The following is a 55,709-nucleotide window of genomic DNA, read 5'->3' on the forward strand; positions in this document are numbered from 1 at the left end:
AAGCGCCGCGAACGGATCGAGCATCGCGGCGATCCTGCTCCTTCTGCTCGATGGATTGGGCGGCGTGCTCACCCGTTACACCTTCGTGCTGCATTCCTCGCCGCGGCCCACGGTGTTCCTGACCTGGCTGGTCATCCCCGGCATCGTCTATGCGTGGCGGCGCGGCGAGCGGCAGGCCGCGCTGCAGGCGCTGATGCTGATGCTCGGCGCTATCGGCATCGACATGCTCGGCGTGCGGCGCGGCCTGAAATCGGAATATTTCATCTTCACCGATCCGCTGATCATTCTCGCCGGCGCGATCCTGCTCGATTCGCTCGACGCGTCACGTTTCCACAAATGGGCCTATTCGATCGCCATCACGCTGTTCGCGCTGCATATCGCCATCGGCCAGGCGGAGCCGATCAAATACGCGCTGAAGCGCTCGGGGCCGGAATCGATCTGCGAATGGAATTCCTACTACATGCCGCTGATGCCGCTGCCCTGGTGCAAGCGGGCGCCTGCGTAACGACCTGTTGACGAGCCCCGCCCTGCCGGCTGCTGTAGTCTGGTTCCGCTACCGACGGAGACAGCCATGACCGACCGCAGGACCGTGCTCACCGCGGCGCTCGCCGCCATCATGGCGCCGGCACCGGTCCGCCGGGCACTCGCGCAAGGCGCGATGAGCCAGCCGATGAACCAGGTCACGGCCTATGCCTTTTCGTTTCCGGCCCTTGCTGGCGACGACATCCGGCTCGCCGCGTTCGGCGGCCACCCCATGCTGATCGTCAACACGGCGTCGCTATGCGGCTACACCCCGCAATATGCCGGGCTGCAGGAATTGTGGACGGAGTTCAGCGGCCGCGGGCTCGCCATGGTCGCGGTTCCCTCCAACGATTTCGGCGCGCAGGAGCCCGGCGGGGCGACCGAGATCGCGCAGACCGCGCAGCACGACTACGGCGTGACCTTCCCGATTGCGGCCAAGGCCGCCGTGATCGGCCCGAACGCCCATCCGTTCTACCGATGGGCCGCGCAGGCGCGGCCCAGGGATGTGCCGCGCTGGAACTTCCACAAATACCTGATCGGACGCGACGGCTATATCGCCGAGGTGTTCCCGTCGGCGGTCGAGCCGACCGATACGCGCGTGAAAACGGCGATTGCCCGGACGCTCGCCGCGGCCTAGTGGCCCGATTCTAACATTCGCATCCCATCTGGGAGGCACGTTTGCGAATGGAATCGCGGCAAATGGATCGCGAACGTCAAATCCGCTCCACGAGGTCGGCATCTTCCCGTCATTAACCCGTCCACCGACAATAAACCGGTTTCTCCTGCCCGTCCGTTGCGTTGGCGGGGCCGGTCCAACTAGGCTATGATCCGACATGGGGGGACACGGCCGATCCGGCCGGGGGACCAATTCTAGGGAAAACGACGATGCGTGTGGCGGCAGGATTGATTCTCGCAGGGACGATTTCGCTGATGATGTCAGGCGCTGCGTGGTCGCAGACCCCGCCGGCGGCCCAGAAGACAGCAGCCGCGCCACAGACAGCGCCCGCTGCCGCCGCCGCGGCGCAATCACCACAGCCCGCACGGGCGGCCTGCAGCAATCCCAACGCGCTCGGCGTCGCGCGCACCGTCGAGATCGACACAACGGGCGGTCCGGGCTTCGGCTTCGAGCATTTCAAGGAGCTCGACTTCCTGCGCGACAAGGAGGTCGTGCTGACCTTCGACGACGGTCCATGGCCGAACAATACGCCGTCGGTGCTGAAGACGCTCGCCGACGAATGCACGACCGGCATCTTCTTCCCGATCGGCAAGCACTCGACCTATGAGCCGGAGATCCTGAAGAAGGTCTACGCGGCGGGCCACACGATCGGCGCTCACACCTGGTCGCACGCCAACCTCAACAACAAGAAGCTGACCGAGCAGCAGCGCAAGGAAGAGATCGAGAAGGGATTCAGCGCGGTGAAGTGGGCGCTCGGCGGCATCTCGCCCGCGCCGTTCTTCCGCTTCCCGGCGCTGCAGCACCCGCCGGAGATGGTGACCTATCTGGGTACCCGCAACATCGCGATCTTCTCCTGCGACCTCGACTCCTTCGACTTCAAGGCGAGCAAGCCGCAGACGGTGATCGACACCGTGATGAGGAAGCTCGACAAGCTCGGCAAGGGCATCATCCTGATGCACGACTTCCAGAAGCACACCGCCGAAGCGCTGCCCGAGCTTCTGAACCGCCTGAAGGCCGGCGGCTACAAGGTCGTCGCGATGCGCGCGAAGGCGCCGGTGCAGACGCTGCCGGAGTTCGACGAGGCGCTGCAGAAGGAGATCAAGCTGCCGACCGTCAGCTCGCGGCCGGTCTCCAGCGTCGTCACCACGGTTTCGGAATAGCTGCGCTTCGCGCACATCGTGGCGGCGCTTTGCATCGAAGGCTATGTCATCGTCTCGGCGGACGGCATGCTCGCGCGTGGCGGCGCGATGCCGGACGAACTCAAGTTTCCGGGCGACAAGGCCTTCTTCTCATCGAGCCTCGACCGGGCCGCGCTGATCGTGCACGGCCGCAACTCCTATGAGGACCAGCCCAACTCGCCGCGACGCCAGCGGCTGATCCTCACCCGGCAGGTCGCGGCGCTCGCGCTCGATCCGTCGAATCCCAAGGCATGCCTGTGGAATCCGGCCGGCGCCTCCTTCGAGGCGGCTTGCGCCTTCGCGGGCGTCGATGCCGGCACGGCCGCCATCATCGGCGGTCCCGGCGTGTTCGCGATGTTTCTCGACCGCTACGACACGTTCTGGCTTTCGCTCGCCCCTCATATACGCCTGCCTGGCGGCGAAGCCTGCTTTCCCGGCGTGCCCGAGCGCACGCCGCAGCAGATTCTCGCCAGTCATGGTCTGAAAGCCGGCGCGCCAATCCCGCTCGATCCGGCCGAGGGTGTCACGGTGACGCCGTGGCGGCGCCTGCCTGCTTCGAGCGCCGGCGCCGGCTAGAACCGCACGGTGCGCTGCGCGACCGACAACGAAAAGACGTCGAACGTGGCCCGGACGCGCTCGAGATCGTCATTTGAAACGGGCGGACACCCGGGGCGATTGCGAACGATCATCGTGGTGGTCGCCCAATTCAGCCTGGCGGCCTTGCAGGTGACGATCAGTCCCTCGAGCTGATCGCTGAAAATCAGGGGCTCGATGACCTCGATCGGCGATCCCGACAGAAACGCCAGCGCGGCGACGACGTTGGCGTATTCGCGGCAGACCGCGAACCGGTTGACCGAGGAGTCGTTGAGCTTGCCCTTGCGATTGAGGTCGACCATCCGGGCATGCGCCTCGACATAGTCCGGCGGCCCCGGCTGACGAAACTCTTCCGGCGCTTCCGTCGTCGCAACCGTCGTTTCGATCTTCTCTCGCACCGCCTGGGGCATCGCGAGCAGGTGGCGCATCCGCGTGCCGTCGACCTTCGCCTGGACTTTTTTCCGCAGTCCTGGCGGGGCATCGGAGCGCTTTCCAAGCTTTTCCGCGAGACGCTCATCGCGCTCCGCCGCCTCCACCAGCGCCGCCCATCCCGCCTGAGAGAGCCGCGCGCCGAGATTTTCCGCCAGCGCATGACGGACCTCGGCATCGCCGCGCTGCACCAGCGGTTCGCTCAACTGCGGATCGATCGATTGCCGGCTGGCGATCGCCAGCAGATGGGCGTGGTGCTGAGTGCGGGCGACCTCGACGAGATCAGCGTGCGCGATGCTTCGGCATCGCTTCAGCACGGGTCCCGCAATCGACGGATTCTGATCGAACGCAAGCCTCCGGATCGCCTTCGGCGGCGGCCGCTTGACGTCGGAAAGCGCCTTGCCGAGCTGGATCAGCGCGGGCGCTTCCACGCGGTCCATCAGGCGGACAATGACGTCGTCGAACACGCCGACCTGCTGTTCATGCAAACGGTCGACGTCGGCGACGAACAGATTCGTCACCTGTTGCAGGATTTCGGTCCATCGCTCTGGCGGCCGGCCATCGATGGCATCCAGTTCCGCTATCAATGCCGCCGACGCCACCACAGCCACAATATTTGGCTCCCTGGCTGCAACACGCTTCAATCGGTAATCAAATCATTCGCGAAATGAAAAAAAGCCGAGACACGAGCCATCGTGTCCCGGCCAAAATAGCTGCGGGCGGCTAAGGCCCCGTTAATGCTTGTCGCCCCCTTTGTTGCATTGCAGCGCGACCCGTCCCTCGTTGCGGCCACCGACGTTTCCGGGACGTTTACGAAAAAGTTGCGGATTCCGGCTTCAATTCGCCGGATGTCACCGGGGTTTAGGTGCGCTGAAGCCGTCGGCAGGTTGCCGCGAGATTGTGCTGTGTTGAAGTGGCTGCTTCTTTTCGGCAGCGAATTTGAAATTGCATCATTCGTATCGGGCGCAAGCACATTATGGTCGTCGCGGTCGTACCTGAAGACAAGCAGCAGCCACTGCCCAGGGGTTTGTTCTGGTTAGCAACGGGCGATGGCGGTTCTGGAAGGCGCGTGAAGGGGTAATTTTCGGCTCTAGACTGAGGGCAAGTGCATGTCCTTCGGAATGCGAAAGAGCGAACGCGTTCGTTTTGAACGCGGCGTCCAGGTGTACATGATGGGAATCGACGGGACCTGGCGTCGCGATTGCCAGCTGATCGACGTGTCCCAGACCGGCGCGCGCCTGTGCGTCGGATCTTCGATCGAGGGACTGGACCTGAAGGAGTTCTTCCTTCTGCTGTCCTCCACCGGTCTCGCCTACCGGCGATGCAAGCTCATTCGCGTGATGGGGGATGAAATCGGCATCGAGTTTCTCGCGCGCGAGAAACCGAAAAGACCGTCCCGCAAGTGAGCTTCGTGCGAATTGGGGTCGCCTTTAAATGTGCATCCACGTCATCGGCGACAGCCCTGCCAAGCTATCCGCGGTCAACGCCATCCTCCACCTGCAATACGATGTCTCGTCGGAACTGCTGGGCAACCACGAGCTCCACGCCGCTGACACCGACGCGGTCATCGTCACCGCGGATCTGACCGTCGTCGACAACATTCTTGCGCTCAAGAATCTGAGTGCGAAGCTGAAGCTGATCCGCAAGCGCATTTTCCTCGTCGAGGAGCGATCCCGCCTGGGGACCGTGCAGGCCTATGCGCTGGGGGCCACGCACGTGCTGACAACCCCCGTCAGCAAGGCGCAGTTGCTGGCGAAGCTCGTCGACCACAATTCGGCGCCCTGGACCAACGGCAAGACTCTCGCAAACGGCCGCGAAGCCGCCCTCGCCGGCGCGGCTTGCATCGCCTCGATGTTTTCGGCCGTGGTCGACGGCGTTCCGATCGATGTGGACGCCGCCAAGGAGGCGGGCCGCAAGATCGCCGAGAGTATCGCCGAGGACGGCCTGTCATACTGGCTCGACACCGTTCGCCGCCACCACGAAGGCACCTACCAGCATTGCCTGCTGGTCACGGGCGTCGCGGTCGATTTCGGATTGAGCCTGGGTTTGCGGAAAGCCGATATGGAGCGGCTCTATTCCGCTGCCATGTTCCACGACATCGGCAAGGCGAGAATCCCGCTGGCCGTGCTCGAAAAGCCTGCGGGTCTCAGTCCGGAAGAGCGGACACTGATCGAGTCTCATCCGGAGGCCGGATACGCGGCGCTGGCGGGGACTGCCGGCATCTCGCCGGAGATCCTCGACGCCGTGCGGCATCATCACGAATATCTCGATGGCAGCGGATATCCCGACGGGCTGTGCGGTGCCGCCATCGCCGACATCGTGAGACTCCTGACTATCTCCGATATCTTTTCGGCCCTGATCGAAAATCGCGAATACCGGCCGCCCCTGCCGCGCGAGACGGCCTACGAGATCCTTCAGGGCATGCACGGAAAGCTCGAGATGCCGCTCGTTGCCGCCTTCCGCGAGGTCGCGCTCACGCGCTGAATGCGTCAGGCCGACGAACCGTCCCGGCTATACGTCTCCGTAGGCCGCCTCGGCCTGCCGCGTGCCACGGCCGTAGCCCGCAATGATGAACAGCCCGCCGATGATCGACAGATTCTTCAGCGCGTCCATCAGTGTCCTGGCGTTGTCGGGCGGGGACTGATTCCAGAAATCGTGGAAGTAGTAGGTCGCGCCGATCACGAAGAAGATCAGGAGGATCGCGAAGAACCGCGCGCCGAAATTGAGCGCAATCATCAGGCCGCTGACAATCTCGAACCCTCCCACCGCGACCGCCAGCAGTTGCGGCGTCTGCATTCCGGTCGCGCTCTCGAGCTGAGCCATATAGGGAGCGACGGCGGCGGGGATCGCGATCTTGGCGGCGATGAAGTCGGCGGTGGCCTGGATGCCGAACAGCTTGGTGGCCCCCGAATAGATGAACAGCACGGCAAACAGGATTCGCCCGAACGTAATGAGTGCTGGCATTATCGGCCTCTTCCATGCTTCCGGCGGCGTCTTCAAAGCCGCAATGATTATGCGGGTTCTCTGTCAGCTTTTCAAACCATCAATTCCACGAACCTTCTCTAGGCAAACAGGCTCGGCTGCTGGCGCCCGGCGCGCTCCTGGGCTTCGACCACGGCGACGGCAGTCATGTTCAGCACGCCCCGCGCGGTCACCGACGGCGTCAGGATATGCGCCGGCCGCGCCGGCCCGATCAGGATCGGGCCCACCGGCAGCGCGTCCGCCAGCACCTTGATCATCTGATAGGCGACGTTGGCGGTGTCGAGCGTGGGCATGATCAGGATGTTGGCTTCGCCCTCCAGCTTCGAATGCGGCAACACCAGCTTGCGCGCCGATGCCGACAGCGCGGTATCGCCCTGCATCTCGCCGTCCGCCTCGATCTCCGGATGTTTCTCCTTCAACAGGGAGGTGGCGCGGCGCATCTTACGCGAGGAATCCGTATCATAGCTGCCGAAGTCGGAATGTGACACGAATGCGATCTTGGGCTTGATGTTGAAGCGCTGGACATGGGTCGCCGCCAGTGACGCCATCTCCGCGAGCTCCTCGGCGCTCGGATTGGGGCGCACCTGGGTATCGGCGATGAAATAGGCGCCCTTGCTCGTGATCATCAGCGCCAGTGCGGCATAATCGCTGACCCCCGGCAGAAAACCGACGATTTCGCGCACGTGCCGCAGATGGCTCATGTAGCGGCCCTCGACGCCGCAGATCATGGCGTCGGCCTCGCCGCGGATCACCGCGAGCGCCGCGATCACCGTATTGTTGGTCCGCACGACGGTGCGGGCGGCGTCCGGCGTGACGCCGCGCCGGCCGGCCACCTCGATGTAGGACTGGACATAGGAGCGGTAGCGGGGATCGTCCTCGGGATTGACGAGATCGAAATCCCGCCCCGCCTTGATCGAAAGGCCGAAGCGCTTGATGCGCGTCTCGACCACCGACGGCCGGCCCACCAGAATCGGCCGCCCCAGCTGCTCCTCCAGCACGACTTGCGTGGCGCGCAGCACGCGCTCGTCCTCACCCTCGGCATAGATCACCCGCATCGGCTGGGTCTTGGCCTTGGCGAACATCGGCTTCATGAAGAGGCCTGAGCGGAACGCGAAGCGCTCGAGCAGCGCGGTATATTCGTCGAAATTTTTGATCGGCCGCGTCGCGACGCCCGATTCCATCGCGGCCCTGGCGACCGCCGGCGCGATCCGCAGGATCAGGCGCGGGTCGAAGGGGCTCGGGATCAGCGATCCCGGCCCGAACCCCTGCGTCTCGCCGGTGTCAAAACCCTGCGCGACCGCATCCGACGGCGGATCGCGCGCGAGCTGCGCGATCGCATCGACCGCGGCATGTTTCATCGCCTCGTTGATCGCGGTGGCGCCGACATCGAGCGCGCCGCGGAAGATGAAGGGGAAGCACAGGACGTTGTTGACCTGGTTGGGGAAGTCGGAGCGGCCCGTGCAGATCATCGCATCAGGGCGGGCTTTCCGCGCCTCGTCCGGCATGATTTCCGGGTCCGGGTTGGCCAGCGCCATCACCAGCGGCTTATCCGCCATCTGCTTGACCATCTCGGGCTTGAGCACGTTCGGCGCCGAGAGGCCCAGGAAAATGTCGGCGCCGGGGATCACGTCGGCGAGCGTGCGCTTGTCGCTCTTTTGCGCATAAGCCCCCTTCCAGCGATCCATCAGCTTGGTACGGCCTTCATAGACGAGGCCCTCGATGTCGCAGACCCAGATGTTCTCGCGCCGCGCCCCGAGCGAGACGAGCAGATTGAGGCAGGCGATCGCCGCAGCCCCGGCGCCCGACGCCACGATCTTAACGTCGGAGAGCTTCTTGCCGTTGAGCAGGAGGGCGTTCTTGATCGCCGCGCCGACGATGATCGCGGTGCCATGCTGATCGTCATGGAACACCGGGATCTTCATGCGCTCCTTCAGCCGCGCCTCGATCTCGAAACATTCCGGGCCGCGGATGTCCTCGAGATTGATGCCGCCGAAGGTCGGCTCCAGCGCCGCCACCGTCTCGACTACGCGATCGATGGTGTCGGCCGCGATCTCGATGTCGAAGACGTCGATGCCGGCGAATTTCTTGAACAGCACCGCCTTGCCTTCCATGACGGGCTTCGAGGCCAGCGGCCCGATATTGCCGAGCCCCAGCACCGCCGTGCCGTTGGAGACGACGGCGACGAGGTTGGCGCGCGAGGTGAGCGAGGCCGCTTCCGCGGGGTCCTTGGCGATCTCGGTGCAGGCGGCCGCGACGCCCGGCGAATAGGCCAGCGCGAGGTCGCGCTGGTTGGCGAGCGGCTTGGTCGCCTGAATCTCGAGTTTGCCCGGCCGCGGCAGCCGATGATAGGCGAGCGCCGCGGAATGCAGGTCTTCAGAATAAGTCATTCACTCCCCCGCGAGCTTCCCGAATTGGTTTTCGGTCGTACCTATTTTTGCGGCACATTGAGCCGGATGTGAAGCTCGCGCAACTGCTTCGGCGTCACCTCGGATGGCGCCCCCATCAAGAGGTCCACCGCCTGCTGATTCATCGGGAAGAGCGAGATTTCGCGCAGGTTGGTGGTGCCGCAGAGGAGCATCACGATACGGTCGAGGCCGGCCGCCATGCCGCCATGCGGCGGTGCACCGTACTGAAATGCGCGGTACATGCCGCCAAACCGCTCGACGACCTCCTTCTCGCCATAGCCCGCGATCTCGAACGCCTTGACCATCGCCTCGGGGCGATGGTTGCGGATGCCGCCGGAGGCGATCTCGTAGCCGTTGCAGGTGATGTCGTACTGGAATGCCTTGATCGACAGCGGGTCCTGCGTCTGAAGCGCCTCGAGTCCACCTTGCGGCATCGAGAACGGGTTGTGCGAGAAATCGACCTTCTTCTCGTCCTCGTTATACTCGAACATCGGGAAGTCGACGATCCAGGCGAGCTCGAACCGCTCCTTGTCGACGAGATTCAACTCCTCGCCGACCTTGGTGCGGGCGAGGCCTGCGAACTTCCAGAATTTCTCGGGATCGCCGGCGACGAAGAAGGCGGCATCGCCCTCCTTCATGCCGAGCTGCTCGCGGATCGCTGCGGTCCGCTCCGGGCCGATATTGTTGGCAAGGGGACCTGCGCCCTCGCCGCCCTCGCGCCACATGATGTAGCCGAGCCCGGGCTGGCCTTCACCTTGCGCCCATGAGTTCATGCGGTCGCAGAAGGCGCGGCTGCCGCCACCCTTGCCCGGGATCGCCCAGACCTGGTTCTTCGGGTCCTCCAGCATCCGCGCGAACACCTTGAAGCCGGAGCCGCGGAAATGCTCGGAGACGTCCTGCATCACGATCGGGTTGCGCAGGTCGGGCTTGTCGCTGCCATATTTGCGGATGGCCTCGGCAAAGGGGATGCGCGGCCAGCCCTTGGTCACCGGCTTGCCCTTGGCGAACTCCTCGAACACACCCGTGATCACCGGCTCCAGCGCCGCGAACACGTCGTCCTGGGTGACGAAGCTCATCTCGACGTCGAGCTGGTAGAACTCGCCCGGCAGGCGGTCGGCGCGCGGGTCCTCGTCGCGGAAGCAGGGCGCGATCTGGAAATAGCGATCGAAGCCCGACATCATCAAGAGCTGCTTGTACTGCTGCGGCGCCTGCGGCAGCGCGTAGAATTTTCCGGGATGGATACGGGACGGCACCAGGAAGTCGCGCGCGCCTTCCGGCGAGGAGGCGGTCAGGATCGGGGTCTGGAACTCGAAGAAGCCCTGCTCCTTCATGCGCCGGCGCATGGAATCGACGATGGCGCCGCGCGTCATGATGTTCTGGTGCAGCTTCTCGCGGCGCAGGTCGAGAAAGCGGTATTTCAGGCGGATGTCTTCGGGGTATTCCTGCTCGCCGAACACCGGCAGCGGCAGCTCCGCCGCGGGTCCCAACACCTCGATGTCGGCGACATAGACCTCGACCAGGCCAGTCGGCAGCTCCGGGTTGTCGGTACCCTCTGGACGGCGGCGCACCTTGCCTTCCATCCGCACCACCCATTCGGAACGCAGCTTCTCGGCATCCTTGAACGCCGGCGAGTCCGGATCGACCACGCACTGGGTGATGCCGTAATGGTCGCGCAAGTCGATGAACAGCACGCCGCCATGGTCACGGATGCGGTGGCACCAGCCGGACAGCCGGACCGTCTCGCCGATGTGGCTCTCGCGGAGCGCGCCGCAGGTGTGGGTCCGGTAACGATGCATGGGGTCCTGGAACAGTTTCGGAAAAAGGGAATCGGGAGCCATGGGGGCCACCCCGAATTTGCGGGAGGGTTTACCCGAGGCGGGATGGCGCGGCAACCAAATGGCGTAGGCGTTTGGGCTCGAAAAAGCACCCCACTGCGCCTATCTTGAGCACATGACGGTGCATTTCCCCTTCCAGAACACCTATGCGGCGTTGCCGGCGAATTTTTTCGCCCGCGTCGCGCCGACGCCGGTGTCCGCCCCCCGGCTGATCAAGCTGAACCGGCCACTCGCGATTCACCTCGGCCTCGACCCTGATCTCCTGGAAACCGCCGAAGGCGCTGAAATCCTGGCCGGCAAGGCCTTGCCCGCCGGCGCCGATCCGATCGCCATGGCCTATGCCGGCCACCAGTTCGGACAATTTGTTCCCCAGCTCGGCGACGGCCGGGCCATCCTGCTCGGCGAGGTGATCGACAGGGACGGCGTCCGCCGCGACATCCAGCTCAAGGGCTCGGGTCCGACCCCGTTTTCCCGCCGGGGCGATGGCCGCGCCGCGCTCGGGCCGGTCCTGCGCGAATACATCGTCAGCGAGGCAATGGCCGCGCTCGGCATTCCGACCACGCGCTCGCTCGCAGCCGCGATCACCGGCGAGAATGTGATCCGCGAAACCGTGCTGCCCGGCGCAGTCCTGACCCGCGTCGCGGCAAGCCACATCCGGGTCGGCACCTTCCAGTATTTTGCCGCGCGCGGCGACGTCGAGGGCGTCCGCCAGCTCGCCGACCACGTTATCGCCCGGCATTATCCGGACCTCGCCCTCACCGAGCGCCCCTACCACGCCCTGCTCAAGGGCGTGATCGGGCGCCAGGCCGAGCTTGTCGCGCGCTGGCTCCTCGTCGGCTTCATCCACGGCGTGATGAACACCGACAACACCTCGATCTCAGGCGAGACCATCGATTACGGCCCCTGCGCCTTCATGGACGACTACGACCCCGCGACCGTCTTTTCGTCGATCGACGAGCTTGGCCGCTACGCCTATGGCAACCAGCCGCGGATCGCGTTGTGGAATCTGACGCGGCTTGCCGAATGCCTGCTGCCCTTGTTCAGCGAGGACAAGGAAAAGGCGATCGAGGAGGCCCAAGCGATTCTCGGCGAGTTCGCCGGGAAATTCACCGCCGCCTATCAGGCCGGCCTGCGGCGGAAAATCGGACTGTTCACCGCGCGCGATGGCGACGAGGCGCTGGTGCAGGACCTGCTCGATGCCATGGCGAAGAACCAGGCCGACTTCACCCTCACCTTCCGCCGCCTCAGCGAGGCGGCAGGCGATCCGGCCAGCGACCACAGTGTGCGCGAGCTGTTCACCGACGCGAGCGCCTATGACGAATGGGCGGCCCGCTGGCTGGAGCGGCTGGCCGCCGAGCCGCAATCGCCGGAAGAGCGGCGCAATGCGATGCGGTCCGTCAATCCCGCCTTCATTCCGCGCAACCACCGCGTCGAGGCGGTCATTGCGGCCGCAACGACGAAAGACGACTACGCCCCGTTCGAGGAGCTGCTCAAGGTGCTGTCCAGGCCCTATGAGGACCAGCCGGAATTTGCCGCCTACGCCGATCCGCCATTGCCGGACCAGCGCGTGATGCAGACCTTCTGCGGGACGTGACCCGTTAACCGGGCGTCCACCATTGAATCGGTCGCGTCCCGCCGGTTAAGGAAGGGTCAATCCGCTCCCGCCAAAGCTTCAGCTTTGTTGGGGGATTATGCCGTGGACGCGCTTGTTTTCGAATTCATGGGATTGGCGATGCTCGGTTTATGCGTCATCGTACTGGCGATACCGTCGGTGTGCCGAGAGCGCAAAGAGCTGCGGCGCTAGGCCGATTATCCGCCAGAATTGGCCGCGAACGCGCCGTGAGTCGCCACAGTGATGCCTTGCAAAGCTCATGATCCGGCTCAAATGCAAGGCTCGAATTTTAGCAAACACCCTTGACAGGCCAGCGCTTTCGGTCGAACGGCTGTAGTAGCGTATGGACTGTTCATGGATCTGATTGCTACCACTTCGGAACTCGCGGCCGCTTGCGAACGCCTTGCCAAGCACCCGGTAATCACCGTCGATACCGAGTTCCTCCGCGAAACCACTTATTACCCGCTGCTCTGCGTCGTGCAGATGGCGAGCCCCGAGGAAGCGGTCGTGGTCGACGCGCTGGCGGAGGGCATCGAGCTCAAACCGTTCTTCGACCTGATGTCGAACGAGGCGGTGCTGAAGGTGTTTCACGCCGCCCGCCAGGACATCGAGATCGTCTGGCACCGTGCGGGCACCGTCCCGCATCCGATTTTCGATACCCAGGTCGCCGCCATGGTGCTCGGCTATGGCGATTCCATCGCCTATGACCAGCTGGTCGAACGCATCACCGGTCACCGGCCGGACAAGACCCACCGCTTCACCGACTGGTCGCGCCGGCCGCTGACCAAGGAGCAGGTCCATTACGCCGTCTCCGACGTCACCCATTTGCGCGACGTCTTCATCGCGCTCGACGCCGACCTGAAGAAGCGTCGGCGCAGCGATTGGGTCAGCGAGGAGATGGAGGTTTTGACCTCGCCCCGCACTTACGATTTCCATCCCGAGCGCGCCTGGGAGCGGCTGAAGACGCGCGTGCGCAAGCCGAAGGAGCTTGCGGTGCTGATGGAGGTCGCCGCCTGGCGCGAGCAGGAAGCGCAGAGCCGCGACGTGCCGCGCAGCCGGGTCCTCAAGGACGACGCGGTCGGCGACGTCGCGATCCACGCACCGACCAGCCTGGAGAGGCTCGCCAATCTGCGCTCGCTGCCGAAAGGCTTTGACCGCTCGAAATGGGGCAGTGAAATCGTCGCCGCCGTGCAGCGCGGGCTGGCGCGCGATCCGGACACGCTGCCCAAGATCGAGAAGCCGCGGAGCAATTCCAACGGGGCCGCGATCGTCGAGCTGCTCAAGGTGCTCTTGCGCATGACCTCGGAGCGCCATGCGGTGGCGAGCAAGGTGATCGCGACGGTCGACGATCTCGAGCAGATCGCGGCCGACGATCAGGCCGACGTGGCCGCGCTGCATGGCTGGCGCCGCGAATTGTTCGGCGAGGCGGCGCTGCAGCTCAAGCATGGCCGGCTGGCGCTCGCGATCGAGCGCGGCCGGGTGGTGCGGGTCGACCGCGGCGAGGCGCCGGCCTAAGGGATCGCTAACCGGGCCCTACCACCTCACCTCGACGCCGACCGTGCCCTGGTGCGATTGCATCGTGGTGCGGAACTTGCCGTCATAGTTCAGATAGACCCGCGCCGTATTGCTCAGGCCGATCGATGCGGACGCGCCGGCATCCGCACCATAGCGGCTTTCGCCGATCCCCTGCAGCGTGATGCTCTCGGGGCCGAGGCTTGCCGTGATCGCGCTGAAGTTCTGCGAGAAATTGTCGACGAACTTGCCGTAAGCCGAGAGGTCGACGACGCGGCGATCGACGATCCAGTAGTGGCCGACCTCCGCGCCAAGAAGCATGCGGGCACGCTCGAGCGTGGCGCCGCCCACCGTCAGCGGATCGACGCCGCCCGCTTCCTGGAACGATCCGTTCGCGGCGCGGACATATTCGAAATCGACCTTCGGCACGATGCGGGTCTGTTCGATATTCCAGTAATAGCTGAGTTCGGTCAGCGCGCCATCGAGCTCGGCGTGATAGGCCGCGGTCGCAAAGCCCGGACCGGACTCGCGGCTCGACCGGGCGGCACCAAAGCCGTGCACCAGCGCGATCGCCCAGGTCCAGGGCCCCTTGTCCACGGAGGCGTTGAAGCCGAGCTGGGTGAGATCAAGACTTGCCGATTGCAGCGCCAGCGGCACATCGATCGAGGTGCGGCTCTGGTCGATCGAGACGCCGATATTGACGCCGGGTGCCACGCGCGCGCCGAGGCCGGCGACGCCACCCCAGGTCTGGCGGTTGTCGGCGGCGAACGGGCCTTGCGCGCCGTTTCGCGCCGAGATGCCGTAGGCCTCGGCCCACGAACGCAGCGGCGGATTGTCGGCGGCCTCCGAGGCGCCGCCGCCGCCGGGATTGTTGCGCCAGATGCGATCGAAACCGCTCGCCTGGTTGCCGAGCCGCTCCAGGAACGTGCTCCCCAGGTTCAATGCGGTCGCGCCCGTCGAGATGTCGGCATTAACCATCGTCGGGGTTGGGATCGGGGGCGGCAGCCCGACCGGCGGGCCTACCACTTGCGCCTGCGCCGCCGGTACCGCCGCCATCATCGCGACGAGCGCGAAAACAGCCGCAACCGCCCTCGCAGGCCAGCCGCCCGATCCGCCGCGCAGCCAAAGCCGCGGTGAGCCCATCATGCCCTTCCCAGCCGAATTCCTGGCCCGACAAATCGCATAAAACCTTATCGAGCCTAGCGGATTTGCCCCTAGTTCCGGCGGGCGGTCAATTGCCCCGCGGCACGGATCGGCGCGCTCCTGGGCGGTTGTGGTTCCCCGGCCACAGGTCGCCTTGGCCGTGCAACGGGCCGCCGCTTTAACCTCAGGTGCGGCCACGGCTTGCTAAGGCGCCGTTTTCATGTTGCAATACCCATACAATCGGTTCCTGGCCGTTCGACTTGTGCGTTTTCGCGACGTGGAAATTCAACAGACTTCCGGAAGCCCGTTGTGGCGTGGCACGCGAAGAGCGTGGCCGCGTCTTTTTTTGTGCCTAGACTAGGAGACAGGCGATGCCGAAGGGTACCGTCAAATGGTTCAACCCGACCAAGGGTTATGGGTTCATCAAGCCGCAGGTGGGCGATAAGGACGTTTTCGTCCACATCTCCGCCGTCGAGCGTGCTGGGCTCACGACCCTCAATGAAAACCAGGTCGTCGAGTATGACCTCGTGGAAAACCGCGGCAAGTCATCCGCGGAAAACCTCAAGGTTTCCTGAGTTTCGTCGCGATCTGCGCAGCTTTCGTGATTGTCCCCCGGCGCCAGCGCCCGGGGGATTTTTACTTTTCCTGCGCGCGTGCCGCGCTGTGAATTCAGCTCGCGGTCGGCGAAATCAGGAAATTGCCTGAGGTTGCGCTCGCCTCGATCCGGCAGCGATCCTGCTCCAGCCGGATTTTTCCGGTCGCAAGCAGCCGCAGCGCTTCCGGATAGATGCGATGCTCGATCTCGAGGATGCGCTCGGAGAGCGTTTCCGTCGTATCATGATCGCTCACGGGAACCGCGCCCTGAACCACGATAGGGCCCGCGTCGGTCTCCGCCGTGACGAAGTGCACTGTCGCGCCCGATATCCTGACGCCGGCGCGCAGCGCCTGGCCGTGCGGATCGAGCCCGGGAAACGACGGCAGCAGCGAAGGGTGGATGTTGAGCATCCGCCCGGACCAATGCCGGGTGAAGTCGGCCGTGAACAGCCGCATGAAGCCGCCGAGACAGATCAGCTCGATGCGGTGCTGGTCGAGCGACGACTGCAGGGCCCGCTCGAAGGCAGCGCGATCCTTGCCGAATGGCTTGCTTTCGATCAGCGCGGTCGCAACACCTGCCGCCTTCGCCCTCGCCAGCCCGGCCGCGTCGGCGCGATTGGAAACGACAAGCGCGATCTCGGCCGGAAAATCCGCCGTCTTCGCGGCCTCGATCAGCGCGGCCATGTTGGAGCCGCGTCCGGATATCAGGATGGCGACGCGCCGCTTCATTGCCTCTACCACGACAGGTCGAGATGACCGTTGTAGACCACGCGGTGCTCGCCGCTTGCCTTGATCACTTCGCCGAGCAACGCGACGCTCTCGCCGGCCTCCCTGAAGACGTCGCAGACCTGGTCGATCGCGTCCGCCCTGACGATCGCGATCATGCCGATACCGCAATTGAAGGTGCGCAGCAGCTCGAGCTCGGCGATGCCGCCCTGTTCGGCGAGCCATTTGAACACCGGCAGCACCGGCAGCCGCGCCAGATCAATGCCGACGCCGAGGTGCTTGGGCAAGACGCGCGGAATGTTGTCGGTGAAGCCGCCGCCAGTGATGTGCGCAAGGCCCTTGATCGCGCCGGTCTCGCGGATCGCGCGCAGGCATGATTTCACGTAGAGCCGCGTCGGCGTCAACAGCGCTGCGCCCAGCGTCATGACCGGCGAGAACGGTGCCGGCGCGTCGAAGCTCACGCGCGAGCTCTCGACGATCTTGCGCACCAGCGAGAAACCGTTGGAATGCACACCCGACGAGGCAAGCCCGATCACGGCGTCGCCTGCTTCGATGTCAGACCGCGGCAGCAGCGTGCCGCGCTCCGCCGCTCCGACCGCAAAGCCGGCGAGGTCGTAATCGCCGGCTTTGTAGAGGCCGGGCATCTCCGCGGTTTCGCCGCCGATCAGCGCGCAGCCGGATTCGCGGCAGCCTTCCGCGACACCCGCCACGATCGCGGCGGCGGCCTCCGGCTCGAGCTTGCCACAGGCGAAGTAGTCCAGGAAGAACAGGGGTTCGGCGCCCTGCACCACGAGGTCATTGACCGACATCGCAACGAGGTCGACGCCGATGCCGCCATGCAGCCCGGTTTCGATCGCGATCTTGACCTTGGTCCCGACCCCGTCGGTCGCAGCGACCAGGACGGGGTCCTTGAAGCCTGCGGCCTTGAGGTCGAACAGCCCGCCGAAGCCGCCGATCTCGGCGTCGGCGCCCGGGCGCGCCGTGGCGCGCACCATTGGCTTGATGAGGTCGACCAGGCGATTACCGGCGTCGATATCGACGCCCGAATCGGCGTAAGTGAGCCCGTTTCTGCGTTCGGCCATACAAAATTCCGCTTGTATATCCGGCTGGTTACGTCGGATTCCGCGTCAGCGCAATGGCTCGTAAGCGCCGCCAGCATATACTATGTGTAGATAAGCGGCTCAGTCCCCAGGAGCCGTGTCTCTTGCGCCGGGAAGCGCCGTGAGCATTCCGAACATCATCACGCTGGGTCGCATCCTGCTGGTCCCGATCATCGTCTGGGCGATCGCCTCGGGCGAAATGGAGATCGCGTTCGCCATCTTCGTGATCGCCGGCGTCAGCGATGCCGTGGACGGCTTCCTTGCCAAGCGCTTCGACATGACGAGCGAACTGGGCGCCCTGCTCGATCCGCTCGCCGACAAGGCGCTGCTGGTCACGATCTACGTGGCGCTCGGCATCTGGGGCGCGATCCCGCGCTGGATCGTGATCCTCGTGGTCTCCCGCGACATCATGATCGTCGCCGCCGTCATCGTGTCGTGGCTGTTCGACAAGCCGGTTCCGATGAAACCGCTGATGGTCTCCAAGCTCAATACCGTGGCCCAGGTCGCGTTCGCCGCCTTGGTGCTGGCCTCGCTCGGCTTCGGTTTCAGGCCAGCGCCCTATGATCTGATCCTGATGGGATTCGTAACCGTCTTTACGCTGGTGTCCGTATCGCTTTATCTCGTGGAATGGGTACGGCACATGAGCACGATAGAAGCGCGCTAGCGGAGCGGATTTGACGTTCGCTACCCGGTTGCCGCGATTTCCTCAGGCGAACGTCAAATCCAAAGCTCCACGGGCATCAATGATTTGCTAGTGGTCCTTTTGATTCTTACATTCGCAAAAGTGCCTGCAGCGATGGGGTGCGAATGTTAGAATCGGATCACGAGGCTGCAAGGCCTGGTTTACTGGCGGCATGGAGTGAGTTGTGGCTGGCCGCGTTCAACCCCGTCAACTGGCCTTTGCGTTGCCGCATGCGGAGAGCCTGACGCGCGACGATTTCCTGGAGGGCCCGGCCAATGCGGCGGGCCTCGCGCTGATCGACGCGTGGCCGGAATGGCCGAACCGCGTCATGCTGCTGGTGGGGCCGGAAGGTGCTGGCAAGAGCCACCTCGCCAGCATCTGGGCCGAGCAGGCCGGCGCCCGATCGACCACGGCGCGCGCGCTTGATCTCGCCGCAGTCCCCGCGGCGCTCGCAACCGGCGCGCTGGTTGTCGAAGATCTGAAACCCGGCGAGTTTGACGAGCGCGCGCTGTTTCACCTGATGAACCTGGCGCGCGAGGACGGAGCCTTCGTGCTGATCACCGCCCGCGCGGCACCGGCGGCGGCCGAGATCGAGCTGCGCGACCTGCGGTCGCGCCTGCGCGCGCTGCCCGTGATATCGCTGCTGCCGCCCGACGACGGGCTGTTGCGCGCACTGATCGTCAAATTCTGCGCCGACCGGCAGCTGGCGGTCGACGAGGCCGTCGTCAGCTATCTCGCCAGCCGGATCGAGCGCTCCTACGCCGCGGCGCGGCAGGCGGTCGCGCTGCTCGACAGCGAGGCCTTGCGGCTGGGCCGGCCGGTAACGCGGGCGCTCGCCGCGGAACTGCTCCGCAAAACCTGACGGGAACCGCCTTGACGCCGCGATCGGCGGGAACGTCAATGTCATCGAAACGTCATCGCACTAACACATGGTTGCGCGGCGTTTGCTCAAACGGCCCCGCCCGGCGACGCGAAATGGATAAGAATCTGATGGATTCGGCACAAGCCATTGAAAACAAAGAAAAAGAAGCCGAAGTTCTGGCGCCGCCATCAATTGCGGCGAGCCCCGAGCGCTTCATCAACCGCGAGCTGTCCTGGCTGCATTTCAACCGCCGGGTGCTCGAGGAATCGGTCAATCCGGGCCATCCGCTGCTGGAGCGGGTGCGGTTCCTGTCGATTTCTGCCAATAACCTTGACGAGTTCTTCATGGTCCGCGTTGCCGGCATCAAGGCCCAGGTGCGCGAAGGCATCGCCGAGCGTAGCCCGGACGGGCTGACGCCGGCCGAGCAGCTCGTCATGATCAACCAGAACGTTTCGCAGCTTGCCACTGACCAGCAGGCGATCTGGCGCGATCTACGCGGCCTCCTGTCCGAGGCCGGCATTGCGCTGGTCGATGCGCGCGACGTCAGCAAGTCCGAGCGGGCCTGGATCGAGGACTACTTCCTGCACAACATCTTCCCGCTGCTGACGCCGCTGGCGATCGATCCGGCCCACCCCTTCCCGTTCATCCCGAGCCTCGGCTTCACGATCGCGCTGCACATGACGCGTGCCTCCGACGGCAAACCGATGAATGCGTTGATCCGCATGCCCGGCAAGATCGACCGCTTCATCCGCATGCCCGCCGGCAAGGACGGCGCGGTGCGCCTGATCACGCTGGAACAGGCAACCAGCCTGTTCATCGGCCGCCTGTTCCCGGGCTACCACGTCAACGGCCAGGGCGCCTTCCGCATCATCCGCGACTCCGAGCTCGAAATCGAGGAAGAGGCGGAAGACCTGGTGCGGCTGTTCGAAACCGCCCTGAAGCGGCGGCGGCGCGGCTCGGTGATCCGGCTGGAGATCGATGCCAAGATGCCGGAGGAGCTGCGCATCTTCGTGCAGCACGCGCTGTCGGCATCAGATGACGAGGTCTTCCTGGTCGATGGCGTGCTCGCCATGAACGAGCTTTCGCAGCTCACCCGGCTCGACCGGCCCGACCTCGAATTCTCGCCCTATGTGCCGCGCCATCCGGAACGGGTGCGCGAACATGGCGGCGACATCTTCGCAGCGATCCGCCAGAAGGACCTGATCGTCCATCACCCTTACGAGTCCTTCGACGTCGTCGTGCAGTTCCTGCAGCAGGCCGCGCGCGATCCCGACGTCGTCGCGATCAAGCAGACGCTCTACCGCACTTCCAACAACTCGCCGATCGTGCGCGCGCTGGCGGAGGCCGCCGAGGCCGGCAAGTCGGTGACCGCGCTGATCGAGCTCAAGGCGCGCTTCGACGAGGAGGCGAACATCCGCTGGGCGCGCGACCTCGAACGCGCCGGCGTGCAGGTGGTCTACGGCTTCCTCGAACTGAAGACGCACGCCAAGCTGTCGATGGTGGTGCGCCGCGAGGGCGGCAGCCTCACCACCTATGTCCATACCGGCACCGGCAACTATCACCCGGTGACCGCGCGCATCTATACCGACCTCTCCTATTTCACGTCCGATCCGACCATCGGGCGCGACGTGGCGCGGGTGTTCAACTACATCACCGGCTACGCCGCGCCGAGCGACCTTGAGAAGATGGCGGTGTCGCCGCTGACGCTGCGCAAGCGCATCATCGAGCATATCCAGGGCGAGACCAGCCACGCCCGCCACGGCCGGACCGGCGCGATCTGGATGAAGATGAACGCGCTGGTCGACCCCGACATCATCGACGCGCTGTACGAGGCCTCGCAAGCCGGCGTCTCGATCGAGCTCGTGGTGCGCGGCATCTGCTGCCTGCGGCCGGGCCTGCCCGGCCTGTCGGAGAACATCCGCGTCAAATCGGTGATCGGACGGTTCCTGGAACACGGCCGGATCTACTGCTTCGGCATGGGACAAGGGCTGCCGAGCACCAAAGCAGCTGTGTATATCTCGTCTGCCGACATGATGCCGCGCAACCTCGACCGCCGCGTCGAGGTGCTCTGTCCGCTGCAAAATCCGACGGTGCATCAGCAGGTTCTCGAACAGATCATGGTCGCCAACCTGAAGGACAATGAGCAGAGCTGGCAGTTGTTGCCGGACGGATCGTCAACGCGTATGAAGACCGCGAAAGGCGAGGAGCCTTTCAACCTGCACAACTATTTCATGACCAATCCGAGTCTCTCAGGCCGTGGAAAGTCGCTCAAGGAATCCTCGCCGCGCCGTCTCACGCGCCGTACCGAACGTCATCCTCCCGCTTAATGGATTGTCACGGTGAAGCGGCCGCGCAAGCGCAACGCCAGCGTCGCGGTCATCGACATCGGTTCGAACTCGGTTCGTCTCGTCGTCTATGAACAGATGTCGCGCAGCCTCGTCTCGGTGTTCAACGAGAAGGCGCTGTGCGGACTGGGACGCGAGGTGCAGTCGACCGGCCTGCTCGCGCCCGACGCGGTCGACAAGGCGCTGACTGCGCTGCGGCGCTTTCACGCGCTCTGCAAGGTGCAGAGGGTCGAGCGCGTCTACGCCATCGCGACAGCGGCCTGCCGCGACGCCACCAATGGCGCCGACTTCATCGCCAAGGCGGAGCGCATCTGCGGCGTCAAGATCGACATCCTGTCGGGGCCGATCGAGGCGAAGCTCTCGGCGCTCGGCGTCATCTCGGGCATCCACAGGCCGGACGGCATCGTCGGCGACCTCGGCGGCGGCTCGCTCGAATTGATCGACGTGCGCGGCAACGCCGTGCGCTCCGGCGTGACGCTGCCGCTCGGCAGCCTCGCGCTGCAGGACCTGTCGCACAAGTCGCTCAAGCGCGCCGAGCGCATCGTCAAGAACGAGCTCACCGCGGTATCCCAACTGCAGCGCGGGCGCGGCCGGACCTTCTATGCGGTCGGCGGCACCTGGCGCGCGCTCGCCCGCATCCACATCATCCAGAGCGGCTATCCGCTCAGCGTCATGCACGGCTATGCGATCCCGGCCTCCGATGCGCTCGACTTCGCGCGGCGGCTCAGGCGGCTGGCGGCGACCAACCTGCTCGCCAATATCGAGGCGGTGGCCGACGCGCGCCGTCCGCTGCTGACCTATGCCGCGCTCGTGCTCGAATACGTGATCCGCGTCGCCAAGCCGAAGACCATCATGTTTTCGACCTTCGGCGTGCGCGAAGGGCTGCTGTACTCGATGCTATCGGAGAGCGAGCGCGCCAAGGACGGCTTCCTCTGCGGGGCGCAGACGCTCAACGAGTTGCTGTCGCGCTCGGCGCGCCACGCCGAGGAATTGATCGGCTGGACCGACCGCTTCGTCCGCGTGGTGGGTCTGCGCGAAACCGACGAGGACCGCAGGCTGCGTCACGCCGCATGCCTGTTGTCGGATATCGGCTGGCGCGTTCATCCGGATCATCGCGGCGAACAGACGCTGAGCCTGATCACGCATGGCAATTTCGGCTCGGTCACGCATCAGGGCCGGGTGTTCGTCGCGCTCTCCGTGTTCTTCCGCTACGCGGGCCTGAGCGAGGAGAATGAACCGCCCGCGGTCATGCAGGCGATGGTGACGCCGGCCCAGTTCGAACGGGCGCGGGTGCTCGGCGCGGCGTTTCGTGTCGCCCATCTGATCTCGGCGGCACGGCCGGGCGTGCTGCCGGCGACGCATTTCCGCAGCCACGGCCGCAAGCTGATGCTGGTGTTCGAGCACAGGATGGTCGATCTGGTCGCCGACCGCGTCGGCAGCCGCTTCCGCCAGCTTGCGCGGCTGGTCGGCCGTTCCGGCTCGATCGTCAGACGCTAAGCTTTCGCCCGGATCAGGACCGCGGCAGCGGTCAATTCCTCGTTCGCAAACGCGCCTCCCGAAGCGGGGAGCAAATGTTAGAATTCGACCACTAAGCGCGTGGGGATCAGGTGCCCTGTGCGGCATAGCTCAGCCGCTGCCTCCGCCAGATCGCGCCGACGATCAGGACGATGAACGCGCCCAGCGCGGCGCAGACGATCTCGCCGCCATTGCCGCCGACGAACAGCGGCGCAACCCCGAGCAGCGTCAGCAGCGCATCGAACTCGATGCCGACCGCCCCCTCGAACAGGCTCTGCAGCTTGGGATGAACGACCGGATCGGTCGCGATGACGTCGCCTGCGATCCAGCCGAGCAGCGCCGATCCGGCCCAGACCAGGACCGGCAGCATCGCGAGCAGCGCCATGATCAACGTCGCCCCCGCAATGATCAGCGGAATGCTGCTCGCCAGCCCGAAGATCAGGAGCGGGATGCTGCCGTTGGCGGCGGCGGCGACTGCAATGACGTTGTCGAGGCTCATCACGATATCGGCGACCACGACGATCTGCACCGCGGCCCAGACATGCGCCGCCGAGCCGACACCCTGCTCCTCCGCGCTGTCGGGAACGAGCAGCTTCGCGGCAATGACGAGCAGCGCCAGTCCGCCGACCAGTTTCAGGTAGGGCAAGCCCATCACGGTCGCGATCACGAGCGTGAAGATGATCCGCAGCAGCACGGCCGCCGCCGCACCCAGCACCATGCCCCACAGCCGCTGGCGCGGGGCAAGGCCGCGGCATGCCATCGCGACGACCAGCGCGTTGTCGCCCGACAGCAATACGTTGATCCAGATGATCTTGGACAGGTTGACCCAGAACTGAGGGTGCTGGATTTCCGCCCTGAATTGCTTGATGAGCGTGCCGAGGAAGGCAGGATCGAACAAATCCGAAAACCAGTTCAATCCAACCTCCGAGTGCGGCCTATCCGCTCACTCGGTATCGCAAAACGGCAAGACCCGTCCGGCGGCTATTTGTCGCAAATCGCGCGAGGGGCCGCCGGCCGCAAATGGCGCGGAACCGGAGAGCTTGCCGGCGCCTTCAGGCGGCCGGTTTCGGCTTCGGATCGTCGCGCAGCTTGCGACGACGCCAGATCGTTCCCATGACGAGCACGGCGACCGCGCCCAGAATCGAAGCCAGGATGTCGATCAGGTCGCCGTCGAAGCTGAAATGCGACGCGCCGAATATCGCGGAGGTGGCATCGACGCTGAAGATCATCTGGCCGTCGAGCAGGCGGTGCAGCACCGATTGATCCACCGGATCGGAAGCGATCACGTCGCCGGCGATCCAGCCGAGCAGGACCGCGCCGAGCCAGACCAGGATGGGAAAGCGGTCGAGCACCAGCATGATCAGCGCCGCGCCCGCGATGATCATGGGGATGCTGATGGCAAGCCCCAGGATCAGCAGCGAAAGCTGGCCGTTGGCGGCGGCGGCGACCGCGATGACATTGTCGAGGCTCATCACAATGTCGGCGATCACGACGATGCGCACTGCATGCCACAGCGTCGTGCCTGCCTCGACTTCGTCGTTTTCGTCCTCCGGCACCAGCAGCTTGGCCGCGATGATCAGGAGCGCGATTCCGCCGATCAGCTTCAGATAGGGCAGCGCCATCAATGTCGCGACGATGCCGGTGAAGGCGATCAGCAGCACGACCGCAATGCCGGCGCCGATCACCATGCCCCACATGCGGTGACGGCCGTGCAGGCCGCGGCAGGCCATCGCGATGACCAGCGCGTTGTCGCCGGACAGCAGCACGTTGATCCAGATGATCTTGCCGACCGCGAGCCAGAACGCCGGCCGGTAGAGGTCCGCCTGCAGTTGCGCGAAGAACGCGCCGATGCTGGCGGGATCAGCGACCTGCAACAGCAACTTCAAGGTTTCGCCCCCCGGTTAGCCCTGATCAGCCCTGAATCCCTGCGCCGGTGCCGATCAACCGACGATTTCGTTGCCGGAGAAGAACTGCGCGATCTCGACGGCCGCGGTTTCCTGGGCGTCCGAGCCGTGCACCGAGTTCTCACCGATCGATCGGGCGTGCAGCTTGCGGATCGTGCCGTCGGCGGCCTTGGCCGGATCGGTCGCACCCATCACGTCGCGATATTTGAGCACCGCGCCCTCGCCTTCCAGAACCTGCACCACCACCGGGCCCGAGGTCATGAATTCGACGAGCTCGCCGAAGAACGGCCGCGCCTTGTGCACGGCGTAGAAGGTCTCCGCCTGCTCGCGGCTCATGCGGATCCGCTTTTGCCCCACGATGCGCAGGCCCGCCTTCTCGATCAGCGCGTTGATCGCGCCGGTGAGGTTGCGCGCGGTCGCGTCGGGCTTGATGATCGAGAAGGTGCGTTCAATTGCCATGTGTTGTCCTCAAATAGCGGGGTTTGACGGATTTGCGGCGCTTATATCGGCGGGACCGCCCCGCGGCAAGCGACCAGGCCGGCGCGGCCGGCGCCGACAGGCATCGTTAACGCCCGGCAATTACAGTAATTTCACAAAGCTGAACCCATTCTGCACGTCCCGTCGCGGTGCCGTTCAGCCTGGCCGGCTTAGGCTTTGATCGACCGAACGCCTCTTGAACCACTCGAAAAGGGGCGCCACCGGGCAGCGATCACCGACGGCGCGGGAAGCCGCGCCTTTCAGCCTCGAGGAGACAACCATGTTACGCAAACTCTCGCTTGTTGCAGTCGCGGCGGCATCATTGGGTGCGGCTGCGTTGGCACCGACCTCCGCTTCGGCCTGGGATGGCGGCTGGCATCACGGCTGGCACGGCGGCGGCTGGCATCGCGGCTGGTGGGGTCCGCGCGTCTATGTCGGCGGCCCCGCCTACTACAATTACGGCTATGGCGGCTGCTATGCGCGGCGGCTGGTTCCGACCCCCTGGGGTCCCCGTTGGCGGCTGGTCAACCGCTGCTATTGAGCGGCCCTTCCTGCTGACACGCAAAAGCCCCGGTGTTCCGCCGGGGCTTTTTCGATTGACGTCCTTGTCACGGAATTGTGGCGCCGAACGGCGGCCCTGTCCGAAACCATTTCCGTCGAAACGACTTTCTACTGGCAAGGAAATCATAGCGAAATACGGAACCGCCATGGAAGGCCGATGCAGCACCCCCCACGACTCGATCGACGGCAGGACCGTTCGCTCGATCTGCGATGCCGTGGGCGAGCGCCTGCAGCAGGCGCTGCGACTGGAATCGCTGCATTCGGCCCCACTGCTGCAGCAGCTGCTGCAGGACCTGCGGCGGCACGAGCTCGAGGGGCCTGCACCGCGCTAGGCGGGGCGCAAAAAGCGGTTGCCATTGAGCGCGGCTGCGGCGACAACCCGCGCGCATGCTTTCCATCACCGAATTATCGATCCGCCTTGCCGGACGGCTTCTGATCGACCACGCCAGCGCGCAGATCGCGCCGGGCGCGCGTGTCGGGCTGGTCGGACGCAACGGCACCGGCAAATCGACGCTGTTCCGGGCGATCCGCGGCGAACTGCCGACCGAGAGCGGCAGCATCGCCATCCCGCCGCGCTGGCGCGTCGGCAGCCTCGCCCAGGAAGCGCCGAACGGGCCGGAGAGCCTGGTCGAGGTCGTGCTGAAGGCCGACCGCGAGCGCGACGCGCTGTTGCACGAGGCTGAAAGCGCCCGCGATCCGCACCGGATCGCTGAAATCCAGACCCGGCTGGTCGACATCGACGCCCATTCGGCGCCGGCGCGCGCGGCAGCGATCCTGAGCGGCCTCGGCTTCTCCACGGCTGACCAGGCCCGCCCCTGCTCCGAATTTTCCGGCGGCTGGCGCATGCGGGTTGCCCTCGCCGCCACGCTGTTTGCGGCTCCCGACCTGCTGCTGCTCGACGAGCCCACCAACTATCTCGACCTCGAAGGCACGCTGTGGCTGGAGGATCATCTCGCCAACTACCCGCGCACCGTGATCGTGATCAGCCACGACCGCGACCTGCTCGATAAATCGGTCGACCAGATCCTGCATCTCGACCGCGGCAAGCTCACGCTCTACCGCGGCGGCTATTCCTCATTCGAGGAACAGCGCAGCGCGCGCGAGTTGCTGGATGCCAAGCACGCCAGACGCCAGGAGGCCGAGCGCAAGCGCCTGCAGGCCTTCGTCGACCGCTTCAAGGCCAAGGCCTCGAAGGCGCGCCAGGCGCAGTCCCGCGTCAAGATGCTGGAAAAGATGAAGCCGGTGGCCGCGCTGGTGACGCAGGACGTGCGCGAAATCACCTTCCCGCCGCCCGAGAAGGTGCTGTCGCCGCCGATCATTGCCGTCGACAATGTGTCGGTCGGCTACGACCCGGCGCTGCCAGTCCTGAACCGGGTGACGCTGCGGGTCGACAATGACGACCGCATCGCGCTGCTGGGGGCCAACGGCAACGGCAAGTCCACCCTCGTCAAATTGCTCGCGGGGCGCCTCGAGCCGTTTTCCGGCGGCATCACCCGCGCCGAGAAGCTTGCGGTCGCCTATTTCGCCCAGCATCAGCTCGACGAACTGAATGTGGACGCCTCCACCTACGACCACGTCCGCAAGCTGATGCCCGACGCGCCGGAGGCCAAGGTGCGGGCGCGCGCCGGCAGCATCGGCTTTTCCGGCAAGGCCGCCGATACGCTGGTCGGGGGCCTGTCCGGCGGCGAGAAGGCGCGGCTGCTGTTGGGCCTTGCGACCTTCTTCGGTCCCAACATGATCATCCTCGACGAGCCCACCAACCACCTCGACATCGACAGTCGCGCTGCGCTCGCCGAAGCCATCAACGAATTTCCGGGCGCGGTGATCATGGTGTCGCATGACCGCTACCTGATCGAGGCCTGCGCCGACCGGCTATGGGTGGTCGCCGATCATGCGGTCACCGCCTATGAGGGCGATCTCGACGACTACCAGCGGCTGGTCCTGTCGTCGCGCAATGCGCGCACCGCGCCGCGCGAGCGTGGCGGCGGCGAGCGGGAAAAGCCGCAGCGGCCGAGGAACGAAAGCCGCACGCCCCTGAAGCAGAAGATTTCCGAAGCCGAGGCCGAAATCGAGCGTATCACCGGCATCATCGCGAAGATCGATGCGGCGCTTGCGCTGCCGGATCTCTTCACGCGCGATCCGAAGCAGGCGGCCCAGCTTGGCAAGGCCCGCGCCGGCGCCGTCGAAGCGCTGCAGCGCGCCGAGGAGGCGTGGCTCGAGGCCAGCAGTCGTTTTGAGGAGACTGGTTGAGGATTGCGGACGCGCGTGGCGCGCCGCTTACGTCGCCGCCGACTTCTTCTTGGCTTTCGGCTTGGCGGGCTTCGGCTGCGCCACCGGCTCCGCGCCCCGCTCGACCGAGCTCAGGCGGCCGGCGGTAAAGGTATAGATGCCGGCGCGCGCGCCCCGCGACCAGGTGATCACTGCCTGCCGATCGCCCCGTTCGTTGTTGGCGATGTTGACGTTGTCGGGCGCGCCGATGCCGCGGACCACGTCGCATTCGGTATGGCCCAGCGCAACCGTGCCGCCGGGCGCGGGCGGCGCACCCGCAGCATTGTCGGTCATGGCGTTGGCGTCAGCCGGCGCACCCGCCGGCGCCATGCCCGGGCAGCCGCCATCGGCGCTGACCAGATCTTCGGCCGTGACCGGCTTGTCCGGCGTGAGCGGCGGGGTTTCGATCGAGACGTTTCTGATGAACAACCGGCCGGGGCGTGAGAACCACTCGGCATCCTTGGAAAGCAGGTCGCTGTTGGAGAAGCCACTGCAGCCACCGACAAGCGACGCGAGCATCAGCAGCGCGATGAGCTGTTTCTGATGAGGGATGCTCTCTCTCACGACGAACCCGGTTCCGCTCTCTGAAACTACAGCTCTAAAGGTTTGTCCCAACATCACTTTGCGGCACCAACGTGACCTGGGCAAATTACTTCGCAGAAAATGTAGAATATCATTAATCGGCGCGTCCGTTAGCTTTGCCATCCGCCGCCGCCCTTTTGCAAGCGGTGATTTCGCGAATCCCCTTGAACGCGCGGCAAATGGAGCGGATTCGCGTTCCACCAGCCGCGCTTTCGCGGATCGCGGGCATCAAATCCAAAACGTCCGTAGAACCCCGGATTTGCTCGTGGCCCTGGTGGTCCGATTCTAACATTCGCATCCCATCGCGGCAGGCACTTTTGCGAATGTTTAGAATCAAGGGACCACTAGCAAACTATTGATGCGCGTGGAGCTTTGGATTTGACGTTCGCATAAGGAAATCGCGGCAGATGGGTAGCGAACGTCAAATCCGCTCCACTAGCGCTGGTCGCGCCGCTGCCAGCGCCCCCGCTCGTCCGCCTGCCAGTAAGTGACGTCGAAGCCGCGCGACTTGCACTCGGTCCAGGCGCCACGCGCCGCGGCAAGCGCGTCGGTATCGTCGCCGTTGAACAGGAGAACCATGCGTTCATAGGCCGCGGCGTCCGCCGGAAGAGCGGCGTTATCAACCAGGAACCTGACATTGGCGCGGTTCGGGTTACCCTCCTCGATCGCAAGCACGATCGGCTGATCGGCGGCGTCGCCGGCGCGCCAGGTGGCGTGCGGCAGGAAGGAATCGTCGCGATAGGTCCACAGATGCGCATCCAGCGCGTCGGCGCGCTCCGGCGAGGTCGATTGCACAACGACGCGCCAGCCGCGCTCGAGCGATTTCTCAAGCAGCGGCGGCAACACGTTTTCCAGCGACATGTTCTGCAGATGATAGAACAGGACCTCGGTCATTCCCCGGTTATTTCCTGGCTTCGTAATAGTCGGCGACGAGGCGGTCGAGCAGCCGAACGCCAAAGCCCGAGCCCCAGCTCTGGTTGATGTCGGTTTTCGGCGCCCCCATCGCCGTGCCAGCGATGTCGAGATGCGCCCATGGCGTGCCGTCGACGAAGCGCTGCAGGAACTGCGCGGCCGTGATCGAGCCGCCATTGCGCCCGCCGGCGTTCTTCACGTCGGCGAACTGCGAATCGATCAGCTTGTCGTATTCGGGCCCCAGCGGCATGCGCCAGACCCGCTCGCCGGTATCGACGCCGACCTGGGCCAGGCGTTCCGCCAATTGGTCGTCGTTGGAGAAAAGCCCGGCGTGCTCGGTGCCGAGCGCCACCATGATCGCGCCGGTCAGCGTTGCCAGGTCGACCATGAATTTCGGCTTGAATTTCTTCGCGACATACCAGAGCACGTCGGCCAGCACGAGCCGTCCTTCGGCGTCGGTGTTGATGATCTCGATGGTCTGGCCAGACATCGAGGTGACGATGTCGCCGGGGCGCTGGGCGTTGCCGTCGGGCATGTTCTCGACGAGACCGATGGCGCCGATCGCGTTGACCTTGGCCTTGCGGGCCGCAAGCGCCTGCATCAGCCCGACCACGCAGGCCGCGCCGCCCATGTCGCCCTTCATGTCCTCCATGCTGGCGGCGCCCTTGATGGAAATGCCGCCGGTGTCGAAGCAGACGCCCTTGCCGACGAAGGCGACCGGCTGCTCGCCGCGCTTGCCGCCGTTCCAGCGCATGATCACGGTGCGTCCGGAATGGGACGAGCCCTGGGCCACGCCGAGCAGCGCGCCCATGCCAAGTTTCGCCATCGCCTTGGTGTCGAGGACTTCGACCGCGACGCCGAGTTTGCGCAAGGCTTGCGCGCGGCGCGCAAACTCGGCCGGAAACAGCACGTTCGGTGGCTCGTTGACGAGATCGCGCGCGAGAATCACGCCATCGACGACATGGGCGCGGGGCGCAAAGGCCTTGCGCGCGGCAGCGACGTCGTCGACCGCGATCGAGACGTCCGCCCGCAATTCGCCGCCCTCGCCGTCCTTCTTCCGCGTCTTGTAGCGATCGAATTTATAGGCGCGCAGCCGGATGCCGGATGCGATGGCGGCGACTGAATCAGCGTCGATCGCACCATCAGGCAATTCGGCGATGACCGTCATCGCCTCGTTGCCCGGCTTGAGCTTGCCGGCGGCGATGCCACCGAACTTGAGAAAATCCCTCTGCTTGAGCTCGGAAACTTTGCCGACACCGACAACAATCAAGCTCTGAATCTTGATTCCTTCAGGGGCCAAAATTTCGATTGTTGATCCACTTTTTCCCTTGAACTGGCTGGTTGCCGCCGCCCGCTTGATCAGGTCGGCGGCTGGGCCAAGCGCCTTGCGCGTGGATGGGCCGAGCCTGAGATCGCCGTCGCAGAAGGCGACCACGATGCCACGCGGGGCAACGGAAAGCGGGACGAAGCCGACCTTGACGGCGTCGGGCATGGAAATTCTCCGGGAATCAGGGCTTTAGGTGACGATTGGCGATGCTGCGATGGTTCGGATACCCACTATGGCCTGCCTCGGACCATGCTGCCAAGCGCCGCCGTGGCAGGGCGGCCACATCGGATGAAATATTAACCCTGTAACGAGCGCGCCATGGCTCGGCCATTTTGTTGACAGATCAAAGGGATGCTAGTGAGAAACTGAAGCGTCTGGTAAAGGTTGGCGGCGCGACCTGGGGGATCCCGCAAGGGACGGTCGCAAACTGCGGTTCCAGTCGTGAGGTTGGGGGGCCGTACGGTCAGTGATGGGGTCGATCGACAGGTACATTTTTCGCACGACGCTCGCGTCGTTTGCGCTTGTCCTGATCAGCCTCACCGGCGTGATCTGGATTACCCAGGCTTTGCGCGGCATCGACCTGATGACGAGCCAGGGCCAGACCATCCTCACCTTCCTCGGCATCACCAGCCTCGTGATTCCCGCGCTGGTCCTGATCATTTCGCCGATCGCGCTGATGATCGCGATCTCGCACACGCTGAACAAGCTCGCCACCGATTCGGAAATCATCGTGATGAACGCGGCCGGCTTCTCGCCGATTCGGCTGTTTCGCCCGTTCCTCTATGCCACCTGCGTCGTGGCGCTCTTGGTCGCCTTCATCGCGGCCTATCTCGCGCCCGACGGCATGCGCCGGCTGAAGCAATGGGATGCCGATATCACGGCCGACGTGCTCGCCAACATCCTGCAGCCCGGCCGCTTCGCGCAGCTCGACCAGAATCTCACGATCCGGATTCGCGAACGCCAGCCCGGCGGCCTGCTCTCCGGTATCTTCATCGACGACCGCCGCGATCCGAACGAGCGTGTGAGCATCATCGCCGACCACGGCACCGTCGTGAAGAACGGCACCGGTTCGTTCCTCATCCTCGAGGACGGCAATCTGGAGCGCTTCGAGGCGGGAAAACGCGATCCGGCGCTGGTGGCGTTCGGCCGCTACGCCTTCGACATGTCGAAATTCTCCAACCAGGGCCGCGACGTCGCGCTCGGCATCCGGGAGCGGTATCTGTGGGAGCTGCTGTCGCCGGCGGAGGCTGATCCGCTCTATGCCAGCCTGTCCGGCCAGTTCCGCGCCGAGCTGCACGACCGCTTCATGGCGCCGATCTACCCCTTCGCCTTCGCGGCGCTGACCTTCGCCTTCCTCGGCGCGCCGCGCACCACGCGGCAGAGCCGCAACTTCTCGATCGGCGGCGCGATCCTCGCCGTGTTCGGCCTGCGCATGGCCGGATTCGCCTGCTCGGTGATGGCGGTGAAGTCGCCATGGGCGCCACCCCTGCAATATCTGATGCTGTTTGCCGCGATCGGTGCCGGTGTCTGGATCACCATCGACGGCGTGGTGATCGAGCCGCCGCCCGCGCTGGTGGAAGCCATCAACAAGTCCAATGCGCGCCTGCTGCGGCTGTTCGGACGTCCGGCCACCGCATGAGCATGGTCACCAACACCCTCGGGCGTTATTTCGCCGGCCGCTTCATCATCGCGGCCTGCGGCGTGTTCGCCAGCATTTTCGTTCTGCTCGTGCTGGTCGACTATATCGAGATGGTCAGGAAGACCTCGGGTCTCGTTTCGGCCTCCCCGATCATGGTGGCGGAAACCTCGCTGTTCCGCGTGCCGCAGCTGCTCGAAAAGCTGATGCCATTCTGCATCCTGATCGGTGCGATGACCTGCTATCTCGCGCTGTCGCGACGGCTCGAGCTCGTGGTGGCGCGCGCCGCCGGCGTTTCCGCCTGGCAGTTCATTGCGCCGGCGCTCGCCAGCGCCATCCTGCTCGGCGTGTTCGCAACCGTCGCCTACAATCCGATCTCCGCGAACCTGCGGGAGTTGTCGAAGCGGATGGAAGCCGAGCTGTTCGGCTCAGCGCCCGGCGGCGGCATTCAGGACGCCTCCGGCTTCTGGATCAACCAGGTCAATCCCGACGGGCAGGTCATCATCAACGCGGCGCGCAGCGAGCAGCAGGGCGTCCGCCTCACCGGCCTCACGCTGTTCCGGTTTGATACAAACAACCAGTTCAAGGAACGAATCGAAGCGCGCGAGGCGACGCTCGAGGAGGGCCATTGGCTGTTCAGATCGGTGCGCCGCTATTCGCTCGATGCGCCGCCGGTCGACGAGGATCGCTTCCTCCTTCCCACCACGCTGACGCCGGCGCAGGTGCGCAACAGTTTTTCCACACCCGAGACTGTGTCCTTTTGGCAACTTCCGGCCTACATCCGTTCGTCCGAAAGCTCGGGATTTGCGACAGCGGGTTACCGGCTGCAGTACCACAAGCTGCTCGCACAGCCATTTTTGCTGGCCGCCATGGTTATGCTCGCTGCGTCGGTGAGCCTGCGCTTCTTCCGATTCGGCGGCGTGCAGAAGATGGTTTTGAGTGGCGTGGGCGCCGGCTTTCTGCTCTACGTTCTGTCGAAAGTAACTGAGGATTTGAGCAAGGCCGAGTTGATGCATCCGATCGCTGCGGCGTGGCTGCCCGTGCTTGTGGGCGGCCTCACCGGTTTTTTGGCCTTGCTGTACCAGGAGGACGGGTAGTGGCTGTCGTCGCCGCCCGCCAGTTTTGTCTGTCCGCGTCCCGGCGGCGCGTGCTCGCGCGCGCCCATGGCCGTCGCTCGGCCGCGCGCGGAATGCCCCTGCTCGCCCTCGTGCTCGCGCTGGCCCTTGCCGCCGTGCTCGACGTCGCGACCACGGCGCCCGTCGCCGCCCAGGGCTTTGTCTACAATCCCGGGCCGCCGAAGCGGCCGAAGGCGCCGCGCGCCAACGACAACCAGATGCTCGTGCAGGCGGTCGAGGTCGACTACGACTACAATAATTCGCGCGTGTCGGCGGTCGGCAACGTTCAACTGTTCTACAACGGCACCAGCGTCGAAGCCGACAAGGTGATCTACGACCAGAAGACCAAGCGGCTGCATGCCGAAGGCAACATCCGCATGACGGATGCCGACGGCAAGATCACCTATGCCGAGATCATGGACCTGAGCGACGACTACCGCGACGGCTTCGTCGATTCGCTGCATGTCGATACCGAGGACGCGACCCGGATCGCTGCGACGCGCGCCGACCGGACAAGCGGCAACTACACCGTGTTCGAAAACGGCGTCTATACCGCCTGCGCGCCCTGTAAGGACGATCCGAAGAAGCCGCCGCTGTGGCAGGTCAAGGGCGCGCGCATCATCCACAACCAGACGGAGAAGATGCTCTATTTCGAAGACGCGCAGGTTGAGTTCTTCGGCGTTCCGCTGGCCTACATCCCATTCTTCTCGACGCCCGACCCGACGGTGAAGCGCAAGACCGGCTTCCTGATGCCCGGCTTCAGCCAGACCTCGGGTTATGGCATCGGCATCGAGATTCCGTTCTACTGGGCGATCGCCCCCGACTACGACATGACGATTGCGCCACGCATCACCAGCAAGCAGGGCGTGCTGATGCAGGCCGAATTCCGCCAGCGTCTGATGGACGGCGCCTACCAGATCCGCCTCTATGGCATCGACCAGCTCGACCGCAACGCCTTCGCCGGCCAGCCCGGCGACCGCCAGTTCCGCGGTGGTGTCGACACCAAGGGCCAGTTCGCGCTCAACGACAAATGGGTCTGGGGCTGGGAAGGCGTCGCGTTCACCGACTACATGATGCTGTACGACTACCGGCTGGCGCAGTACCGCGACCCGTTCTCGTCCTTCGTCAACCTGCCGACCGAGGCCGTCTCGCAGCTCTACCTGACCGGCGTCGGCAACCGCACCTATTTCGACGCGCGCGCGATCTACTATCTCAGCCTGTCCGGCCTGCAGTCGCAGGTGCCCGTCGTGGCGCCCGTGATCGACTATTCGGGCGTGCTCAACCATCCGGTGCTGAGCGGCGAGTTCAGCTGGAAGACCAACTTCGTCAACCTGAACCGCGAAACCGCGGTGTTCAATCCGTTGAATAACATCGCCGCTGTGACCGGCCTCTGCTCGCCGACGATTTCAGCTGATCCGGCGCGCAGCATCATGTCGCCCAACTGCCTGATGCGCGGCATACCCGGCGATTACACGCGCCTGACCGCGGAAGCGCAGTGGCGCAAATCGTTCACCGACTCCTGGGGACAGATCTGGACGCCATTCGTAAGCGTGCGCGCAGACGCGATCAATGCTGACATCTCGAACCAGCCCGGCGTTGCCAATTTCCTGCCCGTCGGCGACACCCAGGCGATCCGGGCGATGCCGACCGTCGGCCTCGAATACCGCTACCCCTTCATCAACGTGCAGCCGTGGGGCACGACCACCGTCGAGCCGATCGCGCAGGTCATCGTCCGGCCGAACGAGACCTATGCCGGCAAGCTGCCCAACGAAGACGCGCAGAGCCTCGTCTTCGACACCAGCAACCTTTTCAGCGTCGACAAGTTCTCCGGCTACGACCGCGTCGAAGGCGGCGGCCGCGCCAATGTCGGCGTCCAGGCCACGACGCAGTTCGACCGTGGCGGGTCGGTCACCGCCGTCTTCGGACAGTCCTACCAGCTGTTCGGCCTGAACTCCTACGCCGTGCAGGACATGACCAACACCGGCCTCGATTCCGGCCTGGCGCGCACGAGGTCGGACTACGTTGCGAGCCTGAGCTATTCGCCCAACCGTACCTACACGTTCAGCACACGCGCCCGCATCGACGAGATGACTGGAGACATCCAGCGCTTCGAGGCGGAGGGTCGCGCCAATTTCGACCGCTGGTCGATCAGCATGATCTATGGCGACTACGCGCCGCAGCCGGACCTCGGCTACCTGAACCGCCGCGAAGGCATCTTCACCCAGGGTTCAGTCAAGGTGGCGTCGAACTGGGTCGTGACCGGGGCGGCGCGGTGGGACCTTGTTGCGAACAATATCAACCAATATGTGGTCGGCGCTGGATATGTGGACGATTGCTTCGTGCTGGCCGCCAACTACATCACGAACTACTCCTATGCGACCACGACGTCGCCGCCCATCCTCGGCCATGCCATCATGTTCCAGCTCGGGCTGCGCACGATTGCCAACACCTCCTTCTCGTTTGGCGCCAATTGACGCCTGACAACGGAACGCGGCCGGCAGTGCCGCAAGTTCCAGATCGGATGGCTTGACAGCGGAATGACCATGACCACGACACTCAGGCTTCGGATTCTTTTGCTCGGTTGCATCGCGGGGCTCGCCTTGCTCGGCGGCGCCACGTCGCCGTCGCAGGCTCAGGCCATCATCGTGATGGTCAATGGCGAGCCGATCACCGAATTCGACATCGAGCAGCGCACCAAGCTGGATTTCCTGTCGACGCACAAGCAGTCGTCGCGCCAGGAGGTCATCAACGAGCTGATCGACGAGAAGGTGAAGATCAAGGAAGCCAAGAAGTTCGGCGTCGATCCCACCTCCTCCGATATCGAACAGTCATATGCCGCGATGAGCCAGCGGATGCGCGTCACGCCGGACCAGTTGACGAAATCGCTGGAGAGCCAGGGTATCCGCCCCGAAACGCTCAAGGCCCGCATCAAGGCCGACATGGTCTGGGGCAGCCTGGTTCGCGGGCGCTACAAGGAAAGCCTGCAGGTCGGCGAAAAGGATGTTGCGGCCGCCGCCAAGGAACAGGGCGATGCCCAGCAGACCGACGCCTTCGAATACAAGATGCAGCCGATCGTGCTGATCGTGCCGCGGGGCTCGTCGCCCGCCGCGATCGAAACGCGCCAGAAGGAAGCCGAAGCGCTGCGCGCGCGGGTGCAAAGCTGCGAGGAGGCCAATTCCTACTTCAAGACCATGCAGAATGCCGCGATCCGCGACGTCGTGGTCAAGACCTCGGCCGACCTGCCGGAAGCATTGCGCAAGATGCTGGACGATACGCCGGCGGGCCACCTGACGCCGCCCGAAATCACCAAACAGGGCATCGAGATGGTGGCGCTCTGCGGGCGAAAGCCGACCACGATCGATTCGCCGAAAAAGCGGGAAATCCGCGACAAGATGTACGTGCAAAAATACGAAGCCAAGTCGAAATGGTACCTGCAGGAAATCCGCAAGTCCGCGATGATTGAATATCGCTGACATGGAGACACCGCTCGCGCTGACGCTCGGTGAGCCCGCCGGTATCGGTCCCGACATCGCCATAAAGGCGTGGCTGCGCCGCCACGAGCTGAAGCTCCCGCCGTTCTACCTGCTCGGAGACCTGGACTATGTTGCGCGGCGCGCCAAGCGGCTTGGCGTCGCCGTGGCGCTGGCTGACATCGGCCCCGAACAGGCCGCTTCCGCCTTCGACGCCGCCCTGCCCGTCGTTTCGACCGGGCACACCGCAACCGCCGAGCCCGGCCGCCCCGACGACACCAGCGCGCCGGCCGCGCTCGCCTCGATCCGCCAGGCGGTCGCCGACGTCGTGGCCGGCCGCGCCGGCGCCGTGGTCACCAATCCCATCGCCAAGAACGTGCTCTATCGCGCCGGCTTCCGTCATCCCGGCCACACCGAATTCCTCGCCGAGCTCGCGGCCGCAGGCGGGCCCGCGCCGCAGCCGGTGATGATGCTGTGGTCGCCTGTTCTTGCCGTCGTCCCGGTGACGATCCACGTGCCGCTGCGCGAGGCGATCGACACGCTCACATCGGACCTGATCGTCACCACCGCGCGCATCGTGGTGGCGGATCTGAAGTCCCGTTTCGGCCTGACAGCGCCGCGGCTGGCCGTCAGCGGCCTCAACCCGCATGCCGGCGAAGACGGCACGCTTGGCACCGAAGACCAGGACATCGTCGCGGCCGCGGTCGATCGGTTGCGCCGCGACGGCATCGCCGCACGCGGGCCCCTGCCAGCCGACACCCTGTTTCATGAAGCGGCGCGGAAGTCCTATGATTGCGCGATCTGCATGTATCACGATCAGGCGCTGATCCCGATCAAGACGATTGCGTTCGACGACGCCGTCAACGTCACACTGGGATTGCCGTTCATCCGCACCTCGCCCGACCACGGCACGGCCTTCGACATTGCCGGCACCGGCCGCGCCAATCCGGCAAGCCTGATCGCGGCGATTAGGCTCGCCGCGCGCATGGCGGCGCACCCGGCCTCGCCTGCGTGATGAGCGCGATCGACGACCTGCCGCCGCTGCGCGAGGTCATCCGCGAACATGGGCTGTCGGCCCGCAAATCGTTGGGGCAGAATTTCCTGCTCGACCTCAACCTCACCGCACGGATCGCGCGCGCCGCGGGACCGCTCGAAGGCACCACCATTGTCGAGATCGGGCCCGGTCCCGGCGGCCTGACGCGGGCGCTGCTCGCGCTCGGCGCGGCGCACGTGATCGCCGTCGAGCACGACGCGCGCGCCGTACCGGCGCTGGAGACGATTGCGCGGCGCTATCCCGGCCGGCTCGAAATCGTCTGCGCCGATGCGCAGACCTTCGATCCCAAACCCTATCTCGGCAGCGCGAAGGCGAAGATCGTCGCCAACCTGCCCTACAATATCGCGACCAGCCTCCTCGTCGGCTGGCTCTCGGTCGAGCCCTGGCCGCCCTGGTATGACATGATGGTGCTGATGTTCCAGCGCGAGGTGGCGATGCGCATCGTCGCAACTGAGAAGGACGATGCTTATGGCCGCCTCGGCGTGCTCGCCAACTGGCGGGCCGAGACCAAGATGCTGTTCGACATCTCGCCTGCCGCCTTCGTGCCGCAGCCCAAGGTCACCTCGTCGCTGGTGCGGCTGATCCCGCGCGCGGCCCCCGAACCTTGCGACCGCCGCGCGCTCGAGCAGGTTGCGGCCGCAGCCTTCGGCCAGCGCCGGAAGATGCTGCGGCAGAGCCTGAAATCGCTGCCCGCCGATCCCGCGCGGCTTGCCGCCGCCGCGCATGTCGACCTGACGCAGCGGGCCGAAACCATTCCGGTGTCCGGCTTTGTTGCCATGGCGCGCGAATTGGCCAATAGTCGCGGCGAAAAACCGCAAAGCTTCTGAGGAGAAACAGCGATGGCGCAGATGCGTCGGCAATCCCTGGTCAAGTTCGATGCGCCGCTTTGCGAAACCATCGTGGAAACGCCCAAGCCGGTGGGTCGCGAGGTGCTGGTGCGCATCGAGTGCTGCGGGCTCTGCCACTCCGACCTGCACATCCAGGACGGCTATGCCGACCTCGGCGGGGGCAAGCGGCTCGACACCACGCGCGGCATGACGTTGCCCTTCACGCTCGGGCACGAGATCGCGGGCGTGGTGGAGGAAGTCGGCCCCGACGCACCGAACACGCTGATCGGGGCGAAGAAGGCCGTGTTTCCGTGGATCGGCTGCGGCCAGTGTCGCGACTGCCTCAACGGCGATGAGAACCTCTGCGTCAAGCAGCGCTTCCTCGGCGTTTCCATCGACGGCGGCTTTGCCACCCACGTGCTGGTGCCCGACGCCAAATATCTTCTGGACTACGATCCGCTGCCGGTGAACCAGGCGGCGACGTTGATGTGCTCGGGCGTCACCGCCTATGGCGCGCTCAAGCGGCTCGTCGACCGGCCGCGCCAGCGCAACCTGCTGCTGATCGGGCTTGGCGGCGTCGGCATGATGGGCCTGTCCTTCGCGCAGGCGATGTTCAAGCAACCGATCGCGGTTGCCGACCTCAATCCCGCCGCGCGCGAGACCGCGCTGAAGAACGGTGCCAGCGTCGCCTACGATCCGGCAGAGGCCGATATCGCCAGGCGTATCGTCAAGGAGACCGACGGTGGTTTCGATGGCGTGATCGATTTCGCCGGCAACGAGAAGTCGATGGCGTTTGCGGTGTCGGCTGTCGCACGCGGCGGCAAGATCGGCGTCTCCGGCCTGATGGGTGGCAATTTCAGCCTGCCGATGGTGCAATGGGTCTACAAGCGCATGACCATCGAGGGCTTCATGGTCGGCACGCTCGCGGAAGGCCGCGAGCTGATGGCGCTGGCGCGGAGCGGAAAAATCCGGCCGACGCCGATGCGCGAGGAGCCGATGGCCGACGTCCAGAAATGGATCGACGCGCTTCGCGCCGGCAAGGTCGTCGGCCGCGTCATGCTGAAGAACTGAGCATTCTACCGCGCGAGCGCGCCATATTCGCGTTTCACGCGAACCTCCGCGACCGATCAATCAGCCGTCGCGGCGCCGCGCCTTGTGTGATGTGCAAGGCGGTTATGCGGGCCCGAATAAAGCCCAATCCTCTCCGGAATTGCGGCTCATTGCGACCCAAGTCTTTTTCGAGGTTGGGCCGGTGATGTTGCGTTGTGTTTTCCGGAGATGTCCATGTCAGCCCGTGCCGTCAGCCTTGCCTCGACCCTCGTCGCGGGTCTCCTCGCCGGTGCGTCGATCATCACGATGCCGAACGCCACGGCCGGCGCTGCCGAGGAATGTCTGACCACACCGGGCGGCGAGACGCCGGCAGGCAAGCATTGGTATTATCGCATCGAGCGGACGAGCAAGCGCCAGTGCTGGTATCTGCGCGACATCGGCGCAAAGGACGCGGGCGCAAAGGACACGAGCGCAAAGTCGGCGGCCACTGCCGCGCCTTCTGCGCCGCGGTCGGATACGACCGAGCAGAACGCCGAGGCGCCCCCGCAGCATTCGATCGCCGACGCGCATGCCGAGCTGAGGCAGACGCAGCCTGCGCGCAGCGAGCCGAGCCGCGCGCCCGCGCCCCCGCCCCCGCCCCCGCAAGCCAACCCGCAGGCGGCCGCCGCCGCACCTTTTGCTGCGATGCCGCCCGCCAGCGCCGCGCCCGCGCCTACACCCGCACCTGCGCCTGCGCCTGCGCCGAACGTCCTCGAGAACGTCACCCGCGGCTCGCTGATCGCATCACGCTGGCCTGATCCATCGCCCGCGAGCCCGCAGGCCGCACAGCAGCAGCCGGCCGCACCGCAGCCCGCGGCGTCCGACCTCGTTGCCGATGCCGACAGCGACCAGGCAACGCCTGCCGCCGTTCCAGTTCCCGCCCCGCCGCTCGCCGCGACCACGCCCGCGCCGGCAAAGCCCACCGGCTCGCTGCAGACGCTGCTCCTGGTGATCGCCGGCGCGCTCACGCTGGCCGGCCTGACCGGCAGCATCGTGTTCCGGTTCGGTCGCAGGCGACGCCCGGTGCAAAACAGCATTCGCGGCCGTCGCGTGGCTTGGGACCAGCCGCGCAACCAGCCGCTCACCGCGCCGCCGGCATGGCTTGATGCGCAGCGCGCGCCGCGCCATCCCGAATTCGTGCCGAGCGCGCTTCCGCCTGATGATCCCAACGAGCGGCTCGTCCGCATCTCGGCCTTTATGGAGCGGATGTCGAAGCAGCCCGCGAACTAGTTACTGCTCAAGCTGCTGCTGCAGCTTGCGGACAAAACCGGTCAAGCCAACGCGGCGCTCGCGCTTCAGCCGCTCGGCCTTGAGGATCGACTGCACCTCGGCGAAGGCTTCGTCGACGTCGTAATTGATCACGATGTAGTCGTACTCAGCCCAGTGGCTCATCTCGTGGCTGGCACGGCTCATCCGCCCGCGGATGATTTCGTCCGAATCCTGCGCGCGGCTGTGCAGCCGCTTTTCCAGGTCGACCGCCGAGGGCGGCAGGATGAAGACGCTGACGACATCGGCGCGCGCCTTCTCGCGCAGTTGCTGCGTGCCCTGCCAGTCGATATCGAACAGCACGTCCTGGCCGGCGGCGAGCGCCTCCTCGACCGGCCGGCGCGGCGTACCGTAGCGGTTGTCGAACACGGTGGCCCATTCGAGCAGCTCGCCCTGCTTTGCCATCTCCTCGAACTTCGCCTTGTCGACGAAGAAATAGTCGCGCCCGTCGACTTCGCCCGGCCGCATCGACCGGGTGGTCGCGGACACCGACATCTTCAGTCCACCCATCCGCTCGATCAAAAGGCGCGACAGCGTGGTCTTGCCGGCACCCGACGGCGAGGACAGCACGAACATCAGCCCGCGCCGATCAACCCCGTCGAAGCTCTCTGCCATCTCTCACTCCAGATTCTGCACCTGTTCGCGGAACTGCTCGACCACGCTCTTCATTTCGAGCCCGGTATTGGTCAGCTCGATGTCGTTCGATTTCGAACAGCAGGTGTTGACCTCGCGGTTGAACTCCTGGGCAAGGAAATCGAGCCGCCGGCCCACCGGCCCGCCCTTACCGATCATCTCCCGCGCCTGCGCAACATGGGAGGCGATGCGGTCGAGTTCCTCGCGGATGTCGGCCTTGGCCGCCATCAGGAGCGCCTCCTGGTTGAGCCGGTCGGCGTCGAAACGGTCGGCCGTCTCCAGCAGCAGCGCAACCTGCTCGGCAAGCCGCGCACGGATTGCCTCCGGGCGGCGCCCGGGCGCGGCTTCCGCCTTCTTTGCGAGCCGCTCGATCTCGTCCATCCGCTGCAGCAGGATCTGGCCCAGCGCGACGCCCTCGCGACGGCGCATCGCAACCAGGTTCGCCAGCGCCTCGTCGAACGCCGCGCCGGCCGCGTCCCGCGCCGCCTTATCCTCGGCCTCATCGCTCTCGGGCTCGACGACTTCGAGCACGCCCTTGATGCCGAGCAGCCCGTCGATGCTCGGCGCGACCGCGTCGATCGTGCCGGCGAGCTGGCCCGCGACCTTCACAATCGCGGCAAGCACATCCTCATTGATTCGCACCGTCGCCGCCGCGCCACTGCGTTTGACATTGAGATTGGCGTAGATGGTGCCCCGCGACAGCACGTCCCCGGCGCGCTTCTTGGCATAAGCCTCCAATTCATCCCAGCCTGCCGGCAGCCGAAGCCGCAGGTCGAACCCCTTGGCATTGACCGACTTCAGTTCCCATTCGAACGTGTAGGGACCACTTGCGCCATGGCTTCGGGCAAAGCCGGTCATGCTCGACAGCGCCATCGCGTTAAAACTCCGCTCGCTTGACAACCGGGCTGGCACGACCGCCGGGCCGGAATGGTCTGCATCCGCATGCGTCGCCCCGGAAGCGGAACGCAATCCGTGAAGAATCGGGCAGCGAGCGCGTGCGCGCGGACCTTAATGCGTTTCCGGCGAAAACGGAATCCGTTCCGCCGGCGCCAGACGCGGCCGGCCGCGGTATCCGTGCCTAGCGCTGAACCACCGGCGGCGAGGTGGTGGATTGGGCTGCACCCTGGCGGGCCGGGGCCGCGGCAGGCTTGGCGGGTTTTTTCGGCGCCGCTGGCTTGGTCGAAGCGGTCGGATTCGCGTCGGCCGGCGCGGTTGCAGCGGCAGGCGGCGACGCCGCGTCATCCGCCGCCGGCTCGACCGTATCGTTCTGGATCTGCTTTTCCATCGCACGCAGCTTGACGACGTTCTTCTGGTGCTGGTCGTAGGTTTCGGTAAAGGCGTGCCCGCCGGTTCCGTCCGCGACGAAATAGAGGTCGCGGGTGCGCGCCGGATTCGCCGCAGCTTCGAGCGAGGCGCGTCCGGGGTTGGAGATCGGACCGGGCGGCAGGCCATCGATCACGTAGGTGTTGTAGGGCGAGGGCTGGGTGATCTCGCTGCGCTTGATCGGCCGGCCCAGCGTGCCCTTGCCGCCGACCAGTCCGTAAATGATCGTCGGGTCGGACTGCAGCTTGATCTTCTGTCGCAGCCGATTGGTGAATACCGCGGCGACACGGCTGCGCTCTTCGGGCTTGCCGGTTTCCTTCTCGACGATCGAGGCAAGCGTCACGAGCTGGTCCGGCGATTTGAGCGGCACGTCCTGGCTGCGGCGCTCCCAGATCTCGGCAACGGCGCGCTTCTGGGCCTGCTGCATGCGCTGGATCACCTGCTCGCGGGTCGTGCCGCGCGGGAATTTGTAGGTCTCCGGCAGCAGCGTGCCTTCGCGCGGCACCTCGCGCACCGAGCCCGCGAAGATGTCGTTGTCGGATAGCCGGGCGACGATCTGCTCGGAGGTGAGGCCCTCGGGGATGGTCACCGAATGCTGCACCACCTTGCCCTCGACGATGGTGCCGATCACGTCGCGTAGCGACGCGTTCTTCTGGAAGGCGTACTCGCCGGGCTTCAATTCGGAGCGCGCTTTCAGGGCGATCACCGCGCCGATGAAGGCCCAGCGGTTGTTGTCGATCACCCCTTCGCGTTGCAGAACGTCGGCGATGTCGGCCATGCCGGCGCGCGAGGGAATGTTGACGATCTTGTCCTCCTGCAGCGGGCCCGGCGCTTCGAGCTTCTGCCTGCCGTAGTAGTAGGCGGCGCCGGTTCCGAGCATCGCGATCAGGAGGATGGTGATGATGGCATTGCCGACCACGACGAACGGATTGCGCGCGCGGTCCGAACGCTTCGGCGGCGGAGGCACCTGCTCCGGCTCCAGCGCGGCGCGCGGGCTGCGTGGCGAAATGGGCGGCCTTTCACTCATCGATGCAACCTGAATCCTGCCGGTTCAATCGTGGCCCGACAATTCGCTTGTCCTGCCATAGCACGCGCCCACAACTATGAGTTATCGCCGATTAAGGCAAAACGGTGGACTTGTTCCAATAACGGGTTAATTGACCACGCGCTGAACAATGACGGATGCGTTGGTGCCGCCGAAACCGAACGAATTCGACAGCGCGACATTGATTTCGCGCCGTCGCGCCGCCTTCGGCACCAGGTCGATTGCCGTTTCCACCGACGGGTTGTCGAGATTGATCGTCGGCGGCGCGATATTATCCCGAATCGCGAGAATCGAGAAAATCGCTTCGATCGCGCCCGCGGCGCCGAGCAGATGGCCGGTCGACGACTTGGTTGACGACATCGACACCTTCGATGCGGCGTTGCCGAGCAGCCGCTCGACCGCGCCGAGCTCGATCTCGTCGCCGACCTGCGTCGAGGTGCCGTGCGCGTTGATGTAGTCGATGTCGGACGGCGTGAGGCCGGCGCGCTTCAGCGCGGCGGTCATGCTGCGGAACCCGCCGTCGCCGTCGGGTGACGGCGAGGTGATGTGATAAGCGTCGCCGGAGAGCCCATAGCCGATCACCTCGGCATAGATCCTCGCGCCGCGCGTCTTGGCATGCTCGTACGCCTCGAGCACAACGACGCCGGCGCCCTCGCCCATCACGAAACCGTCGCGGTCCTTGTCGTAGGGGCGCGACGCCTTTTCCGGCGTCTCGTTGAATCCGGTCGACAGCGCGCGCGCCGCGCAGAAGCCGGCGATGCCGATTCGCGATATCGGTGATTCGGTGCCGCCCGCGACCATCACGTCGGCATCGCCGAGCGCGATCAGCCGAGCGGCGTCGCCCATCGCATGCGCGCCGGTCGAGCAGGCAGTTACCACCGCGTGGTTCGGCCCCTTCAGCCCGTGCTCGATCGAGACGTAGCCGGAGGCGAGATTGATCAGGCGGCCGGGAATGAAGAACGGCGACACCTTGCGCGGGCCGCGCTCCTTCAGGAGGATCGCGGTCTCGGCGATGCCGGAGAGACCGCCGATGCCGGAGCCGATCATCACGCCGGTAGCGCAGCGCTCCTGTTCGGTGGCCGGATGCCAGTTGGCATCGTCGAGCGCCTGACGTGCGGCGCACATCGCAAAGATGATGAAGTCGTCGACCTTGCGCTGGTCCTTCGGCTCCATCCACTGGTCGGGGTTGAACGTATCGCCCGAACCGTCGCCACGCGGCACGCTGCATGCGATCTTGCTCGGCAGGTCGGACACATCGAACGTGTCGATCTTCCGCGCGCCGCTCTCGCCATTCAGTATGCGCTTCCAGCTTGGCTCGACGCCGCAGCCCAGGGGCGACACCATGCCGAGGCCCGTGACGACAACTCGCCTCATGTCCTCAACTCCACCCCGGAACCGACGGCTCGCAGCAATGAACCGGCGTCCCGCCTGTTCGGAAGCGATCCGGGGGTGCCTGTTTCCGAGATCCGCAAATCATCGCGACGATTTCTTCTAGACCGAACCTCGGAAAACGTAAGGACGCTGGCGAGCAACTGTTCCAGTGCCGCCGCCTGATGCGAGGTTCCTGCGCGCGCATGCCGCGTCATGCAGGAGCGTCAAGCCGGCGGGACTGGTCAAACCGCGGAAGGCGTCTCAGCTCTTCGCGTTCTTCTCGAGAAACTTCGTGGCGTCGCCGACGGTCAGGATGGTTTCCGCCGCGTCGTCGGGAATCTCGCAACCGAACTCTTCTTCGAAAGCCATCACGAGCTCGACGGTGTCGAGGCTGTCGGCGCCGAGGTCATCGATGAAGCTCGCGCTGTCGACCACTTTTTCGGGCTCAACACCAAGGTGTTCGACCACGATCTTCTTAACCCGCTCGCCAATCTCACTCATCGTTCACCCTCGTGCTTGTTCCCTTCAGATCCGGCCGGACGATACAAGCCATCGTGGCCGACAAACTTCCCTAGCAATCGCGCGTAGTCTTGATTGGCCCGTCCGTCATCCCGACCGGGACCTGACGAACGACGCAGGCTCTGCACCGCCAATATACAGGGTTTCAAATTCCTGCAATGGCGTTCTTTGCCCATGCGACGGGGGGTTCGGTTATCATACTTCGCCAGCCTTGACTACACGCCGAACACCCCTCGAAAACGGCTTTTCGCCGCATTCGACTGGCCCCTAACCGGCTCAAATCATGGCCATTCCGCCGTTGACGTGAATCGTCTGCCCGGTCACGTAGCTGGCCTCGTTCGAGCTCAGATAGACCGCAGCCGCAGCAACGTCCTCCGCCGTGCCGAGCCGCCCCGCGGGGACCCTGGTCAGGATCGCCTCGCGCTGCTTGTCGTTGAGCGCATCCGTCATCGGCGTCTTGATGAAGCCGGGCGCGATGCAATTGGCGGTCACGTTGCGCCGCGCATATTCGGCGGCCAGCGTCTTGATCATGCCGATCAGGCCGGCCTTGGAGGCGGTATAGTTGCCCTGCCCCGGGTTGCCGGTGACCCCGACCACCGAGGTGATGGCGATGATGCGGCCGAAACGCTTGCGCATCATCAGCTTGGTCGCCGCCCGCGCGAGGCGAAACGTCGCGGTCAGGTTGACGTTGATGACCTCGTTCCAGTCCTCGTCGCGCAGCTGCACGAACAGGTTGTCCTTGGTGATCCCCGCATTGGCGATCAGGATGTCGAGCTGTCCCATCGCCTGTTCGGCCGCGGGCACCAATGCCTCCACCGCCGCGCTGTCTGAAAGGTTGCAGGGCAGCACGTGCACCCGCTCCCCCAGTTCGGCGGCAAGCTTGTCCAGCACCTCCCGCCGCGTACCCGAGAGCGTCACGGTTGCGCCCTGGCGATGCAGGGCTGTCGCGATCGCCCCGCCAATGCCGCCGGTCGCCCCGGTCACCAGTGCCGTTCTGCCAGTCAGATCGAACATCGATGTCTCCTTGCGCCGAACGCGGCAGCAACTGCCCGCCGGCATGAATTCACCGCGCGAGCGCTTCCTTCGCGGCGGCAATATCGTTCGGGCCGCCGACCGCAATGCCCACGGCCCCCTCGGCGATTCGCTTGACGAGCCCGCTCAGCACCTTGCCGGAGCCGATTTCGAGAAAGCGCGTCACGCCCCTGCCCGCCATATAGGCCACCGACTCGCGCCAGCGCACCGTGCCGGTGACCTGCTCGACCAGGCGGCGGCGGATTTCATCGGGATCGGATATCGCCGAGGCCAGCACGTTCGACACCAGCGGCGCCGCCGGCGCCTTGATGGTGACGTCGGCCAATGCCTTCGCCATCACGTCAGCGGCAGGCTGCATCAGCTTGCAGTGGAACGGCGCCGACACCGGCAACAGCATCGCGCGTTTTGCGCCCTTGCCCTTGGCGATCTCGACGGCGCGGTCGACGGCCGCCTTGTCGCCGGAAACCACCACCTGGCCGCCGCCATTGTCGTTGGCGGCCTGGCAGACCTGGCCCTGCGCAGCCTCGTCGGCGACCGCGACAGCCGTCTCATAGTCGAGGCCGAGCAGCGCCGCCATGGCGCCGGCGCCGACCGGCACCGCCTTCTGCATGGCGAGCCCGCGCGTGCGTAACAGGCGCGCGGTGTCGCCGGCCGAGAGGCTGCCGGCGGCGGCCAGCGCGGAATATTCGCCGAGCGAATGACCGGCGACGAAGGCTGCATCCCGTCCGACGGAAACGCCGGCTTCCGATTCGAGCACCCGCAGCGCGGCCAGCGACACCGCCATCAGCGCCGGCTGGGCGTTCTCGGTGAGCTGCAAGGTCTCGGCCGGACCATCCCAGATGGTCGCGGTCAGCTTCTCGCCGAGCGCGGCATCGACTTCGTCGAACACGGCGCGCGCGGCCGGAAAGGCCTCGGCCAGCGCCTTGCCCATGCCCACGGCTTGGGAACCCTGTCCCGGAAAGGTGAATGCTGCCGTCATCGGCGCTCCCTGACGTCAGTGAAGAACCCTAAAGTCGCGCCGTATGACACCGGCGGCGACCATGCTGTCAAGCGCCGCCCTGCCCGTCGGCAACCGGCTCGCGATCCTTTGCCAGTCCCCTAGTCGTCCCGTTTCGCCCTCGCGCGCCGGCGTCGCGACCGTTCAAATACGGGAAAAGCAGCCAAAACTGATAGCGTTTGCCACCCAAAGTTAACAGTGAACGCAATCCGCGCGCTCTTTTTAAGGAGCGCTCAATTCCTGCCGGCCATCGTAACCGCATGCAGGACGACAGCAAAAGGTTGGAGGCGCGTGAGCGCGCGCGGCCGGGCGGCCGGCCCGCCCGTGCGGTGCGTAGCGCCATTGCCTGGGTCGTCACGGGCCCGCACCGGCAGCCGGCCGAGATCGAGGGTGCCCTGCTGCGCCAGAGCCTCACCAAGGCGCGGCCGCTCGTCATCTCGGTTTTGTCCTCGTCGCTGATGGCCCTGATCGCCGCGCTGATGACCGGCGCGCCGTGGGCCTATGGCTGGTTTTCAGCCGAGCTGTTGATCGGCGGGTTGCGGCTGTGGCTGACGGGCCGGCTGGCCAAGGCCGAGGCGCTCGGTCGTCGCGGCAACACCTCGGCGCCGATCTTCGCAGGCTTCGCTGCCTTCACCGCACTGTCCACCGGCAGCTATCTTTGCGTCGCCTCCGGTGAGTGGCCGCTGATCGTGATGGCCGGCATCGGCATTGCGAGCCTGGTTGGCGCGGTGTCCTCGCGCAACGCCGGAACGCCGCGCTACGGTTTCCTCCTGATCTGCATTCTGACGCTCCCCTTTGCCGTTGCGGCGCTGCGCTCGCCGCTGCCGTTCTTGTTCGTGGTCGGCATCCAGCTCCCGCTCTATGCCTCGGGCGTCATCTTCGTCATGCTCGAGAACTACAAGGTGCTGCTCCATCTCCACCATTCCGAGCGCGAGAATCGCAGGCTCGCGCAGCATGACCTGCTCACCGGGCTGCCGAACCGGGCGCTGAACCTGCAGCGCTTCGACGAGCTGCTTGCGAGCCTGCGCGGCGCGCGCGGCAACCGGATGCGCCGGCCGTTCACGGTGTTCTGCCTCGACCTCGACGGTTTCAAGGACGTCAACGACCGGTTCGGCCACGCCGCCGGCGACGCCGTCCTGGTCGCGGTCGCAACCCGGTTGCGCGAGAGCGTCCGCGAGCTCGATCTGGTCTCGCGCATCGGCGGCGATGAATTCGTCATCCTGCTGCCCGGCATCTCGCCCGAAGAGGCCTCGGCGATCGCCGAGCGCATCATCGCCGCCGTCGCCGCGCCCTTCGAGGTCGGCGCACAGGCGACTGTGGCGATCGGGATCAGCATCGGCGCCGCCAGCGCGCCGGCCGATGGCGAAACCGCGGACGCCCTGCTTCGGTCAGCCGACCGGGCGCTGTACGAAGCCAAGATTCGCGGCAAGAACCTGTTCGTGACCTATCGCGCCGCCAGCGCCGCGGGCCTGGTTCCAGAACCCGGCGTCGACAGCAGCACCGGAACATTCGGGGAACAATCGCGCTACCTCGACTGGACCGGATAGGGAATTAAACCGGGCTCCCGCCTTGCCATTCGGGTCAAAATCCGTATAAAGCGCGCCATCCGTAGCCCCCGGCCGGGAGCTGAACGGACGGTCTCAGCAATCTCTCCATCTTGGCGACGTTGATGTGACAGGGCCAGTCGGCCCGTCGTCCCGTGCTTCCGCCTTCTGAGCAATATCGAGTCCTTTCCGAAGGTCTCGAAGGGCTTGCCGCCGGGGTCTGCGCCAACGCATAAGGAAAGGACGTCCATGCCTCTGTACGAGCATGTTTTTCTCGCGCGTCAGGACGCGAGCCCCCAACAGGTTGACGAGCTGACCGCTCAGATGAGCGGCATCATCCAGGGTCTTGGCGGCAAGGTCACCAAGACCGAGAGCTGGGGCCTGCGCTCGCTGACCTATCGCATCAACAAGAACCGCAAGGCGCACTTCGTGCTGCTCAACGTCGACGCCCCCTCGGCCGCGATTGCCGAGGTCGAGCGCCAGGAGCGGATCAGCGAGGACGTCCTGCGCTATCTCAGCGTCCGCGTCGACGAGCTCGAGGAAGGCCCCTCCGCCATGATGCGCAAGGCCGACCGCGACCGCGAGCGTGACGATCGTGGCGGCGGCTTCCGCGGCGGCGATCGCGACGGCGGCGGTTTCCGCGGTGGTGACCGCGGCGGTGACCGCGACCGCGGTCCGCGCCGCCCGCGCGATGACGCCGAAGGCGGGGAAGAGGAGTAAGAATCATGGCTGATGCTGGTGCCCGCCGTCCGTTTTTCCGCCGCCGCAAGACCTGCCCGTTCACCGGTCCGAACGCGCCGAAGATCGACTACAAGGATTCCAAGCTGCTGATGCGTTACGTCTCCGAGCGCGGCAAGATCGTGCCGAGCCGCATCACGGCCGTGTCCGCCAAGAAGCAGCGTGAACTCGCCCGCGCCATCAAGCGCGCGCGTTTCCTCGGCCTCTTGCCCTACGTCATTCGCTGACGATCCGTCCGCGGCGGCGATGCCGCGGACACTTTATATCTCATAAGGCTTCCGGTCTTCCGCCGGTCGCCGATGGTTGGGGTCGAACAGACCTCTAACCGCTCGAAGGGGGCGGGACAGCTGATGATCGCCATTCTGCTTGTTGCCTTAGCTGCCGGCGCAGCGTCGGCGTTGATGTTCGTCTCGATCGTATCGGGCGCGCTGATTTCGCTGCTGCTGCTCTGCCTCGCCCCGCTGCCCCTGATGGTGGCAGCGTTGGGATGGGGACCGCTCTGTGCGTCACTCGGCGGCGTGATCGCGGCGGCCGCCCTTGCGATCCTGTTCGGCTCGCCGCTCGGCGTCGCGTTTGCGCTTGCCGTCGTCCTGCCCGCCTGGTGGCTCGGCCACCTCGCGCTGCTGGGACGGCCGCAACCCTCCGCCATCGCGAGCGGCAGCGCCGTAGAGCCGGGACTGGAGTGGTATCCCGTCGGCCGCCTGCTGCTCTGGATCGCGGGCTTCGCCACCCTGACCACGGCAGCGGCCCTGCTGACGATGGGCAACGACGCAGCGACCATCAACAACAGCTTGCGCAGCGCGCTCCTGCAGTTCCTGAAGGTGGTCGCGACCGAAAGTTCCGCCCGCGATATCGAGCGGCTGGCGGACATGCTGGCGATGCTTGCGCCGGAAACCGCGGCGATCATGGCGGTGATGACGTTGACGCTCAATCTCTGGCTCGCCGCCAGCATCGCCGCGACCTCCGGGCGGCTGCAGCGTCCGTGGCCCGACCTGAAGAATACCGCGCTGCCACCGATGACGCTCGCGGCGCTGTCGATCGCATTGGCCCTCTGCTTTACCGGAGGGCTCCCCGGCCTGCTGGCGCAGATCGCCGCGACCGCCATGCTGATGGGTTATGCGTTCATTGGCTTTGCCGTGCTGCACACGGTGACGCAGTCCCTCAATGCCCGCGCATTCTGGCTCGCCGGCGCCTACGCCATCGTCGTGATGTTCAGCTGGCTCCTGCTCGTCATGATCGCGCTCGGCATCGCCGACGCGGTGTTCGGCTTTCGCGCGCGCTATTTGCGCCGGCGGCCACCGCCACTGCCCGCTTCATGAGAACCCTCGATCCACCCAACCCGCTTTGATCACTTTGAAGGAGAGACGAATATGGAAGTCATTTTGCTGGAACGCGTCGCCAAGCTCGGCCAGATGGGCGAGGTCGTGAAGGTCAGGGACGGTTACGCCCGCAACTTCCTGCTGAAGCGCAAGAAGGCGCTGCGCGCCACCGCCGAGAACCGCGCCAAGTACGACGGCATGAAGGCCGAGCTCGAGGCCAACAACATCCAGGCGAAGTCGGAAGCGAGCAAGGTCGCCGAGAAGATCGACGGCCGCGACGTCGTCATCATCCGCCAGGCCTCCGAAGCCGGCCAGCTGTTCGGCTCGGTGTCGGTCCGCGACATCGTCATGGCCCTCGCCAATGACGGCGTCACCGTGGCGCGCCCGCAGGTCTGGCTCGATGCGCCGATCAAGGCGATCGGTCAGCAGAAGGTGACGATCGCCGTTCACCCGGAAGTCGAGGCGAGCATCACCGTGACCGTGGCGCGCAGCGATGAAGAGGCCGAGCGGATCAAGCGCGGCGAAGACATCTCGACCCGCCGGGAAGATCAGGATGCCGCCGCCGAGGCGCTCGCCGCGGCCGGCGAGTTCTTCGATCCGGAAGCGCAGCACGAGGATGTCGCGCAGCCGGCGCCCGAAGCGGCCCCTGCCGAGAAGTGATCGCGCGTCGCTTTCGCGCGACGACGCAACAAACCGGACCCGGCCTGAGCGATCAGGCCGGGTTCTGCGTCTAGGCGGCGGCCTCCTCCTGCAGCATCGCGATCGAGGCGAGCGCGGTTGCAGTGTGCTTCTCGGCACTACCGGTCAGGCAGAACACATCGGCCGCCACCACTGCGATCTGGCGGCCCGCCTTGATCACCCGCGCGCGGCAGATCAGGCGCTCGCCGACCGCCGGCGACAGCAGGCTGAGCTTGTACTCGGCCGTCAGCGCCGGCTGGCCGCGCGAGCTCGCGGCCGCAATGGTGGTGGCGTTGTCGACCAGGAAGGCCGTGACCCCGCCATGGAAGAAGCCGTGCTGCTGCAAAAGCTCGGGCCTACGGTAGACGCTCAGCGTGCAGCGACCGCGACTGAGCTCTGCTATCTCGGCGCCCACCAGCGCCATAAATCCCTGGCGGCCGACGCTGTCGTGGATTCGCTTCGCGATCGGGGCGAAGTCCGGATCGTGGCCCGTCGTCATGACGCAATCCTTTCGCTGGGCGTCAGCGCGCGGATCGCGCAGGCGATCAGTGCTTCGCCGTGCTGCCGCGGATCGGCGCGGTCGCGCGCCGCAAGATAGGCGCGACAGAAGATCTGAGCGGGCCCGATGATCTGGCTTGCAAACAGCGCAGGCGTCATCGCCAGCAGTTCGCCCGACGCGACGAGCGGCGCTCGCCAGCGCTCGATCCCTTCGGCGAAGCGCGCATTTTCGGTGCGCTGCGCCTCGCGCACCGCCTCGCTCCATTCATTGCGCGACAGCTCGAACAGATAGCGCGCCTCGCGGCGGCTGTTCACCACCCAGTCGAGATGCGCTCCGATCAGCGCCGCGATCCCCTCGCGGGCGGGTGGCGCCGGATCGAGCACCGCGAGCAGCGCAGCGTGATAATGCCTGAGCACCTCGACGAACAGCGCGCCGGCGAGCTCGCGCTTGGATTCGAAGAAATGGAAGAAGCTGCCGTTGGAAACGCCGGCCTGTGCGCGGATCGCGGCGACGGTTGCCCCGCCAAGGCCCTCGCGATCGAACACCGCGAGCCCTGCAGCCAAAAGGTCATCGCGCACCGACAACGCCACCATCACGCTCCCGCCGATAACTCAGTCCGTCGCTGACTGGATTATCACTCTAGAGCTACACTCTAGTTGTGGTCAAGCGGAGGCGGGAGCGGCCGCCTGCCGTGGATCGGCTACTGCGAGATCGGGGGGGTCGGTGGCCCCGCGGGGGCAACCGGCGGCTGCGGAGGGGCTGCGGCTGTTACGGCCGGCGCAGACGGCTCCGAGGTCGCCGCAGGGGCTGCCGGCGGCGTCTCCGGCTTCGCGGCCGCGGTCGCTGCAGCCGGTGCGGCTGGCGCCGGTGCGGCCGATGCGGGCGGCGCTGGCGTCACCGGCGGTACCGGGTCGGGCCGGGTGGCCGGCGATTCGGACGGCGTGTCCCTGGCGGGATCAACCTTGGCGGTATCGGACTTGGCAGTATCAGACTTGGCGGCATCAGCCTTGCCGGCTTCAGGCTTCGCGGTTTCGGGCTTCGCGGTTTCGGGCTTGGCCTCGCCGGACGGCTTGGCGCCCTCGTCCTTCGCCGCTTCGCTCTTTGCAGCCTCAGGCTTGCCGGTATCAGGCTTGCCGGTATCAGGCTTACCGGTATCAGCCTTGCCGGCATCGACTTTGGCGGTATCGCTCCTGGTCGAGGCTGCGGCCGGCTCCTCGGCCTTGGGCGGGTCTTCCGCCCCCGGCCGGCCACGCTTGGCGGCGCGCTGCTTGGCCGACAGCCTGCGGCCGTCGGGTCCCCGCTCGCCCTCGGCCTGGGCGGGCGGCTGGCGCTCGGCGGGCCTGGCGGCTTCGGTGCCCGATGGCGCCGGGTGCTGGCGGCGGCCAAAACGGTCGAGCTGCTCCGGCTCGCGCGGCTCCTGCCGCGTTTCCTGCCGCGTTTCGCGCGCGCCCTCCTTCGCCCCTTCCTTGGCACCCTCCCCGTCTTTCCCGCCCTTCGCGCGGCTGTCGCCGTAGCGCGTGTCGGTCGCACCGTTGGAGACGAGATAGGACGCGAGCACCCCAGCCATTTCCGGGCTGGTGGTATAGTGCTGGCGCAAGAATCCAGGCAGCGAGCTCGGCGGCACCGACTTCAACAGGCCGCGCGGGCTTTTGTGGCACGCATTGCAGGTGCCGGCGAAGATCTGGGAGGGGCTCTTGCCGGCCTCGAGATTGGTTGCCTGGGCCAGTGCCTGATCCGAGCCGAGCCAGCCGATCAGAAGCATCACCGTCGCAAAAGTGAGCGCTCGGCTCATTCCCTTAACTCTCCAGATGCGGAAAAACGCGCGCTGCGTCCGGTTCGGGACCGGCGGCGCGTCACCTTTTAGCCGATTATCGCGCGAATGGAAGCGGACATAAGGCGCAAGCGCGCGAACGCGACATTTTCGAATATCCGCTTTGACTACAACGCACTAGCTTGCGCCCCTTGTCCTCCCTATGATCTGGTTCAGGACATGGAACCAAAGAGTTCCAAAGGCGTCTGTGTAACGGCCGGAAAACCTGGTGGTTACGATGGATCGTTTGTTGCGGAGCTTGCTGTCGCAATTCGTTCGTCGTGGTTCGATGACATTCACCACCGCGAGCGGGGCGAAGTTCACCTGCGGCGACGGCACCGGCCAACCCGTCGCGGTGCGGTTCGTCACCCATCATGCGGAACGCCGCATTCTTCTCAATCCCGAGCTGGCGCTGGGCGAAGCCTACATGGACGGCACCTTCGTGGTCGAGCAAGGCACGATCGCGGATGCGCTCGCGATCCTGCTCGATCAGCCGCAGGTCCTGCCGCACTGGGCGCGTCCGCAATGGTGGGCGCGCTATCTGCTTCTGCGGCACGTACGCCAGTTCAATCCGCGCAAGCGCGCCATGAACAATGTCGCCCACCACTACGATCTCGACGGGCGGCTCTACTCGCTCTTTCTCGATGCCGACAAGCAATATAGCTGTGCCTATTTCGACACACCCGATACCACGCTCGATGATGCGCAACTCGCCAAGAAGCGCCATCTCGCCGCCAAGCTCCTGATCCGCCGCAGCGACCGCGTGCTCGATATCGGCTCCGGCTGGGGCGGCCTTGGGCTGTACCTTGCGGAGATGACGGGCGCCGACATCACCGGCATCACGCTCTCGACCGAGCAGTTGGAAGTGGCAACTGCCCGCGCCGCCGAGAAGAACCTGACGCGATCGGTGCGGTTCCTGCTGCAGGACTACCGCGACATCCCCGGTCCTTTCGATCGCATCGTCTCGGTCGGCATGTTCGAGCACGTCGGGGTCGACTTCT

General features: G+C 65.5%; 54 protein-coding genes (2 of these 54 only partly in view). 30 read left to right on the forward strand and 24 right to left on the reverse strand.

Annotation, left to right across the window (positions count from 1 at the left end; all coding sequences use genetic code 11):
• The 4 genes from QOU61_RS20855 to QOU61_RS20870 form a co-directional block, all read left to right on the forward strand.
• A protein-coding gene (locus tag QOU61_RS20855) for a glycosyltransferase family protein (protein ID WP_289653082.1) crosses the window boundary here: on the forward strand, window positions 1–505 show its 3' portion. It extends 1,136 nt beyond the left edge of the window; only the last 505 of its 1,641 coding nucleotides appear in the window; the start codon falls outside the window, past its left edge; its stop codon occupies window positions 503–505.
• 66 nt (window positions 506–571) lie between these two features.
• Window positions 572–1,159 carry a glutathione peroxidase gene (locus tag QOU61_RS20860; protein ID WP_289653083.1) on the forward strand — a complete coding sequence of 196 codons (588 nt, stop codon included), beginning with the start codon at window positions 572–574 and terminating at the stop codon, window positions 1,157–1,159.
• A gap of 248 nt (window positions 1,160–1,407) precedes the next feature.
• On the forward strand, window positions 1,408–2,358 hold the full coding sequence (locus QOU61_RS20865) for a polysaccharide deacetylase family protein (RefSeq protein WP_289653084.1): 951 nt from the start codon (window positions 1,408–1,410) through the stop codon (window positions 2,356–2,358).
• 66 nt (window positions 2,359–2,424) lie between these two features.
• The gene (locus tag QOU61_RS20870) at window positions 2,425–2,952 is read left to right on the forward strand and encodes a dihydrofolate reductase family protein (RefSeq protein ID WP_289661637.1); all 528 of its coding nucleotides are present in this window, start codon (window positions 2,425–2,427) and stop codon (window positions 2,950–2,952) included.
• Here the strand turns inward: QOU61_RS20870 and QOU61_RS20875 are convergent.
• Both QOU61_RS20875 and QOU61_RS20880 read right to left on the reverse strand, forming a co-directional pair.
• Window positions 2,949–4,010 (reverse strand): DUF2336 domain-containing protein, encoded by a 1,062-nt coding sequence (locus QOU61_RS20875; RefSeq protein WP_289653085.1) that lies wholly within the window; start codon window positions 4,008–4,010, stop codon window positions 2,949–2,951. The genes QOU61_RS20870 and QOU61_RS20875 overlap by 4 nt on opposite strands.
• A 29-nt stretch (window positions 4,011–4,039) precedes the next feature.
• Window positions 4,040–4,372 (reverse strand): hypothetical protein, encoded by a 333-nt coding sequence (locus QOU61_RS20880; RefSeq protein WP_289653086.1) that lies wholly within the window; start codon window positions 4,370–4,372, stop codon window positions 4,040–4,042.
• Between the two features lie 136 nt (window positions 4,373–4,508).
• Between QOU61_RS20880 and QOU61_RS20885 the strand changes: the two genes are divergently transcribed.
• Both QOU61_RS20885 and QOU61_RS20890 read left to right on the forward strand, forming a co-directional pair.
• Window positions 4,509–4,805, forward strand: coding sequence for a PilZ domain-containing protein (locus tag QOU61_RS20885; protein ID WP_289653087.1), 297 nt, complete (start codon window positions 4,509–4,511; stop codon window positions 4,803–4,805).
• A 28-nt stretch (window positions 4,806–4,833) separates the two neighbouring features.
• Window positions 4,834–5,883: an HD-GYP domain-containing protein gene (locus QOU61_RS20890; protein ID WP_289653088.1), complete on the forward strand. Its 1,050-nt coding sequence runs from the start codon at window positions 4,834–4,836 to the stop codon at window positions 5,881–5,883.
• 27 nt (window positions 5,884–5,910) lie between these two features.
• Here the strand turns inward: QOU61_RS20890 and QOU61_RS20895 are convergent, their stop codons facing one another.
• The 3 genes from QOU61_RS20895 to aspS form a co-directional block, all read right to left on the reverse strand.
• Window positions 5,911–6,363: a DoxX family protein gene (locus QOU61_RS20895; protein WP_289653089.1), complete on the reverse strand. Its 453-nt coding sequence runs from the start codon at window positions 6,361–6,363 to the stop codon at window positions 5,911–5,913.
• A 98-nt stretch (window positions 6,364–6,461) separates the two neighbouring features.
• Window positions 6,462–8,768 (reverse strand): NADP-dependent malic enzyme, encoded by a 2,307-nt coding sequence (locus tag QOU61_RS20900; RefSeq protein WP_289653090.1) that lies wholly within the window; start codon window positions 8,766–8,768, stop codon window positions 6,462–6,464.
• 41 nt (window positions 8,769–8,809) lie between these two features.
• Window positions 8,810–10,582 carry an aspartate--tRNA ligase gene (aspS, locus tag QOU61_RS20905; RefSeq protein WP_289661639.1) on the reverse strand — a complete coding sequence of 591 codons (1,773 nt, stop codon included), beginning with the start codon at window positions 10,580–10,582 and terminating at the stop codon, window positions 8,810–8,812.
• A gap of 154 nt (window positions 10,583–10,736) precedes the next feature.
• On the opposite strand from aspS, the gene QOU61_RS20910 reads away from it, so the two are divergent.
• Together QOU61_RS20910 and rnd are read left to right on the forward strand one after the other, a co-directional pair.
• Complete coding sequence (locus QOU61_RS20910) at window positions 10,737–12,215, forward strand: protein adenylyltransferase SelO (protein WP_289653091.1); 1,479 nt, start codon at window positions 10,737–10,739, stop codon at window positions 12,213–12,215.
• A gap of 372 nt (window positions 12,216–12,587) precedes the next feature.
• Window positions 12,588–13,748 (forward strand): ribonuclease D, encoded by a 1,161-nt coding sequence (rnd, locus tag QOU61_RS20915; protein ID WP_289653092.1) that lies wholly within the window; start codon window positions 12,588–12,590, stop codon window positions 13,746–13,748.
• Window positions 13,749–13,766: 18 nt separating this feature from the next.
• On the opposite strand, the gene QOU61_RS20920 is transcribed toward rnd, so the two are convergent.
• Complete coding sequence (locus QOU61_RS20920; RefSeq protein ID WP_289653093.1) at window positions 13,767–14,891, reverse strand: autotransporter outer membrane beta-barrel domain-containing protein; 1,125 nt, start codon at window positions 14,889–14,891, stop codon at window positions 13,767–13,769.
• A 368-nt stretch (window positions 14,892–15,259) separates the two neighbouring features.
• On the opposite strand from QOU61_RS20920, the gene QOU61_RS20925 reads away from it, so the two are divergent.
• Complete coding sequence (locus tag QOU61_RS20925) at window positions 15,260–15,463, forward strand: cold-shock protein (RefSeq protein WP_289653094.1); 204 nt, start codon at window positions 15,260–15,262, stop codon at window positions 15,461–15,463.
• Window positions 15,464–15,557: 94 nt separating this feature from the next.
• Here QOU61_RS20925 and purN read toward each other — a convergent pair whose 3' ends face one another.
• The gene (purN, locus tag QOU61_RS20930; protein WP_289653095.1) at window positions 15,558–16,211 is read right to left on the reverse strand and encodes a phosphoribosylglycinamide formyltransferase; all 654 of its coding nucleotides are present in this window, start codon (window positions 16,209–16,211) and stop codon (window positions 15,558–15,560) included.
• Between the two features lie 5 nt (window positions 16,212–16,216).
• Window positions 16,217–17,290 (reverse strand): phosphoribosylformylglycinamidine cyclo-ligase, encoded by a 1,074-nt coding sequence (gene purM / locus QOU61_RS20935; protein WP_289653096.1) that lies wholly within the window; start codon window positions 17,288–17,290, stop codon window positions 16,217–16,219.
• 139 nt (window positions 17,291–17,429) lie between these two features.
• On the opposite strand from purM, the gene QOU61_RS20940 reads away from it, so the two are divergent.
• The 4 genes from QOU61_RS20940 (at window position 17,430) to ppx (ending at window position 22,694) form a co-directional block, all read left to right on the forward strand.
• The gene (locus QOU61_RS20940) at window positions 17,430–17,972 is read left to right on the forward strand and encodes a CDP-alcohol phosphatidyltransferase family protein (protein ID WP_289653097.1); all 543 of its coding nucleotides are present in this window, start codon (window positions 17,430–17,432) and stop codon (window positions 17,970–17,972) included.
• Window positions 17,973–18,174: 202 nt separating this feature from the next.
• Window positions 18,175–18,852 (forward strand): P-loop NTPase family protein, encoded by a 678-nt coding sequence (locus QOU61_RS20945; protein ID WP_289653098.1) that lies wholly within the window; start codon window positions 18,175–18,177, stop codon window positions 18,850–18,852.
• 128 nt (window positions 18,853–18,980) lie between these two features.
• Entirely contained in the window at window positions 18,981–21,179 is a 2,199-nt protein-coding gene (locus QOU61_RS20950) for an RNA degradosome polyphosphate kinase (protein WP_289661642.1), read from the forward strand.
• A gap of 12 nt (window positions 21,180–21,191) precedes the next feature.
• Window positions 21,192–22,694, forward strand: coding sequence for an exopolyphosphatase (ppx, locus tag QOU61_RS20955; RefSeq protein ID WP_289653099.1), 1,503 nt, complete (start codon window positions 21,192–21,194; stop codon window positions 22,692–22,694).
• 106 nt (window positions 22,695–22,800) lie between these two features.
• On the opposite strand, the gene QOU61_RS20960 is transcribed toward ppx, so the two are convergent.
• The 3 genes from QOU61_RS20960 to ndk form a co-directional block, all read right to left on the reverse strand.
• Window positions 22,801–23,628: a TerC family protein gene (locus tag QOU61_RS20960; RefSeq protein WP_289653100.1), complete on the reverse strand. Its 828-nt coding sequence runs from the start codon at window positions 23,626–23,628 to the stop codon at window positions 22,801–22,803.
• A gap of 136 nt (window positions 23,629–23,764) precedes the next feature.
• The gene (locus tag QOU61_RS20965; RefSeq protein WP_289653101.1) at window positions 23,765–24,598 is read right to left on the reverse strand and encodes a TerC family protein; all 834 of its coding nucleotides are present in this window, start codon (window positions 24,596–24,598) and stop codon (window positions 23,765–23,767) included.
• Between the two features lie 54 nt (window positions 24,599–24,652).
• Entirely contained in the window at window positions 24,653–25,075 is a 423-nt protein-coding gene (ndk, locus tag QOU61_RS20970) for a nucleoside-diphosphate kinase (protein WP_289653102.1), read from the reverse strand.
• Between the two features lie 298 nt (window positions 25,076–25,373).
• Here ndk and QOU61_RS20975 point away from each other — a divergent pair, with 298 nt between their 5' ends.
• The 3 genes from QOU61_RS20975 (at window position 25,374) to QOU61_RS20985 (ending at window position 27,904) form a co-directional block, all read left to right on the forward strand.
• Entirely contained in the window at window positions 25,374–25,634 is a 261-nt protein-coding gene (locus tag QOU61_RS20975) for a sulfur globule protein precursor (RefSeq protein WP_289653103.1), read from the forward strand.
• Between the two features lie 166 nt (window positions 25,635–25,800).
• Complete coding sequence (locus tag QOU61_RS20980) at window positions 25,801–25,986, forward strand: hypothetical protein (protein ID WP_289653104.1); 186 nt, start codon at window positions 25,801–25,803, stop codon at window positions 25,984–25,986.
• Between the two features lie 55 nt (window positions 25,987–26,041).
• Entirely contained in the window at window positions 26,042–27,904 is a 1,863-nt protein-coding gene (locus QOU61_RS20985) for an ABC-F family ATP-binding cassette domain-containing protein (protein ID WP_289653105.1), read from the forward strand.
• A gap of 27 nt (window positions 27,905–27,931) precedes the next feature.
• Here the strand turns inward: QOU61_RS20985 and QOU61_RS20990 are convergent, their stop codons facing one another.
• From QOU61_RS20990 to QOU61_RS21000, 3 genes are all read right to left on the reverse strand, one after another.
• A complete protein-coding gene (locus tag QOU61_RS20990; protein ID WP_289661644.1) occupies window positions 27,932–28,441 on the reverse strand; it encodes a hypothetical protein in 510 nt (169 codons plus the stop codon).
• A gap of 498 nt (window positions 28,442–28,939) precedes the next feature.
• Window positions 28,940–29,398, reverse strand: coding sequence for a DNA polymerase III subunit chi (locus QOU61_RS20995; protein WP_289653106.1), 459 nt, complete (start codon window positions 29,396–29,398; stop codon window positions 28,940–28,942).
• Window positions 29,399–29,405: 7 nt separating this feature from the next.
• Window positions 29,406–30,908, reverse strand: a complete 1,503-nt coding sequence (locus QOU61_RS21000) for a leucyl aminopeptidase (RefSeq protein WP_289653107.1) — start codon at window positions 30,906–30,908, stop codon at window positions 29,406–29,408.
• A 304-nt stretch (window positions 30,909–31,212) separates the two neighbouring features.
• Between QOU61_RS21000 and lptF the strand changes: the two genes are divergently transcribed.
• The 8 genes from lptF to QOU61_RS21040 all read left to right on the forward strand — a co-directional run bounded on the left by lptF (window position 31,213) and on the right by QOU61_RS21040 (window position 41,164).
• Entirely contained in the window at window positions 31,213–32,382 is a 1,170-nt protein-coding gene (lptF, locus tag QOU61_RS21005; protein ID WP_289653108.1) for an LPS export ABC transporter permease LptF, read from the forward strand.
• On the forward strand, window positions 32,379–33,476 hold the full coding sequence (gene lptG / locus QOU61_RS21010; RefSeq protein ID WP_289653109.1) for an LPS export ABC transporter permease LptG: 1,098 nt from the start codon (window positions 32,379–32,381) through the stop codon (window positions 33,474–33,476). Before lptF ends, lptG begins: the two co-directional genes overlap by 4 nt.
• Entirely contained in the window at window positions 33,476–35,968 is a 2,493-nt protein-coding gene (locus tag QOU61_RS21015) for an LPS-assembly protein LptD (protein ID WP_289653110.1), read from the forward strand. Before lptG ends, QOU61_RS21015 begins: the two co-directional genes overlap by 1 nt.
• A 69-nt stretch (window positions 35,969–36,037) precedes the next feature.
• Entirely contained in the window at window positions 36,038–36,967 is a 930-nt protein-coding gene (locus tag QOU61_RS21020; protein WP_289653111.1) for a SurA N-terminal domain-containing protein, read from the forward strand.
• Window position 36,968: 1 nt separating this feature from the next.
• Entirely contained in the window at window positions 36,969–37,979 is a 1,011-nt protein-coding gene (pdxA, locus tag QOU61_RS21025; protein ID WP_289653112.1) for a 4-hydroxythreonine-4-phosphate dehydrogenase PdxA, read from the forward strand.
• On the forward strand, window positions 37,979–38,845 hold the full coding sequence (gene rsmA, locus QOU61_RS21030) for a 16S rRNA (adenine(1518)-N(6)/adenine(1519)-N(6))-dimethyltransferase RsmA (RefSeq protein WP_289653113.1): 867 nt from the start codon (window positions 37,979–37,981) through the stop codon (window positions 38,843–38,845). Before pdxA ends, rsmA begins: the two co-directional genes overlap by 1 nt.
• Before the next feature lie 12 nt (window positions 38,846–38,857).
• A complete protein-coding gene (locus QOU61_RS21035) occupies window positions 38,858–39,916 on the forward strand; it encodes an alcohol dehydrogenase (protein ID WP_289653114.1) in 1,059 nt (352 codons plus the stop codon).
• Between the two features lie 213 nt (window positions 39,917–40,129).
• The gene (locus tag QOU61_RS21040; protein WP_289653115.1) at window positions 40,130–41,164 is read left to right on the forward strand and encodes a hypothetical protein; all 1,035 of its coding nucleotides are present in this window, start codon (window positions 40,130–40,132) and stop codon (window positions 41,162–41,164) included.
• On the opposite strand, the gene gmk is transcribed toward QOU61_RS21040, so the two are convergent.
• The 7 genes from gmk to fabD form a co-directional block, all read right to left on the reverse strand.
• Complete coding sequence (gene gmk / locus QOU61_RS21045) at window positions 41,165–41,815, reverse strand: guanylate kinase (protein ID WP_289653116.1); 651 nt, start codon at window positions 41,813–41,815, stop codon at window positions 41,165–41,167. It abuts the gene before it with no gap.
• Window positions 41,816–41,818: 3 nt separating this feature from the next.
• Complete coding sequence (locus tag QOU61_RS21050; RefSeq protein WP_289653117.1) at window positions 41,819–42,706, reverse strand: YicC/YloC family endoribonuclease; 888 nt, start codon at window positions 42,704–42,706, stop codon at window positions 41,819–41,821.
• Between the two features lie 205 nt (window positions 42,707–42,911).
• Complete coding sequence (mltG, locus tag QOU61_RS21055; protein WP_289653118.1) at window positions 42,912–44,183, reverse strand: endolytic transglycosylase MltG; 1,272 nt, start codon at window positions 44,181–44,183, stop codon at window positions 42,912–42,914.
• A 126-nt stretch (window positions 44,184–44,309) separates the two neighbouring features.
• Window positions 44,310–45,575, reverse strand: coding sequence for a beta-ketoacyl-ACP synthase II (gene fabF, locus QOU61_RS21060; RefSeq protein ID WP_289653119.1), 1,266 nt, complete (start codon window positions 45,573–45,575; stop codon window positions 44,310–44,312).
• A gap of 258 nt (window positions 45,576–45,833) precedes the next feature.
• On the reverse strand, window positions 45,834–46,073 hold the full coding sequence (locus QOU61_RS21065; protein WP_002716125.1) for an acyl carrier protein: 240 nt from the start codon (window positions 46,071–46,073) through the stop codon (window positions 45,834–45,836).
• 294 nt (window positions 46,074–46,367) lie between these two features.
• Entirely contained in the window at window positions 46,368–47,105 is a 738-nt protein-coding gene (gene fabG, locus QOU61_RS21070; RefSeq protein WP_289653122.1) for a 3-oxoacyl-[acyl-carrier-protein] reductase, read from the reverse strand.
• A gap of 49 nt (window positions 47,106–47,154) precedes the next feature.
• Window positions 47,155–48,102: an ACP S-malonyltransferase gene (gene fabD / locus QOU61_RS21075; protein WP_289653123.1), complete on the reverse strand. Its 948-nt coding sequence runs from the start codon at window positions 48,100–48,102 to the stop codon at window positions 47,155–47,157.
• Window positions 48,103–48,380: 278 nt separating this feature from the next.
• On the opposite strand from fabD, the gene QOU61_RS21080 reads away from it, so the two are divergent.
• The 5 genes from QOU61_RS21080 (at window position 48,381) to rplI (ending at window position 52,381) form a co-directional block, all read left to right on the forward strand.
• Complete coding sequence (locus QOU61_RS21080) at window positions 48,381–49,667, forward strand: GGDEF domain-containing protein (RefSeq protein WP_289653124.1); 1,287 nt, start codon at window positions 48,381–48,383, stop codon at window positions 49,665–49,667.
• Window positions 49,668–49,913: 246 nt separating this feature from the next.
• On the forward strand, window positions 49,914–50,384 hold the full coding sequence (rpsF, locus tag QOU61_RS21085; protein ID WP_289653125.1) for a 30S ribosomal protein S6: 471 nt from the start codon (window positions 49,914–49,916) through the stop codon (window positions 50,382–50,384).
• A 5-nt stretch (window positions 50,385–50,389) separates the two neighbouring features.
• On the forward strand, window positions 50,390–50,629 hold the full coding sequence (gene rpsR / locus QOU61_RS21090) for a 30S ribosomal protein S18 (protein WP_054163395.1): 240 nt from the start codon (window positions 50,390–50,392) through the stop codon (window positions 50,627–50,629).
• Between the two features lie 123 nt (window positions 50,630–50,752).
• The gene (locus tag QOU61_RS21095; protein WP_289653126.1) at window positions 50,753–51,721 is read left to right on the forward strand and encodes a DUF2232 domain-containing protein; all 969 of its coding nucleotides are present in this window, start codon (window positions 50,753–50,755) and stop codon (window positions 51,719–51,721) included.
• Window positions 51,722–51,772: 51 nt separating this feature from the next.
• Complete coding sequence (gene rplI / locus QOU61_RS21100; protein WP_289653127.1) at window positions 51,773–52,381, forward strand: 50S ribosomal protein L9; 609 nt, start codon at window positions 51,773–51,775, stop codon at window positions 52,379–52,381.
• 70 nt (window positions 52,382–52,451) lie between these two features.
• Here rplI and QOU61_RS21105 read toward each other — a convergent pair whose 3' ends face one another.
• From QOU61_RS21105 to QOU61_RS21115, 3 genes are all read right to left on the reverse strand, one after another.
• The gene (locus QOU61_RS21105) at window positions 52,452–52,898 is read right to left on the reverse strand and encodes a PaaI family thioesterase (RefSeq protein ID WP_289653128.1); all 447 of its coding nucleotides are present in this window, start codon (window positions 52,896–52,898) and stop codon (window positions 52,452–52,454) included.
• Window positions 52,895–53,491, reverse strand: coding sequence for a TetR/AcrR family transcriptional regulator (locus QOU61_RS21110; protein WP_289653129.1), 597 nt, complete (start codon window positions 53,489–53,491; stop codon window positions 52,895–52,897). Before QOU61_RS21110 ends, QOU61_RS21105 begins: the two co-directional genes overlap by 4 nt.
• Before the next feature lie 107 nt (window positions 53,492–53,598).
• Window positions 53,599–54,690, reverse strand: a complete 1,092-nt coding sequence (locus tag QOU61_RS21115) for a hypothetical protein (protein ID WP_289653130.1) — start codon at window positions 54,688–54,690, stop codon at window positions 53,599–53,601.
• Window positions 54,691–54,946: 256 nt separating this feature from the next.
• Here QOU61_RS21115 and QOU61_RS21120 point away from each other — a divergent pair, with 256 nt between their 5' ends.
• On the forward strand, window positions 54,947–55,709 hold the 5' portion of the coding sequence (locus QOU61_RS21120) for a cyclopropane fatty acid synthase (protein ID WP_289653131.1). It continues 491 nt past the right edge of the window; 763 of the gene's 1,254 nt are visible here — the first part of the coding sequence; it begins with the start codon at window positions 54,947–54,949; its stop codon lies off the right edge, out of view.

Origin of the sequence: Bradyrhizobium sp. NP1 (assembly GCF_030378205.1) — a bacterium.
Lineage (GTDB): Bacteria > Pseudomonadota > Alphaproteobacteria > Rhizobiales > Xanthobacteraceae > Bradyrhizobium.

What these genes read in the sequence shown, in the direction of transcription:
- QOU61_RS20860 (WP_289653083.1), top strand. Translation starts at nt 572, where the DNA reads ATGACCGACCGCAGGACCGTGCTCACCGCGGCGCTCGCCGCCATCATG.
- QOU61_RS20865 (WP_289653084.1), top strand. Translation starts at nt 1,408, where the DNA reads ATGCGTGTGGCGGCAGGATTGATTCTCGCAGGGACGATTTCGCTGATG.
- QOU61_RS20870 (WP_289661637.1), top strand. Translation starts at nt 2,425, where the DNA reads ATGCTCGCGCGTGGCGGCGCGATGCCGGACGAACTCAAGTTTCCGGGC.
- QOU61_RS20885 (WP_289653087.1), top strand. Translation starts at nt 4,509, where the DNA reads ATGTCCTTCGGAATGCGAAAGAGCGAACGCGTTCGTTTTGAACGCGGC.
- QOU61_RS20890 (WP_289653088.1), top strand. Translation starts at nt 4,834, where the DNA reads ATGTGCATCCACGTCATCGGCGACAGCCCTGCCAAGCTATCCGCGGTC.
- QOU61_RS20895 (WP_289653089.1), bottom strand. Translation starts at nt 6,363, where the DNA reads ATGCCAGCACTCATTACGTTCGGGCGAATCCTGTTTGCCGTGCTGTTC.
- QOU61_RS20900 (WP_289653090.1), bottom strand. Translation starts at nt 8,768, where the DNA reads ATGACTTATTCTGAAGACCTGCATTCCGCGGCGCTCGCCTATCATCGG.
- aspS (WP_289661639.1), bottom strand. Translation starts at nt 10,582, where the DNA reads ATGCATCGTTACCGGACCCACACCTGCGGCGCGCTCCGCGAGAGCCAC.
- QOU61_RS20910 (WP_289653091.1), top strand. Translation starts at nt 10,737, where the DNA reads ATGACGGTGCATTTCCCCTTCCAGAACACCTATGCGGCGTTGCCGGCG.
- rnd (WP_289653092.1), top strand. Translation starts at nt 12,588, where the DNA reads ATGGATCTGATTGCTACCACTTCGGAACTCGCGGCCGCTTGCGAACGC.
- QOU61_RS20920 (WP_289653093.1), bottom strand. Translation starts at nt 14,891, where the DNA reads ATGATGGGCTCACCGCGGCTTTGGCTGCGCGGCGGATCGGGCGGCTGG.
- QOU61_RS20925 (WP_289653094.1), top strand. Translation starts at nt 15,260, where the DNA reads ATGCCGAAGGGTACCGTCAAATGGTTCAACCCGACCAAGGGTTATGGG.
- purN (WP_289653095.1), bottom strand. Translation starts at nt 16,211, where the DNA reads ATGAAGCGGCGCGTCGCCATCCTGATATCCGGACGCGGCTCCAACATG.
- purM (WP_289653096.1), bottom strand. Translation starts at nt 17,290, where the DNA reads ATGGCCGAACGCAGAAACGGGCTCACTTACGCCGATTCGGGCGTCGAT.
- QOU61_RS20950 (WP_289661642.1), top strand. Translation starts at nt 18,981, where the DNA reads ATGGATTCGGCACAAGCCATTGAAAACAAAGAAAAAGAAGCCGAAGTT.
- ndk (WP_289653102.1), bottom strand. Translation starts at nt 25,075, where the DNA reads ATGGCAATTGAACGCACCTTCTCGATCATCAAGCCCGACGCGACCGCG.
- QOU61_RS20975 (WP_289653103.1), top strand. Translation starts at nt 25,374, where the DNA reads ATGTTACGCAAACTCTCGCTTGTTGCAGTCGCGGCGGCATCATTGGGT.
- QOU61_RS20980 (WP_289653104.1), top strand. Translation starts at nt 25,801, where the DNA reads ATGGAAGGCCGATGCAGCACCCCCCACGACTCGATCGACGGCAGGACC.
- QOU61_RS20985 (WP_289653105.1), top strand. Translation starts at nt 26,042, where the DNA reads ATGCTTTCCATCACCGAATTATCGATCCGCCTTGCCGGACGGCTTCTG.
- QOU61_RS20990 (WP_289661644.1), bottom strand. Translation starts at nt 28,441, where the DNA reads ATGCTCGCGTCGCTTGTCGGTGGCTGCAGTGGCTTCTCCAACAGCGAC.
- QOU61_RS20995 (WP_289653106.1), bottom strand. Translation starts at nt 29,398, where the DNA reads ATGACCGAGGTCCTGTTCTATCATCTGCAGAACATGTCGCTGGAAAAC.
- QOU61_RS21000 (WP_289653107.1), bottom strand. Translation starts at nt 30,908, where the DNA reads ATGCCCGACGCCGTCAAGGTCGGCTTCGTCCCGCTTTCCGTTGCCCCG.
- lptF (WP_289653108.1), top strand. Translation starts at nt 31,213, where the DNA reads ATGGGGTCGATCGACAGGTACATTTTTCGCACGACGCTCGCGTCGTTT.
- lptG (WP_289653109.1), top strand. Translation starts at nt 32,379, where the DNA reads ATGAGCATGGTCACCAACACCCTCGGGCGTTATTTCGCCGGCCGCTTC.
- QOU61_RS21020 (WP_289653111.1), top strand. Translation starts at nt 36,038, where the DNA reads ATGACCACGACACTCAGGCTTCGGATTCTTTTGCTCGGTTGCATCGCG.
- pdxA (WP_289653112.1), top strand. Translation starts at nt 36,969, where the DNA reads ATGGAGACACCGCTCGCGCTGACGCTCGGTGAGCCCGCCGGTATCGGT.
- rsmA (WP_289653113.1), top strand. Translation starts at nt 37,979, where the DNA reads ATGAGCGCGATCGACGACCTGCCGCCGCTGCGCGAGGTCATCCGCGAA.
- QOU61_RS21035 (WP_289653114.1), top strand. Translation starts at nt 38,858, where the DNA reads ATGGCGCAGATGCGTCGGCAATCCCTGGTCAAGTTCGATGCGCCGCTT.
- QOU61_RS21040 (WP_289653115.1), top strand. Translation starts at nt 40,130, where the DNA reads ATGTCAGCCCGTGCCGTCAGCCTTGCCTCGACCCTCGTCGCGGGTCTC.
- gmk (WP_289653116.1), bottom strand. Translation starts at nt 41,815, where the DNA reads ATGGCAGAGAGCTTCGACGGGGTTGATCGGCGCGGGCTGATGTTCGTG.
- QOU61_RS21050 (WP_289653117.1), bottom strand. Translation starts at nt 42,706, where the DNA reads ATGGCGCTGTCGAGCATGACCGGCTTTGCCCGAAGCCATGGCGCAAGT.
- mltG (WP_289653118.1), bottom strand. Translation starts at nt 44,183, where the DNA reads ATGAGTGAAAGGCCGCCCATTTCGCCACGCAGCCCGCGCGCCGCGCTG.
- fabF (WP_289653119.1), bottom strand. Translation starts at nt 45,575, where the DNA reads ATGAGGCGAGTTGTCGTCACGGGCCTCGGCATGGTGTCGCCCCTGGGC.
- QOU61_RS21065 (WP_002716125.1), bottom strand. Translation starts at nt 46,073, where the DNA reads ATGAGTGAGATTGGCGAGCGGGTTAAGAAGATCGTGGTCGAACACCTT.
- fabG (WP_289653122.1), bottom strand. Translation starts at nt 47,105, where the DNA reads ATGTTCGATCTGACTGGCAGAACGGCACTGGTGACCGGGGCGACCGGC.
- fabD (WP_289653123.1), bottom strand. Translation starts at nt 48,102, where the DNA reads ATGACGGCAGCATTCACCTTTCCGGGACAGGGTTCCCAAGCCGTGGGC.
- QOU61_RS21080 (WP_289653124.1), top strand. Translation starts at nt 48,381, where the DNA reads ATGCAGGACGACAGCAAAAGGTTGGAGGCGCGTGAGCGCGCGCGGCCG.
- rpsF (WP_289653125.1), top strand. Translation starts at nt 49,914, where the DNA reads ATGCCTCTGTACGAGCATGTTTTTCTCGCGCGTCAGGACGCGAGCCCC.
- rpsR (WP_054163395.1), top strand. Translation starts at nt 50,390, where the DNA reads ATGGCTGATGCTGGTGCCCGCCGTCCGTTTTTCCGCCGCCGCAAGACC.
- QOU61_RS21095 (WP_289653126.1), top strand. Translation starts at nt 50,753, where the DNA reads ATGATCGCCATTCTGCTTGTTGCCTTAGCTGCCGGCGCAGCGTCGGCG.
- rplI (WP_289653127.1), top strand. Translation starts at nt 51,773, where the DNA reads ATGGAAGTCATTTTGCTGGAACGCGTCGCCAAGCTCGGCCAGATGGGC.
- QOU61_RS21105 (WP_289653128.1), bottom strand. Translation starts at nt 52,898, where the DNA reads ATGACGACGGGCCACGATCCGGACTTCGCCCCGATCGCGAAGCGAATC.
- QOU61_RS21110 (WP_289653129.1), bottom strand. Translation starts at nt 53,491, where the DNA reads ATGGTGGCGTTGTCGGTGCGCGATGACCTTTTGGCTGCAGGGCTCGCG.
- QOU61_RS21115 (WP_289653130.1), bottom strand. Translation starts at nt 54,690, where the DNA reads ATGAGCCGAGCGCTCACTTTTGCGACGGTGATGCTTCTGATCGGCTGG.